General features: G+C 56.6%; 66 protein-coding genes (1 of these 66 cut by a window edge). 40 read left to right on the top strand and 26 right to left on the bottom strand.

What is annotated here, in order from left to right; all coding sequences use genetic code 11:
* The 7 genes from BM347_RS15060 to BM347_RS15030 all read left to right on the top strand — a co-directional run.
* A partial coding sequence (locus BM347_RS15060; RefSeq protein WP_093914399.1) for an S-(hydroxymethyl)glutathione dehydrogenase/class III alcohol dehydrogenase occupies positions 1-1,113 on the top strand: 1,113 nt, incomplete at its 5' end.
* 5 nt (positions 1,114-1,118) lie between these two features.
* Positions 1,119-1,943, top strand: a complete 825-nt coding sequence (gene fghA, locus BM347_RS15055; RefSeq protein WP_093917319.1) for an S-formylglutathione hydrolase — start codon at positions 1,119-1,121, stop codon at positions 1,941-1,943.
* Positions 1,944-1,974: 31 nt separating this feature from the next.
* On the top strand, positions 1,975-2,358 hold the full coding sequence (locus BM347_RS15050; RefSeq protein WP_093917318.1) for a c-type cytochrome: 384 nt from the start codon (positions 1,975-1,977) through the stop codon (positions 2,356-2,358).
* A 125-nt stretch (positions 2,359-2,483) separates the two neighbouring features.
* Positions 2,484-4,286: a methanol/ethanol family PQQ-dependent dehydrogenase gene (locus BM347_RS15045; RefSeq protein WP_093917317.1), complete on the top strand. Its 1,803-nt coding sequence runs from the start codon at positions 2,484-2,486 to the stop codon at positions 4,284-4,286.
* A 69-nt stretch (positions 4,287-4,355) separates the two neighbouring features.
* Entirely contained in the window at positions 4,356-4,871 is a 516-nt protein-coding gene (locus tag BM347_RS15040) for a c-type cytochrome, methanol metabolism-related (protein ID WP_093917316.1), read from the top strand.
* Positions 4,831-5,697, top strand: coding sequence for a substrate-binding domain-containing protein (locus BM347_RS15035; protein ID WP_425442470.1), 867 nt, complete (start codon positions 4,831-4,833; stop codon positions 5,695-5,697). The genes BM347_RS15040 and BM347_RS15035 overlap by 41 nt, the downstream gene beginning before the upstream one ends.
* A gap of 20 nt (positions 5,698-5,717) precedes the next feature.
* A complete protein-coding gene (locus BM347_RS15030) occupies positions 5,718-6,251 on the top strand; it encodes a PQQ-dependent catabolism-associated CXXCW motif protein (protein ID WP_281247865.1) in 534 nt (177 codons plus the stop codon).
* Here BM347_RS15030 and BM347_RS15025 read toward each other — a convergent pair whose 3' ends face one another.
* From BM347_RS15025 to BM347_RS15015, 3 genes are read right to left on the bottom strand one after another with little or no spacing between them, the layout of a single operon-like run.
* Complete coding sequence (locus BM347_RS15025; protein WP_093917313.1) at positions 6,252-7,064, bottom strand: quinoprotein dehydrogenase-associated SoxYZ-like carrier; 813 nt, start codon at positions 7,062-7,064, stop codon at positions 6,252-6,254. It lies immediately after the preceding gene.
* Positions 7,061-8,008, bottom strand: a complete 948-nt coding sequence (locus BM347_RS15020; protein ID WP_093917312.1) for a YncE family protein — start codon at positions 8,006-8,008, stop codon at positions 7,061-7,063. Before BM347_RS15020 ends, BM347_RS15025 begins: the two co-directional genes overlap by 4 nt.
* Complete coding sequence (locus BM347_RS15015; protein WP_093917311.1) at positions 7,992-8,537, bottom strand: SRPBCC family protein; 546 nt, start codon at positions 8,535-8,537, stop codon at positions 7,992-7,994. Before BM347_RS15015 ends, BM347_RS15020 begins: the two co-directional genes overlap by 17 nt.
* A 301-nt stretch (positions 8,538-8,838) precedes the next feature.
* Between BM347_RS15015 and BM347_RS15010 the strand changes: the two genes are divergently transcribed.
* From BM347_RS15010 to BM347_RS14980, 7 genes are read left to right on the top strand one after another with little or no spacing between them, the layout of a single operon-like run.
* Positions 8,839-9,969 (top strand): ABC transporter substrate-binding protein, encoded by a 1,131-nt coding sequence (locus tag BM347_RS15010; protein WP_093917310.1) that lies wholly within the window; start codon positions 8,839-8,841, stop codon positions 9,967-9,969.
* 12 nt (positions 9,970-9,981) lie between these two features.
* Positions 9,982-10,953 carry a YVTN family beta-propeller repeat protein gene (locus BM347_RS15005; protein ID WP_093917309.1) on the top strand — a complete coding sequence of 324 codons (972 nt, stop codon included), beginning with the start codon at positions 9,982-9,984 and terminating at the stop codon, positions 10,951-10,953.
* A 43-nt stretch (positions 10,954-10,996) separates the two neighbouring features.
* Positions 10,997-11,434: a cupredoxin domain-containing protein gene (locus BM347_RS15000; RefSeq protein WP_093917308.1), complete on the top strand. Its 438-nt coding sequence runs from the start codon at positions 10,997-10,999 to the stop codon at positions 11,432-11,434.
* Positions 11,435-11,451: 17 nt separating this feature from the next.
* Positions 11,452-11,700: a PepSY domain-containing protein gene (locus tag BM347_RS14995; RefSeq protein ID WP_093917307.1), complete on the top strand. Its 249-nt coding sequence runs from the start codon at positions 11,452-11,454 to the stop codon at positions 11,698-11,700.
* Between the two features lie 26 nt (positions 11,701-11,726).
* Complete coding sequence (locus tag BM347_RS14990; protein WP_093917306.1) at positions 11,727-12,692, top strand: ABC transporter substrate-binding protein; 966 nt, start codon at positions 11,727-11,729, stop codon at positions 12,690-12,692.
* Between the two features lie 6 nt (positions 12,693-12,698).
* Entirely contained in the window at positions 12,699-13,454 is a 756-nt protein-coding gene (locus tag BM347_RS14985) for an ABC transporter permease (protein WP_093917305.1), read from the top strand.
* Entirely contained in the window at positions 13,451-14,050 is a 600-nt protein-coding gene (locus BM347_RS14980) for an ABC transporter ATP-binding protein (protein WP_093917335.1), read from the top strand. Before BM347_RS14985 ends, BM347_RS14980 begins: the two co-directional genes overlap by 4 nt.
* A 23-nt stretch (positions 14,051-14,073) precedes the next feature.
* Here the strand turns inward: BM347_RS14980 and BM347_RS14975 are convergent, their stop codons facing one another.
* From BM347_RS14975 to motA, 4 genes are all read right to left on the bottom strand, one after another.
* Entirely contained in the window at positions 14,074-14,769 is a 696-nt protein-coding gene (locus tag BM347_RS14975) for a YoaK family protein (protein WP_093917304.1), read from the bottom strand.
* 89 nt (positions 14,770-14,858) lie between these two features.
* Positions 14,859-15,290 (bottom strand): hypothetical protein, encoded by a 432-nt coding sequence (locus BM347_RS14970; protein WP_093917303.1) that lies wholly within the window; start codon positions 15,288-15,290, stop codon positions 14,859-14,861.
* Positions 15,287-15,541, bottom strand: a complete 255-nt coding sequence (locus BM347_RS14965) for a hypothetical protein (protein WP_139226505.1) — start codon at positions 15,539-15,541, stop codon at positions 15,287-15,289. The genes BM347_RS14970 and BM347_RS14965 overlap by 4 nt, the downstream gene beginning before the upstream one ends.
* Positions 15,538-16,404 carry a flagellar motor stator protein MotA gene (gene motA / locus BM347_RS14960; RefSeq protein WP_093917301.1) on the bottom strand — a complete coding sequence of 289 codons (867 nt, stop codon included), beginning with the start codon at positions 16,402-16,404 and terminating at the stop codon, positions 15,538-15,540. The genes BM347_RS14965 and motA overlap by 4 nt, the downstream gene beginning before the upstream one ends.
* Positions 16,405-16,499: 95 nt before the next feature.
* Here motA and BM347_RS14955 point away from each other — a divergent pair, with 95 nt between their 5' ends.
* The 6 genes from BM347_RS14955 (at position 16,500) to BM347_RS14930 (ending at position 22,104) form a co-directional block, all read left to right on the top strand.
* Positions 16,500-17,612: a hypothetical protein gene (locus BM347_RS14955; protein WP_093917300.1), complete on the top strand. Its 1,113-nt coding sequence runs from the start codon at positions 16,500-16,502 to the stop codon at positions 17,610-17,612.
* 188 nt (positions 17,613-17,800) lie between these two features.
* Entirely contained in the window at positions 17,801-18,235 is a 435-nt protein-coding gene (locus BM347_RS14950) for a Ros/MucR family transcriptional regulator (RefSeq protein WP_093917299.1), read from the top strand.
* Between the two features lie 42 nt (positions 18,236-18,277).
* Positions 18,278-19,234 carry a flagellar motor protein MotB gene (locus BM347_RS14945; RefSeq protein ID WP_139226503.1) on the top strand — a complete coding sequence of 319 codons (957 nt, stop codon included), beginning with the start codon at positions 18,278-18,280 and terminating at the stop codon, positions 19,232-19,234.
* Positions 19,235-19,608: 374 nt separating this feature from the next.
* Complete coding sequence (locus tag BM347_RS14940; RefSeq protein WP_175498596.1) at positions 19,609-20,175, top strand: hypothetical protein; 567 nt, start codon at positions 19,609-19,611, stop codon at positions 20,173-20,175.
* 39 nt (positions 20,176-20,214) lie between these two features.
* Complete coding sequence (locus tag BM347_RS14935; RefSeq protein ID WP_093917296.1) at positions 20,215-21,429, top strand: flagellar hook-length control protein FliK; 1,215 nt, start codon at positions 20,215-20,217, stop codon at positions 21,427-21,429.
* Between the two features lie 12 nt (positions 21,430-21,441).
* A complete protein-coding gene (locus BM347_RS14930) occupies positions 21,442-22,104 on the top strand; it encodes a flagellar hook assembly protein FlgD (RefSeq protein WP_093917295.1) in 663 nt (220 codons plus the stop codon).
* A gap of 12 nt (positions 22,105-22,116) precedes the next feature.
* Here the strand turns inward: BM347_RS14930 and BM347_RS14925 are convergent, their stop codons facing one another.
* The 5 genes from BM347_RS14925 to flgF form a co-directional block, all read right to left on the bottom strand.
* Positions 22,117-22,626, bottom strand: coding sequence for a hypothetical protein (locus BM347_RS14925; protein WP_093917294.1), 510 nt, complete (start codon positions 22,624-22,626; stop codon positions 22,117-22,119).
* 82 nt (positions 22,627-22,708) lie between these two features.
* Positions 22,709-23,479, bottom strand: coding sequence for a flagellar basal body L-ring protein FlgH (locus BM347_RS14920; RefSeq protein ID WP_093917293.1), 771 nt, complete (start codon positions 23,477-23,479; stop codon positions 22,709-22,711).
* A complete protein-coding gene (gene flgA, locus BM347_RS14915) occupies positions 23,476-24,135 on the bottom strand; it encodes a flagellar basal body P-ring formation chaperone FlgA (RefSeq protein ID WP_093917292.1) in 660 nt (219 codons plus the stop codon). The genes BM347_RS14920 and flgA overlap by 4 nt, the downstream gene beginning before the upstream one ends.
* Positions 24,135-24,920 carry a flagellar basal-body rod protein FlgG gene (flgG, locus tag BM347_RS14910; RefSeq protein ID WP_093917291.1) on the bottom strand — a complete coding sequence of 262 codons (786 nt, stop codon included), beginning with the start codon at positions 24,918-24,920 and terminating at the stop codon, positions 24,135-24,137. Before flgG ends, flgA begins: the two co-directional genes overlap by 1 nt.
* Positions 24,921-24,944: 24 nt before the next feature.
* A complete protein-coding gene (gene flgF, locus BM347_RS14905) occupies positions 24,945-25,664 on the bottom strand; it encodes a flagellar basal-body rod protein FlgF (RefSeq protein WP_245764286.1) in 720 nt (239 codons plus the stop codon).
* Positions 25,665-25,928: 264 nt separating this feature from the next.
* On the opposite strand from flgF, the gene BM347_RS14900 reads away from it, so the two are divergent.
* From BM347_RS14900 to BM347_RS14845, 12 genes are all read left to right on the top strand, one after another.
* Positions 25,929-27,566, top strand: a complete 1,638-nt coding sequence (locus BM347_RS14900) for a hypothetical protein (RefSeq protein ID WP_217644029.1) — start codon at positions 25,929-25,931, stop codon at positions 27,564-27,566.
* 99 nt (positions 27,567-27,665) lie between these two features.
* Complete coding sequence (locus tag BM347_RS14895) at positions 27,666-28,934, top strand: flagellar hook protein FlgE (RefSeq protein WP_093917288.1); 1,269 nt, start codon at positions 27,666-27,668, stop codon at positions 28,932-28,934.
* A 13-nt stretch (positions 28,935-28,947) separates the two neighbouring features.
* Positions 28,948-30,366, top strand: a complete 1,419-nt coding sequence (gene flgK / locus BM347_RS14890; protein WP_093917287.1) for a flagellar hook-associated protein FlgK — start codon at positions 28,948-28,950, stop codon at positions 30,364-30,366.
* A gap of 9 nt (positions 30,367-30,375) precedes the next feature.
* Complete coding sequence (locus BM347_RS14885) at positions 30,376-31,458, top strand: flagellin (RefSeq protein ID WP_093917286.1); 1,083 nt, start codon at positions 30,376-30,378, stop codon at positions 31,456-31,458.
* A gap of 16 nt (positions 31,459-31,474) precedes the next feature.
* Positions 31,475-32,575 (top strand): flagellar basal body P-ring protein FlgI, encoded by a 1,101-nt coding sequence (locus tag BM347_RS14880; protein WP_093917285.1) that lies wholly within the window; start codon positions 31,475-31,477, stop codon positions 32,573-32,575.
* Between the two features lie 11 nt (positions 32,576-32,586).
* On the top strand, positions 32,587-32,889 hold the full coding sequence (locus tag BM347_RS14875; protein ID WP_093917284.1) for a rod-binding protein: 303 nt from the start codon (positions 32,587-32,589) through the stop codon (positions 32,887-32,889).
* Positions 32,886-33,263, top strand: coding sequence for a hypothetical protein (locus BM347_RS14870; protein ID WP_093917283.1), 378 nt, complete (start codon positions 32,886-32,888; stop codon positions 33,261-33,263). Before BM347_RS14875 ends, BM347_RS14870 begins: the two co-directional genes overlap by 4 nt.
* A gap of 105 nt (positions 33,264-33,368) precedes the next feature.
* Positions 33,369-34,205 (top strand): flagellin N-terminal helical domain-containing protein, encoded by an 837-nt coding sequence (locus BM347_RS14865; protein WP_093917282.1) that lies wholly within the window; start codon positions 33,369-33,371, stop codon positions 34,203-34,205.
* Between the two features lie 135 nt (positions 34,206-34,340).
* Positions 34,341-35,177 (top strand): flagellin N-terminal helical domain-containing protein, encoded by an 837-nt coding sequence (locus BM347_RS14860; protein ID WP_093917281.1) that lies wholly within the window; start codon positions 34,341-34,343, stop codon positions 35,175-35,177.
* A gap of 77 nt (positions 35,178-35,254) precedes the next feature.
* A complete protein-coding gene (gene flaF / locus BM347_RS14855) occupies positions 35,255-35,662 on the top strand; it encodes a flagellar biosynthesis regulator FlaF (protein ID WP_093917280.1) in 408 nt (135 codons plus the stop codon).
* 1 nt (position 35,663) lies between these two features.
* Positions 35,664-36,089 (top strand): flagellar biosynthesis repressor FlbT, encoded by a 426-nt coding sequence (locus BM347_RS14850; RefSeq protein ID WP_093917279.1) that lies wholly within the window; start codon positions 35,664-35,666, stop codon positions 36,087-36,089.
* Positions 36,086-36,913, top strand: a complete 828-nt coding sequence (locus BM347_RS14845; protein WP_093917278.1) for a DUF1217 domain-containing protein — start codon at positions 36,086-36,088, stop codon at positions 36,911-36,913. Before BM347_RS14850 ends, BM347_RS14845 begins: the two co-directional genes overlap by 4 nt.
* Before the next feature lie 9 nt (positions 36,914-36,922).
* Here the strand turns inward: BM347_RS14845 and BM347_RS14840 are convergent, their stop codons facing one another.
* The 5 genes from BM347_RS14840 to fliF are packed head-to-tail and all read right to left on the bottom strand — an operon-like array spanning position 36,923 to position 41,600.
* Positions 36,923-37,975, bottom strand: a complete 1,053-nt coding sequence (locus BM347_RS14840) for a flagellar motor switch protein FliG (protein WP_093917277.1) — start codon at positions 37,973-37,975, stop codon at positions 36,923-36,925.
* A gap of 24 nt (positions 37,976-37,999) precedes the next feature.
* Positions 38,000-38,836: a flagellar type III secretion system pore protein FliP gene (fliP, locus tag BM347_RS14835; RefSeq protein WP_093917276.1), complete on the bottom strand. Its 837-nt coding sequence runs from the start codon at positions 38,834-38,836 to the stop codon at positions 38,000-38,002.
* Positions 38,823-39,269, bottom strand: coding sequence for a FliM/FliN family flagellar motor switch protein (locus tag BM347_RS14830; RefSeq protein ID WP_093917275.1), 447 nt, complete (start codon positions 39,267-39,269; stop codon positions 38,823-38,825). The genes fliP and BM347_RS14830 overlap by 14 nt, the downstream gene beginning before the upstream one ends.
* Positions 39,256-39,918 (bottom strand): FliH/SctL family protein, encoded by a 663-nt coding sequence (locus BM347_RS14825; protein WP_175498595.1) that lies wholly within the window; start codon positions 39,916-39,918, stop codon positions 39,256-39,258. The genes BM347_RS14830 and BM347_RS14825 overlap by 14 nt, the downstream gene beginning before the upstream one ends.
* Positions 39,915-41,600 (bottom strand): flagellar basal-body MS-ring/collar protein FliF, encoded by a 1,686-nt coding sequence (fliF, locus tag BM347_RS14820; protein ID WP_093917273.1) that lies wholly within the window; start codon positions 41,598-41,600, stop codon positions 39,915-39,917. Before fliF ends, BM347_RS14825 begins: the two co-directional genes overlap by 4 nt.
* 181 nt (positions 41,601-41,781) lie before the next feature.
* Between fliF and BM347_RS14815 the strand changes: the two genes are divergently transcribed.
* From BM347_RS14815 to BM347_RS14800, 4 genes are read left to right on the top strand one after another with little or no spacing between them, the layout of a single operon-like run.
* On the top strand, positions 41,782-42,300 hold the full coding sequence (locus tag BM347_RS14815) for a flagellar basal body-associated FliL family protein (RefSeq protein WP_175498594.1): 519 nt from the start codon (positions 41,782-41,784) through the stop codon (positions 42,298-42,300).
* Between the two features lie 2 nt (positions 42,301-42,302).
* The gene (locus BM347_RS14810; protein ID WP_093917271.1) at positions 42,303-43,244 is read left to right on the top strand and encodes a flagellar motor switch protein FliM; all 942 of its coding nucleotides are present in this window, start codon (positions 42,303-42,305) and stop codon (positions 43,242-43,244) included.
* Complete coding sequence (locus tag BM347_RS14805; RefSeq protein WP_093917270.1) at positions 43,225-43,605, top strand: hypothetical protein; 381 nt, start codon at positions 43,225-43,227, stop codon at positions 43,603-43,605. Before BM347_RS14810 ends, BM347_RS14805 begins: the two co-directional genes overlap by 20 nt.
* Positions 43,602-44,231, top strand: coding sequence for a MotE family protein (locus BM347_RS14800; RefSeq protein WP_093917269.1), 630 nt, complete (start codon positions 43,602-43,604; stop codon positions 44,229-44,231). The genes BM347_RS14805 and BM347_RS14800 overlap by 4 nt, the downstream gene beginning before the upstream one ends.
* A gap of 3 nt (positions 44,232-44,234) precedes the next feature.
* Here the strand turns inward: BM347_RS14800 and BM347_RS14795 are convergent, their stop codons facing one another.
* From BM347_RS14795 to flgB, 8 genes are read right to left on the bottom strand one after another with little or no spacing between them, the layout of a single operon-like run.
* On the bottom strand, positions 44,235-45,353 hold the full coding sequence (locus BM347_RS14795; protein ID WP_093917268.1) for an EscU/YscU/HrcU family type III secretion system export apparatus switch protein: 1,119 nt from the start codon (positions 45,351-45,353) through the stop codon (positions 44,235-44,237).
* Positions 45,354-45,357: 4 nt separating this feature from the next.
* Positions 45,358-46,113, bottom strand: coding sequence for a flagellar biosynthetic protein FliR (locus tag BM347_RS14790; protein ID WP_093917267.1), 756 nt, complete (start codon positions 46,111-46,113; stop codon positions 45,358-45,360).
* A gap of 3 nt (positions 46,114-46,116) precedes the next feature.
* Positions 46,117-48,201, bottom strand: a complete 2,085-nt coding sequence (gene flhA, locus BM347_RS14785; RefSeq protein ID WP_093917266.1) for a flagellar biosynthesis protein FlhA — start codon at positions 48,199-48,201, stop codon at positions 46,117-46,119.
* On the bottom strand, positions 48,198-49,031 hold the full coding sequence (locus tag BM347_RS14780) for a lytic transglycosylase domain-containing protein (RefSeq protein ID WP_093917265.1): 834 nt from the start codon (positions 49,029-49,031) through the stop codon (positions 48,198-48,200). Before BM347_RS14780 ends, flhA begins: the two co-directional genes overlap by 4 nt.
* Positions 49,028-49,297 carry a flagellar biosynthetic protein FliQ gene (locus BM347_RS14775; RefSeq protein WP_093917264.1) on the bottom strand — a complete coding sequence of 90 codons (270 nt, stop codon included), beginning with the start codon at positions 49,295-49,297 and terminating at the stop codon, positions 49,028-49,030. Before BM347_RS14775 ends, BM347_RS14780 begins: the two co-directional genes overlap by 4 nt.
* 3 nt (positions 49,298-49,300) lie before the next feature.
* Complete coding sequence (gene fliE / locus BM347_RS14770) at positions 49,301-49,627, bottom strand: flagellar hook-basal body complex protein FliE (protein ID WP_093917263.1); 327 nt, start codon at positions 49,625-49,627, stop codon at positions 49,301-49,303.
* A gap of 7 nt (positions 49,628-49,634) precedes the next feature.
* Complete coding sequence (gene flgC, locus BM347_RS14765) at positions 49,635-50,045, bottom strand: flagellar basal body rod protein FlgC (RefSeq protein WP_093917262.1); 411 nt, start codon at positions 50,043-50,045, stop codon at positions 49,635-49,637.
* 9 nt (positions 50,046-50,054) lie between these two features.
* Positions 50,055-50,459: a flagellar basal body rod protein FlgB gene (flgB, locus tag BM347_RS14760; protein ID WP_093917261.1), complete on the bottom strand. Its 405-nt coding sequence runs from the start codon at positions 50,457-50,459 to the stop codon at positions 50,055-50,057.
* A gap of 68 nt (positions 50,460-50,527) precedes the next feature.
* On the opposite strand from flgB, the gene BM347_RS14755 reads away from it, so the two are divergent.
* The 4 genes from BM347_RS14755 to BM347_RS14740 all read left to right on the top strand — a co-directional run bounded on the left by BM347_RS14755 (position 50,528) and on the right by BM347_RS14740 (position 53,640).
* On the top strand, positions 50,528-51,871 hold the full coding sequence (locus BM347_RS14755) for a FliI/YscN family ATPase (RefSeq protein WP_093917260.1): 1,344 nt from the start codon (positions 50,528-50,530) through the stop codon (positions 51,869-51,871).
* A gap of 371 nt (positions 51,872-52,242) precedes the next feature.
* Positions 52,243-52,731: an RrF2 family transcriptional regulator gene (locus tag BM347_RS14750; RefSeq protein WP_093917259.1), complete on the top strand. Its 489-nt coding sequence runs from the start codon at positions 52,243-52,245 to the stop codon at positions 52,729-52,731.
* 7 nt (positions 52,732-52,738) lie between these two features.
* Positions 52,739-53,176 (top strand): ester cyclase, encoded by a 438-nt coding sequence (locus tag BM347_RS14745; RefSeq protein ID WP_093917258.1) that lies wholly within the window; start codon positions 52,739-52,741, stop codon positions 53,174-53,176.
* Positions 53,173-53,640 carry a carboxymuconolactone decarboxylase family protein gene (locus tag BM347_RS14740; protein ID WP_175498592.1) on the top strand — a complete coding sequence of 156 codons (468 nt, stop codon included), beginning with the start codon at positions 53,173-53,175 and terminating at the stop codon, positions 53,638-53,640. The genes BM347_RS14745 and BM347_RS14740 overlap by 4 nt, the downstream gene beginning before the upstream one ends.
* Positions 53,641-53,731: 91 nt before the next feature.
* Here BM347_RS14740 and BM347_RS14735 read toward each other — a convergent pair whose 3' ends face one another.
* A protein-coding gene (locus tag BM347_RS14735) for a DUF5060 domain-containing protein (protein WP_093917256.1) crosses the window boundary here: on the bottom strand, positions 53,732-54,739 show its 3' portion. Its footprint extends 519 nt past the window's final position; the window shows 1,008 of its 1,527 coding nt (coding positions 520-1,527); its start codon lies beyond the right edge, outside the window; the stop codon is at positions 53,732-53,734.

Genomic DNA, 54,739 nt, shown 5'->3' with positions numbered 1-54,739 from the left:
ATGAGAACACGGGCGGCAGTAGCTGTTGAGGCGGGTAAACCGCTTGAGGTCATGGAGGTGAACCTTGAGGGTCCCAAGCGGGGCGAGGTTTTGGTTGAGATGAAGGCCACGGGCCTGTGTCACACCGATGAATTCACCCGTTCGGGCGATGATCCCGAAGGGATTTTTCCCGCCATTCTGGGCCACGAGGGCGCAGGCATCGTGATGGAGGTCGGCGAGGGTGTGACCACGCTTGAGGTCGGCGATCACGTGATCCCGCTCTACACCCCTGAATGCCGCGAATGCGAATATTGCCTGTCAGGCAAAACCAACCTGTGCCAGGCCATTCGCGTCACCCAAGGCCAGGGCCTGCTGCCCGACGGCACCACGCGATTTTCGATGCTCGATGGCACGCCGATCCACCACTACATGGGGTGCTCGACCTTTGCCAATCACACGGTTGTCCCCGAAATCGCGCTGGCTAAAGTCCGCAAGGACGCGCCGTTCGATAAAATCTGCTATATCGGCTGCGGCGTTACCACGGGCATTGGCGCGGTTATCAACACCGCCAAAGTCGAGATCGGCGCGCGCTGCGTTGTCTTCGGGTTGGGCGGCATTGGCCTGAACGTAATCCAAGGGCTGCGTCTGGCCGGCGCGGATCAAATCGTGGGCGTCGATCTGAACGACGACAAGGAAGAAACCGGCCGCTATTTCGGCATGACCGATTTCGTGAACCCGACCAAGGTTGACGGCGACATGGTGGCCCATCTGGTTGAGCTGACCAAGGGCGGTGCCGATTACACCTTCGACGCCACCGGCAACACCAAAGTCATGCGCCAGGCGCTTGAGGCGGCGCATAAGGGCTGGGGTGAAAGCATCATCATCGGGGTCGCCCCCGCAGGTGCCGAAATCTCGACCCGGCCGTTTCAACTGGTCACAGGTCGTGTCTGGCGCGGGACCGCATTTGGCGGGGCCAAGGGCCGCACCGATGTTCCCAAAATCGTGGACTGGTACATGAACGGCAAGATCGAGATCGACCCGATGATCACCCACAAACTGACGCTGGACGACATCAACCACGGCTTCGACCTGATGCACCAAGGCAAATCAATCCGCGCCGTCGTGGAGTTTTGAAAAATATGGAGCTGATCTCGGAAAACCGGAGCTTTGGGGGGAGCCAGAAGGTGTTCAAGCACCCTTCGAACACCTGCGGATGCGAGATGACCTTTGCGGCCTATCTGCCGCCGCAGGTCGAATTTGGCCCCGTGCCGGTTTTATGGTATCTTAGTGGCCTGTCCTGCACCCATGAAAATGCGATGACCAAGGCGGGTTTTCAGGAACATGCTGCAAAACACGGGTTGGCGGTGATCTTTCCCGACACATCGCCGCGCGGGGCCGGTGTCAGCGACGATGAATCATACGATCTGGGTCAAGGCGCGGGTTTTTACGTTAATGCCACCCGTGATCCGTGGAAAAGCCACTATAGGATGTATGATTACATCGTGAACGAGCTGCGGTCGGTCGTGATGTCGAACCTGCCGGTGCAGGATCGACATGGCATTACAGGCCATTCGATGGGTGGCCTTGGCGCGATCACGATCGCCATTCGCAACGCCGATCTGTTTGAATCGCTGTCGGCCTTTGCGCCGATCGCGCATCCAACCCAATCTGATTGGGGTCGAAAGCAGTTTAGCGCATATCTGGGCGATGATGAGAGCACGTGGGCCGAGTACGATGCGACTTTGCTGCTGCAAGAGCATGGCTGGAAGGGTGACCTGTTGGTCGATCAGGGATCACAGGATCAGTTTCTGGATCTGCTGAAACCCGAGGCGCTTGCAGACATGATGGCCCGTCGCAGGCAGCCCGGGCAGGTGCGCATACAAGACGGATACGATCATTCGTATTTCTTTGTGAACAGTTTCGCCGGTGACCATGTGGCATGGCACGCCGGACGTCTGAACTAGTTAAGTAACGAAAGGCCCAGAAAGGCTTGATATGTTGAAAAGAATTGCTGCTGTTACCCTTTTGACGATGCTCCCCGCTGGTGCATTTGCCGATGCTGCCAAGGGTGAAAAGGTTTTCCGCAAATGCAAGGCCTGTCACGCCGTGGGGGCAGACGCTGAAAACAAGGTTGGCCCTATCCTGAACGGGATCGTGGGGCGCGCTGTCGCGTCCGTGCCGGACTTTAAATATTCTTCTGTTCTGACCGACATGGGCGAAGCCGGGAAAACCTGGACCCCAGAAGAACTGGCAGCGTTTCTGGAAAAGCCGCGCGCCTACGCCAAAGGGACAAAGATGTCCTTTGCCGGGCTGCGTAAGGAAAAAGACCGAATGAACATAATTGCGTATCTCGCGAGCTTTGAAGACGGAGGATCGTGAGACCAGAGTTTCCTCGTATTGCCCAGGCTCAATTAGGGCGAACGGAGAAGAACTGATGTCTTTCCCTGTGTTGGGACCGGGCGTCATTTAGCGGCAATACCGCCGCATACTAGGGAGGTACTTTGATGAAAAGGCTATCGCTTTTAACGGCCGGGATTGCCGTTTGTGTTGCCGGTATGGCATCTGCAAACGACGATCTGATGACCCAGATGAGCAACTCTGCTCAATGGGCAATTCAAACCGGCGACTACAAAAACCAACGCTATTCGCAGCTGGACGAAATCAACGCCGACAACGTTGATGACCTGCAGGTTGCATGGACGTTCTCCACCGGTGTTTTGCGCGGACACGAAGGTTCGCCGCTGGTGATCGGGGATATGATGTATGTCCATACACCGTTCCCAAATATCGTGTATGCTCTGGACCTTGCCCAAGACGGCAAGATCGTTTGGAAATACGAACCCAAGCAGGACCCGGATGTTATCCCGGTCATGTGTTGTGACACTGTGAACCGCGGTGTGGCATATGCGAACGGCAAGATCTTCTTGCATCAGGCGGACACCAAGGTTGTGGCACTGGATGCCAATAACGGCGATGTCGTCTGGGAAGTTCAAAACGGTGACGCGTCGATTGGCGAAACCAACACTGCCACGGTTCTGCCCGTAAAAGACAAAATCATTGTCGGCATTTCGGGTGGTGAGTTTGGTGTACGCGGGTCTGTGACTGCGTATAACATGGAAACGGGCGCACAAGAATGGCGTGCCTATTCGATGGGGCCAGACAGCGACATCCTTGTTGATCCGGTGAACACCACGCACTTGGGTCAGCCGGTTGGCGAAAACTCGGGCACGAACACCTGGGAAGGCGATCAATGGAAGATCGGTGGCGGCACCACATGGGGCTGGTACTCGGCTGATATGGACGAGAACCTGTTCTATTATGGCACCGGTAACCCATCCACATGGAACCCTGCTCAGCGTCCAGGTGATAACCGCTGGTCGATGACAATCATGGCCCGCGATATCGATACAGGCATGGCCAAGTGGTTCTACCAAATGACCCCGCATGACGAGTGGGACTTTGACGGCATCAACGAAATGATCCTTTCGGAGCAGGAAATTGATGGCGTGGAGCGCAAGCTCTTGACCCACTTTGACCGTAACGGTCTGGGCTATACCATGGATCGCGTATCTGGTGAGCTGTTGGTTGCCGAGAAGTTCGACCCAGCTGTGAACTGGACCACAGGCGTTGATATGGATCCAAACTCGGATACATATGGCCGTCCTGCGGTTGTCGCCCAATACTCGACCGAGCAGAATGGCGAAGACGTTAACTCGACTGGTATCTGCCCTGCGGCCCTTGGGTCCAAGGATCAGCAACCTGCGGCCTATTCGCCAAAAACCGAGCTGATGTATGTGCCGACCAACCACGTGTGTATGGACTATGAGCCATTCCGCGTCAGCTATACCGCTGGTCAGCCTTATGTGGGTGCCACATTGGCGATGTATCCTGCCCCTGACAGCCATGGCGGCATGGGTAACTTCATCGCGTGGGACAACACCAAAGGCGAGATCAAATGGTCGCTGCCCGAGCAGTTCTCGGTGTGGTCCGGTCCTTTGGCAACGGCGGGTGACGTGGTGTTCTACGGCACACTCGAAGGGTATCTGAAGGCTGTGCACGCAGACACCGGCGAGGAACTGTACAAGTTCAAAACCCCGTCGGGCATCATCGGTAACGTGATGACCTACGAGCATCGCGGCAAGCAGTATATCGGCATCTTGTCAGGTGTTGGTGGCTGGGCTGGCATCGGTCTGGCGGCTGGTCTGACCAACCCCAACGATGGTTTGGGTGCTGTGGGCGGGTATGCCGCGCTTAGCGATTACACCGCGTTGGGTGGACAGCTGACAGTGTTCGCACTGCCGAACTGATACACCAAAACAACCAGGCAGGCGCGACTTTGCGGTCGCGCCTGCATCAACATGAAAAAGGCGAGACGAATGAACACCACAGTAAGATTGTTGGCCTTGTTCCTTGCAGCAGGCATATCGCAAATGGCCTCCGCCGAGGAGATAGATAACCTGACGGCCGTCTATAACGAGGACGGCAAGTATTTTACCGAAGATGATGTGCCGACGTATAACGTTCAGGAAGATGGGACCATTGACTGGCCTACCTATTCGGGCTTTCGCCGCTATCATTCCGAATGCCATGTCTGCCACGGACCCGAGGGCGAAGGATCATCTTATGCTCCGGCGCTGAAGGCATCGGCCATCGACATGGACTATTATGATTTTGTGGATGTCGTCGTGAATGGACGCACGCGCGTTGGTGCTGCGGAAAATTCGGTGATGCCATCCTTTGGAAACAACCCCAATGTGATGTGTTATCTTGATGACATCTATGTTTACCTCAAGGCACGCGGTGCCGAGGTTGTGCCGCGCGGCAGACCCCGCAAGAAAGAACCCAAACATGATGCAATTCGCGAAGCTGAAAATGCGTGCTTGGGGTCATAGATTTTTAGCCCTTTGGGTGACCCTTGTTTTGGGGGTCACCAATATTGGTGAGGTGCAGGCGCAAACATCTGATCTGGTGTCTGGCAATGCGTTGCGGGTTTGTGCGGACCCGGCGAACTATCCCATGTCATCCAAGGATGAGACGGGTTTCGAGAATGATCTGGCGAAACTTGTCGCCAGCAAGCTGGACCTGCCGCTGCAATACACGTGGTATCCGATGGCGACGGGCTTTATCCGCAATTCGCTGGGTGCCAAGAAATGCGATCTGGTGATTGCATATGCACAGGGCCACGAACTGGTACTGAATACCAACCACTACTTCACATCTGTCTACGTTTTGATTGTCCCCAACGACAGTGATTTGGCAGGGGTGGAAACGCTGGCTGATCCGGCGCTCAAGGGGCGGCGTATTGGCATTATTGCGGGCACGCCGCCATCGGCGCATATGGCGCGTAACGGTTTGATCGGCAAAGCCAAACCCTACAATCTGGTGGTCGACCGGCGCCACGAAAACCCCGCTCAAGATATGCTGTCGGATTTGGAGAGCGGCGATATTGATGCGGCGATCCTGTGGGGGCCATTGGGTGGCCCGCTTGTCCATAGTGATCACCCCGATTTCAAGCTGGTTCCCCTGATAAAAGAGCAACTGCCGCCCCGTCTGTTTTACCGGATTACCATGGGTGTGCGTCAGGGCGAGAAAGTCTGGCAACGCAAGCTGAATTCACTGATCCGGCGCAATCAGGGTGAAATCAACACGTTGCTTCATAACGCCGGGGTGCCATTGGTGAACGATCTTGGAACGGAGGTTCTGGAGGTTTCGAATTGAAACGGATTTTGGCAATCGCAGTGCTTTCAATCTTGCCTCAGACCGGCGTGGTGGCGCAGCCGGTGCCGGAACCCTCAGACTACCGTATGGACCATTATCGAAGCCCGGTCCCCAATGTGCTGTCCGGCGGGACGGTCGTGGGGCCGGAAGAAGCATATGATATGTGGCGCGCCAGCAAAGCCGCGTTTGTTGATGTATTGCCGCAACCGCCCAAACCTAACAACCTGCCCAAAGGTACGATCTGGCGCGATAAACCGCGTCACTCGATCCCCGGTGCGATATGGCTGCCTAATGTGGGCTACGGTGCGATTGCCGATGTGACAGAGGAATACTTTCGCACCGGATTGAACGAGGCGGTGCAAGGCGACACGGCACATCCGGTTGTTTTCTTTTGCCTCGAAGAATGCTGGATGAGCTGGAACGCCGCCAAACGTGCCATCGAATGGGGATATACATCGGTCTACTGGCTGCCCGACGGCACCGATGGGTGGGCATTATGGGACTATCCGCTTGAAACGATTACCCCTGCACCGGGTCAGCCACAAACGCAGTGATCAGAAACCGGCAAGGTCCTTGTGCGCTGTGCTGACGGTGCCGCCTGTATCGGTCATGGTGACATCGACAGACCGGGTGCTTTGCGGAACGGCCAACCCGACACGCGGGTTTTCAGACAATGAGATTGATCCGGTCATATCCACAAAACCCGCGCCGTCCAAATCAATCTCGACCTTTTCAACATAGCGCATGGGAATAAACAAAAGCGATATTTGGTCCATCTGCATGCCAGACAATGACGGGTGCGAAATATCTACATCCATCCGGCCCAAACGTGACGCCAGACTGGTCAGCGCACCACCGGCGAACCCCGGCTTTTTGTTCGAAACGCTGATATTCATCTGACCCAGCGTCGCCAGGGCAAGCTCGGTATCGGTGCCGGGTGGGGCCGCGCAGGCCCCCGTGCCGGATGTCTTAACAAAGGTTTCTGTGACAAACAGCCGACCGTCTGTGGTTTCTGCAATCACATGCAGCGGGGTCGGCCCGTTCACGCGCATGGTGATGTCGAAATAGAAACTTGGCTGCGGTGTATTCAGGACAAAAATCGCCGAAACCGGCATCGGGTTTTCATCCAGAACAACGGTGATTTTGCCAAGGTTCACACCCTGCGGTGCCACAATCTGCGCGGCCAGGTTTGCACGCGCATCATCCGGTGTGCGGTAGGGTGCATCGATCGAAATGAACTGTGCACCGTCTAGCATGGTGCGTTCACCATAAAGCTGGGTTTTGACGGCGTCCCATGCGTCGCCGCTGGCAACGACAGGCAGCGCGGTTACGCAGATCAAGGCGGCAGCCAAGGCAATTCGCTTCATCTGAAATCCCTCTGAACAAACTCCCCGAAAGCGCGGGGACCATCGCAGGTCTCGATCTCTTTTATCACAGAAAGCGTTACTGCGTCGATTATTGTGACTGAATTGTCGAACCAATTGGCGACAATGATGGATCGGTTGTCGGTGCTTGTGTCGACCCCTTCGGGGTATTCGCCGGATGGTAGGGTGGCGATGGTCTGGAATGTGTTGGTGTCAACGACGCTGACCGTGTCGGCATATTGATTGGTGACAAAGACCCGACCGTGGGCAAAGGCAACGCCATAGGGCCGCTCCTCCACGGCAAAGGTGGCGACTGTTTTGTCCATCTGCGGGCCAATAACCGTCACGTCATTGCTGCCCACATTAGCAACAAACAATCGGCCATCCGGGGCAAAGCGAAGTCCGAAGGGGCGGCTGCCCACATCGATGCGGCGGTGTAGGGTCAGGGTATCCGCATCAAAGATCGAGACCTGATCCGAATCCCTGTCAGCAGAGGCAAGAAACCGGCCATCATCCGACAGGGCCAGCCCGGCAGGGGCCGCACCAGTGGGTATGTCAGTCAAATGCGCCAAATCGTGCTCTGCCAAAACCCAAATTCGCGCGTTGTACCAATCAGATACAAACAGCCTTCCGCGCTCGTGGTCATATGCGACACCAATCGGCCCGCCATCCAGCTGGATTTCGGCTGTGATCTTGCCCGTTGCCGCCGTATGGCGCCGCACGGTTTTGCTGTCGGGTGCGACGGTGAAAACATCCGCGCCCGCCACCGCGACGCCTGCCGGCTTGCCGAGTACGGACCACTGCGTAATTTGCGTACCAGCGTCCAGATCAAGCAGGCTGACACCATCGCCATTTTGGCAGGTCACAAAGGCCAGATCCCCTGCGATTGCTGGCGTTGCAACAAGGGCAAAACCCGCCGCAGCGACCAATCTAACTGGCAGGCGCACCGAATTTCTCGACCAATGCGTCCAGGCCGGTTTGATACACACCGGTCACGGCAGCAATTGCTGCCGCGTCGTTCAGGTTTTCCGGCGGATCATTGTTGGGGTAACCGCGATAAAAGGCCCCGCGCCATTCCACCAGCGACCCGCCCCCGTCCCGGGGTTTGACCGTCAGGTGCGACGAATAATTCGTCACCGGCAAAACCTCGACCAGTACATCGGTGATCCGGTAGGAATAGCTCATCTTCTTATCGCTGTGTTTGTACAGAATTTCGGAAATTGTCGGGTCGCCGTCTGCGGCTAATGTCAGCATGCGGGTCGCATCAACGTCATTGCCGTTTTCCCCGACCGAGGATCGAACAGCGGGATGCCAGGACATGTCCTGAAAATTTCCAACGGTGGCCCAAACGGTGGCGGGATCTGCGGCGACCTCTACGGTGACGGTGACCTTTTGCCGTGTCGGTCCGTGGGCTTGGGCCACGACGGGCAGCAGTGATGCCGCCGCCAAGATCATCAGGAATTTCCGCTTTTGCATTACTGCTCCTCCACTAAAAGCTGTTTTTTCTACCATCGCGCACACTGCGTCGCTCATGTCACCAAAGCAGATGAAAACATAAGGTTAGCCGCATAACACCGTTCTTATAAAATAAGAGTCGAGCTCTATCGTGGCCCTGTTAGGCTGATTGTCACAACCCGGCCAAAAGTATCGGTTCACACGCCTCTGCAACCAATGCGTAGTGCAAGAACCCGAAACAACCTGATCGGGAAGGGAGGTCTTAGTCTTGAAACTTCACACGCTGTTTGCAGCTGCGGTTGCCCTATTTCTATCGACCCAAATGGCAAGCGCCGTTGAGGTGAAGGCGGCTGTGCTGCGTATCGATTACCCCAGCTTGCTGCCCATCAGCCGCTATGATTTGCGCCCCTCGGATCTCGGCTTTGCCGGGGCCGCGTTGGCGGACGAGGATAACGGGACAACAGGTAGTTTTCTGGGTCACAACTACGAGACACTATCGCGCGCGGTGCCGCCTGCCGAGGCTGACAGCGCGTTAGAGGATATATTGGCCGATGGGATCCGGCTGATCGTGATCGCAGCGCGCAAGGATGATCTGCTGCGCCTTGCGGACAAGGCAGCGCAAAACGGCGCGCTGGTGTTTAATGCAACCGCGCCTGACAATGATCTGCGCAGCGAGGGGTGCCGCGCCAACTTGCTGCATGTGGCACCGTCGCATGGCGTGATGGCAGACACGGTGGCGCAGTTTGCTGTCTGGAAAAAATGGCGCAACTGGTTCCTGATTTCGGGATCAAACCCGCAAGATATCGCGCTGGCAGATGCTTATCGCAAAGCGGCCCGCAAGTTCGGGGCCAAGATCACCGAAGAGCGTTCTTTTGAGGATAGCGGCGGGTCGCGGCGCACGGATTCCGGCCATGTACTGGTGCAGCGGCAATTGCCTGCGTTCACCCAAGGTGCTGCAGAACATGACGTCGTCATTGCGGCCGATGAAACGGATTACTTCGCCCGCTACCTAAGCTATCATTTGTGGACGCCCCGCCCGGTTTTAGGGTCTGGCGGGTTGGTCCCCGTAACATTTCATGGTGCGCACGAGGCATGGGGTGCCACGCAGTTTCACACCCGCTTCGAGGAACTGACCGGGCGCTATATCAAGCCCGAGGATTACAATGTCTGGCTGGCCCTGCGGATCATCGGAGAGGCGGTCACCCGTACCTCAAGCGCCGATCCGACAGCGGTGCGAGATTACGCGATTTCGGATGAGTTCGAGCTGGCAGCGTTCAAGGGGCAAAAAGTGACCTTTCGCGATTGGAATGGTCAATTGCGCCAACCGGTCCTTCTGTATGACGGGTCCATTACGGTTAGTGTCAGCCCGCAAGAGGGCTTCCTACACCAAAATTCACCGCTTGATACGTTGGGTTTGGACCGACCTGAATCCGCCTGCACCGCATTTAACTAATTGGAGTTTGCCATGAGACATCTGTTTTTAGCGACGGTTTTAGCCCTGCTGCCCGGTTTTCCTGTGATGGCGGAAAAGGCGTTTGTATCTAACGAACGCGGCAACACGATTAGTGTTGTGGATACAGCCACATGGGAAGTCGTGCACGAGTTTTTCGCCGGAAACAGACCGCGCGGGATCACGGCCAGCCCGGATGGGACCAAGATCTACGTATGTGCCTCGGATGACAGTCTGGTGCGGGTGTTTGATGCAAACACCTATGAAGAACTGCCCAGCCTGCCCTCCGGCCCTGACCCCGAATTGTTCGTGCTCGAGCAAACCGGCAAGCGGCTGTACATCGCGAATGAAGACGATAATCTGGTGACGGTGACCGACACAGAGACCCGTACGGTGATCGCTGAAGTTCCTGTCGGTGTAGAGCCAGAGGGCATGGGGCTAAGCCCGGATGGCAAGTTCGTGGTGAACACATCCGAGACCACCAATATGGCGCATTTCATTTCGACGGATGACTACAAGATCAAGCATAACGTGCTGGTCGATCAGCGCCCGCGTTACGCGCAATATTCTGCGGACGGTAAACTGCTTTTCGTCACGTCCGAGATCGGCGGCACCGTAACGGTGATGGATATCGCCGAGGATGGAACCCCGACAGTTAAGGGCAAGATCACCTTTGAAGTTGCAGGTGTGCAGGATGAATGGCTGCAACCTGTTGGCGCGCGGGTGACGTCAGACGGGCGGCGCTTGTTTGTGGCTTTGGGGCCTGCAAACCGCGTGGCTGTGGTCGATGTCGAAACGTTGGAGGTGCTGGATTACATTCTGGTCGGCCAGCGGGTTTGGCAGCTTGGCTTTACGTCTGACGAAAAATACCTGCTGACCACCAATGGTAATTCCAACGATATTACCGTGATCGATGTCGCCAAGGAAAAAGCCATCAAATCAGTCCAAGTGGGTCAGCAGCCGTGGGGCGTCGTGGTGGTGAAATGACCTGCCAAAGGGATGCAAATGCTAAAAAATGGGGAGAGTAACGATGAGAAAGACAATGATAGCTGCGGTTTTCGCCGCATTGGCCGGGCCGGCGATATCCGCGCCGCTTTGTGATGACATGGGCTTTGCCGGGCTTTTAGCAAAATGCAATCGAGGCGAAACGATCAACCTGTTGCTCGCCTCTGGCCAACCCTTGGGGGAAGACGTTCAGCTGCAATCCGGGGCCTATTACAAGCTTGAGATCACGGCAGATGGGTCTGCTGAGCTGGCCGTTGAAGGCCCCAGCTTTTTCCGGGCGATCTGGATGAATGAAATCGTGATCAACAAGATCGAAATTCGTCCGATGGCCATCGACAGTATTGAATTCGACAAGGCAGGCACGGTCGAGTTGTCCTTTATCGCGATCAAGCCGGGCAACCATGTTCTGCGCATTCCTGGCAGCAGGGGCGACAGCCAATCTGTGACCATTTCTATTCAATGATACTCTGGGAGGGTAAGATGAAAAAACTTGTTATGATGATAGCCGTCTGTTGCGCGGGGCCTGCGCTGGCCAGCGACGAAATTGATGCCGGAACCGTGGCAAAGATCGAAGCCTATCTGGCGTCGATCGAGTGCCAGATGGATCCCGATGATATTGAGGTCGAGGATGACGGCTACGAGTTGGATGATGTAATCTGCAAAGGCGGCCTTCAGTTTGATATAGAACTGGATAAGGACCTGAACGAGGTAGCGCGCCGCGCAGAATAGGCCGAGCCACCGATAAGGATAACCCGATGCGACTTTTCTATCTTGTCTGCGCCTTTGTGGGGCTGATGTCGGCACCCGCCTTTGCACAAGAACTGCCAAGCCTCCGTGCTGCCGTCCTCAAGATCGGAACGCTGAACTGGGAACTGGCGACGATCTCTGCGAACGGGTTTGACAGGAAACACGGCTTTATCCTTGAGGTTCGGCCCTTTGCCGACAATGGCGCGACGCGCATTGCCGTAGAGGGTAACGAGGCAGATATGGCCGTGGCCGATTGGATATGGGTTGCGCGCCAACGGGCGGCGGGCAAGGACTATGTCTTTATCCCATATTCAAAAGCGGTGGGTGGGATTGTGGTGCCTCAAAGCAGCGGTGCCACAACGCTTAAGGATCTTAGGGGCGGGAAAATCGGCATTGCGGGCGGGCCGCTTGATAAATCATGGCTCATCCTGCGTGCCTATGCCCAGCAGACCTATGGCGTTGACCTCAAGGCTGAGACAGAACAAGTCTTTGGTGCACCCCCGCTGATTTTTAAGACGGCGATCGGGGGCGATTATGCCGGTGCGATCAATTTTTGGCATTTCCTGGCCAAAAGCAAAGCGTCTGGGATGAGAGAGCTGATATCGGTTCAAGAGGCCGGTGCCGCGCTTGGGCTGGATGCCAATACGCCACTGCTAGGCTACTATATGAAGGATAGCTTTCTGGCGCAGCATCCCGGGCTGGCCCAGTCTTTTTTCAATGCCAGCCGCGACGCCAAGGACTTGCTGGCCAGCTCTGACGCCGCGTGGGAGGCGATCCGCCCCATCATGAACGCCAGCACTGATGCGCAGTTTGACCAACTGAGGGCGGACTGGGTTGCGGGCATCCCTGACCGCGCGCCGGTAAACCCTGCATCGGTGGATAAGATGCTGACGCTGATGAACACCCTTGGCGGTGCCGAGCTTGTCGGCAAGGCGACATCGATGCCTCCCGGTCTGTTCGCCGACGTAAACTGATACGCAATGCAAAGCCCGGATACGCGCCTTACGCCGCTCTTTTCGATCCTTGGTTTACTGGCCTTGTGGACAGTTGCCGCGCTGCTGACCAATGATGCGCAAGTGCTGCCGCCGCCTTGGGGATTGCTGGGGCCATTGCAGCAGGAATTTGCCTCGGGCGAACTGATCAAGCACTTGGGCTCGACGTTATCCCGCGTGATCTGGGCGTTTTGTCTGGCGATGATATTGGGCGTGTCGCTGGGCATTGCGATGGGGCGGTCGCCACGGCTGAACGCGTGGTTGGACCCGTGGTTGGTGATCTTTCTGAACTTACCTGCGCTGGTGCTGATCGTGCTGTGCTATCTGTGGATCGGCCTGACCGAAGCGGCGGCAATCATCGCTGTTACCCTCAACAAAGTGCCGAACGTCGCCGTGGTGCTGCGTGAGGGTGCGCGCGCCTGTGATCCGGCGCTAGATGCCTTGGGCCAAGTGTACCGCATGTCGTGGCGTACGCGTATACGCCATGTGCTGTTCCCGCAGCTTGCACCTTTCATCGCGGCTGCTGCGCGCTCGGGTGTGGCGGTGATCTGGAAGATTGTGCTGGTGGTTGAATTTCTGGGCCGTTCCTCTGGGGTCGGCTTTCAGATCCATCTGTATTTTCAGCTTTTCGATGTGGCGATGGTGTTGGTCTATGCGTTGTCTTTCATCGGCGTGATGCTGATGGTCGAATGGTTGATCCTGCAACCGCTTGAACGGCGCGTCAGCAGATGGCGGCGCGCATGATCAGGGTGGATATCCAGTCTAAAAATTTTGGCGCGACGCCGGTTCTGGGGTCAATCCGTTTCGATGTTTCTAATGGTCAAACGATTGCGCTGGTCGGGCCGTCGGGCATTGGTAAATCAACGCTGTTGCGCATTGTATCGGGGATTGATTCCGATTTTCGTGGTACGGTTGTCAGACCTGAAAAACAGGCGGTGGTCTTCCAAGAACCAACGTTGCTGCCATGGCGGTCCGCACTTGAAAACCTGTGTATCATTCATCCTAACCTGCCCAAAGACCGTGCATTGGACATGCTTGAACGTGTGGGCTTGGGGGGGATGGCCGCGCTCTTTCCCGGTCAGCTGTCACTGGGCCAGCAGCGCCGGCTGTCGTTGGCCCGTGCCTTTGTTGGCGCGCCTGAAATGCTGATTATGGATGAACCGTTTGTCTCGCTTGATGCTCAGACGGGGCGGGCCATGTTGACCCTGACCAAGGAACTGATCGCCGAAACCGGCCCCGCGACACTCTTTGTGACGCATGACATCCACGAGGCGGATGTGTTGGCCGACCGCGTGCTCAAGCTGCAAGCTGGCCCGCAGGGGGCAATATTGGCGGTATAGAGCAGATGGGCGGCCCCGGGTGCCTAGGGCCGATGGGCGCGAAGGGCCTCTGGTGCGGCGATCAGCACAAGGATCGCGGCGGCGATGGCAAACAGCCAGTAGCCCACAAACCCAAACAAAACCGCACCGCAGACGCCGCCCATGGCAAAACACGCAAGGGTCAGGCTGTGCAGGCTCAGCTTGGGAAGCGCGTCACGTCGCGATGCAGCCCCGCCCACCAATGCGGCCAGTTCGATTCCGATATCTGTGGCCATCCCCGACACATGGGTCGTGCGGACCCGCGCCCGCGATATCATGGTGGTAACAGCATTCTGAAGCCCCATCACAAAGCTGAGGATCACAACCAAAAATGTCTCGTGCAGGGCAAATGGGGCCATTACAAATGCAACGCTGAGCAGCAACAGGATCACGGCTTGGGCAGTGATCGCCAAAGCATAGATCGACCGTATTTTCTTGCGCTCGCCAGTCTGTATCGCAAGTGCGGCCATACCCGCGCCGCATATGAATGCGACAACCAAACCCGCAAAGGACAGCGATACCAGAACCGCGCCATCTGCCAGCGTATCCGCAAAGGCCGAGATATTGCCGGTCATGTTCGCAGTAAAGGATCCGGCAATCAGGAACCCGACCGCGTTCAGCGCACCGGCAACCGAAGACAGCAGCCCGGCCAGCGCAAGATCGATATTCGCAGTTCGCTCATCGCCGACCCTGATAAGCATTTCGGAACCTTTATAGTGGATTTTCTTGGATGATAGGTCAGTCTTTCGCGCGACGCAAAGTAGTTTGGCCGCGCCCGGTTTGTGCCGCGTTAGGCCCCTTGCCCATCTTGCAGCCAGATCGAGAGAAAACCCTCGTCTTGTGCGGCTGTCGCGGCGGCGTCTGACGCGCGTTTGCGTGCCTCTGCGCGGCGGTGCCTGATCAGGTCGATACGTTTGGCCTCAGCAAACAGATCATTCAGCTGGTTGTGCATGTCGGCGCTGTTTTCCCGCAGGCGGCGGGCTTCAGTTTCCTTGTGCTGGATTGTTTGTGAAACATTGCGAATAAAATCGGACAAAACCCGCGTGGCTTCGACCGCGCCCGGATCACCGCGTTCATTCAATTGCTCCATCAATGCTTGCCGTTCGGCCTCAATCAGGCCAAGGGCGCGGTTTATCTCACCCATCTGAAGCGCCACATTTTCAGTCTCATGGCGTTTGAGGCGCGCCAACACCGCCAGCCCATCGGTGCGCCGTGCCGTCATTCTTTGGGCGTCTGCGATAATATGATGAGCCGATCGCGCATCCGCGCAAGGATATCTGCGTCCAGTATGTCCATGCCATCTGGCAGGGGGACACGACCGATCACCCCATGGCGCTGCATTGACGCGGGCAAGGGTGGCTTTGTTGCGACGGCTTCCGCGTCTTTTGTCGTCGTTTCGGCATCCCCTGCGGCATGGCTGATGTCTGGCATGGCGCAAACAGCCACCACTGCCAGAAGAGCGTAGCGCTTCATACTACGGGCAGTTCCCGCTGCGAGGCTTCTACACTGGAAAAGCCGGGTTGTTTGGTTGTGGGGATATTGCCACGGCCTAGCTCTATGCAGACGCCGGGCGGGTGGCCCGCGACAATGGCCACAATGATGTCGCGGATTACTGTATAGATCGCGCCGTCTTCTTCTTCGATCTGTTCCAAGCGCCCCGCAATCGGTTGAACCAAGCAATAAGCAAGGAAAACCCCAAGGAATGTACCTACAAGCGCGCCACCGATCATCGCGCCCAGGATTTCCGGCGGCTTGTCGATGGAGGACATGGTTTTAATCACCCCCAGCACGGCGGCAACGATGCCGATCGCAGGCAGGCCGTCCGCCATGCTTTGAATGGCGCGCGCCGACACCAATGTTTCATGGTGGTGCTTTTTGATTTTGCGGTTGATGACTTCTTCCATCTGAAAGCGGTCATCAAACTGCATCGACATGATGCGAAAGCTGTCACCAATCAGATCGGTAATAAAGTGGTCCTTCATCAGCCTTGGGTAGCGCTGGAAAATCGCGCTGTTTTCGGGGTTTTCGATGTGTTCGTCCATCGCAACGATGCCTTTGGTCCGGTGCAACCGGGCCAGTTCGAACATCAGGTTCAAGAGATCGTTGTAATCATTGGCCTTCCAGTGCGGGCCTTTGAACACCCGTATCACCCCGGCAAAAGACGATTTGACCACCGCGAATGAATTCGCAATGACAAACGCCCCAAGAGAGGCCCCGCCGATCATCATGCCTTCGTAAGGAAGAGCATGCAGTACAATGTCCAAATTTCCGCCTGACAGCATAAAGCCGCCGAAAACCAACCCAAAGACCATAATAAGGCCAAGTAACAGTGCCATTGGGGTACGCGCCTCCAAAGTAAACTATTCTTAGTTTATCCTTGAGTAGTGGCGTTTCTACAAGTATTATATCGAAAAGAACTTGGATTTATGCAATGAATAGTGATTTTTTGATCAACAACTCTACATCTGAGGATGCGCAAGTGGCCCGCGATGTGGATGCGTTCGCCTATTTTGTAGATCCGGCCGAGCTGTCCCTTCTGGTGCCGGGTTGGCCTGCCGAGATGCGGTTGCTGGTTTGTATGGACGCAGCCGAACTGTGCGAGTTTGTGGTTTTCCATGATGAAGAAGAGGATGCGGTTTTTGAGCGCGTAGCGGAAATTCTGGACCGTCCCGTGGGATCTTTTGCGGTAAGCCCGGATGTCGCCGGCCAGCCGCAGCGGCGGCTGATGTTCTCGGAGGAGAACGCCCTGCTCAAGGCTATTCAGGGGAGCGAGGACCTGAAGGAGATCGCGGCGGATTATTTGATTAACTATAATTTCGCTCTTGAGGAGGGGTTGGATTTCGACGCGCTGATGCGCCCGAGGCAAGTGGCCGAAGACGATCCGGCGCTGCGTGTGACCACGGACAAGATATTCCCCCTCGCCTCGAAAGGCACACGTAAGAAACGCAAGGCACCATCCGGTCTGCCCGAAGGTTATGCTTCAGCCGAAGAAGCCGCGCCTGAGGAGTGTTTCTATTTAGGTCTTGAGATGTGGCCTGCGGGGGGGCGCATCCGTATCGCCGAAAATCGGGACCAAGCCCTGCCGATGGTGCCGTCTCTTGCGCGCGAAGTCGCGTTTCGCGATGATTTTTCGTCCGTATATATACCGCGCAATATTCTGCCAGGGCATTGGCGTCCCGAAGATCAGATGGTTATCGACATTCCGGCCGAACTGTTCCCTGCGGGGTTTTCTGATAATTGCGGCCACCGCAAGGTTACGGTCGCCGTGATGCCGCGGGGCGTGTTTATCGAATTCGGCGCACACGTTGTCGCATCAGATGTGGCAGATAGAACCGCAGATGCGGGCGATGTGGTTGCTGCCTTGCCCCAGCAAAGCGGGCGAAAATTGTCCCTGAGGAACCTATATATCCCGTTGGTCGCGGTCGCGGGGCTAAGTGTAACGGGTTTATACAGCACAATAATTGCTCAGACCACGGCGACAGAAGTCGCAACAAAGCAATCAAAATCAGCGTTTTACGGAAAGATGCCGCAGTCCAAACCATGACGCGGCTACGCTACTTTGGCGAAAATATGCTTGGCGTAACTTGATAAAGTTACAAAAACACTTCGAATCATGTTAAGAATAGATTGCAAAGACGGATTTATCTTTGCGTCATATGAAGAAAAGCTCAATTTTGAGCTTTTGTTGAACTTGCAGAAGGCAAAACTACCTCATCTAACGAAAGTTTTCTCATGCCTACCCTTATTAACAAAAATAGCCTGAGCGAGAGCGGCGTTGCGTCGATCGCGGCGGGCTTTGCAAGCCGCTCAGATGTTTCTATTGACGATATCGTGACACTTGTTGAACGTCTGATGGCAATTACGCCTGGCTCCAGTGCGCAGGCACTGCCGAAACCCAAGGCTATTCCAGCCGTACCTGCCGAACAGAAAATGACCGATGACACGATCTTTTGTCTATGCTGCGGCAAAGGCTTTAAGATGCTCAAGCGTCATCTGGGGGCCGAGCACGGCCTGACCGAAGCAGAGTATCGCGTCATGTTTGACCTGCCACCAGACACACCGCTGGTTGCGCCAAGTTATAGCAGGCGTAAGGCTGAATATGCCAAAAATTCCGGCTTGGGAAAATACAACCGTGACAAGTCCGGCAAGAACGCAGAGATTTCTTAAGCTGGCGGTTTCTCTATCCATGGCTTGTCCGGAGATATCCTTGTGAGTGATAAGAAAAACATGACCGTCATCATCAAACGCTATGATGATGGGGGCAGTCATGCGTCGCATGGTGGTGGTTGGAAGGTGGCATATGCCGACTTTATGACCGCCATGATGGCGTTTTTCTTGTTACTGTGGATTCTTGCTGCGTCGGATGAAGAAAAGCTACGGGGGCTGGCGAATTACTTTACCCCGACCCTGTCTGATGGTGGTGCCGCTTCGGACAGCGCTGCAGATTTGCGCCCCCTGTCCTCAGCCGGTGTTTTGACCGGTGGCGTTGATAATACCGGCAGCATCAAGACACCCAGTTTTGGGCGCGACAATCCGATGATGGTGTTCGATAGCCGCTTGCGCGACAGACCCGCCGAGGTCGTTGTCGAATATGCCGATGCGCCTGAGCCCGCCGAGGCGCAAGAGCCAGTTGATCCTCAGGATCCCCCAAACCCGGCAGATGTCTTGGCGGCCCAGGAGGCTGATCTGCGTCGCCGTGAGATTGATCGCATGGCCGAAGAAATCGCCGAGCGTATTACTTCTGACACGGGGCTGCATGATCTGGCGCGAAATGTTCGACTGGAAAAGTCGGACGGCGCGCTAACCGTGCAGGTGTTGGATCAAGATGAACGATCGCTGTTTGAAACCGGCAGTTCCGAGATCAGCGCGAAAACCCTTAAGCTGTTGCAGGCCATCGGCGGCGTCATTGCAACCCAGTCCGAGCCGGTCGAGATTGTCGGCCACACGGACGCCGCCACATATGGTGCGGCGACAGGGTATTCGAATTGGGAATTGTCGGCAGACCGCGCAAATGCGACCCGAAGAGCGTTGATGGATGCAGGCATCTCATCTGCACGTTTTTTACGCATTTCGGGTGTGGCAGACACGCAGCCAATCAACACAATGGATCTATTTGCCCCAGAAAATCGCCGCATTTCGATCAAGTTGTTTTACCAGGCGGAATGATCGCGCCCGATATACGTCGCGCATAGATATTGAGTATTAGTTCTTTAGTCGCAACAAGATAGGCTAAAAATTTTCAAAAAGTTAACTTTTCAGTCTATGCGAATGCATGGAAACGCTCTACACTTCTTGCGAGAACTCACAAACGCGTAGCAGCCAGGGTCAACGCAAGCGCCAACGTTGGTGGGTTTGAGGTTAAAATAACCAAGGTGGGGGCCGAGGTGTACGAGGAATTTGTTATTGGGGGTATCTGGAAGGGTACCTGCTGCTTAGGTGATGCTGTAGATAATCAGCTTCTGAAAACGTGGATTAAGGCGCTTGTTCCGGTTCACACGTCATTCTTTGAGATGCAGGGGTGGTCCTTTGATCCCGCTGCCATGCCCGAAGATGTTGAACCGTTTCCGGGGATTTGCCTGGGCGACATCTTGGCCGAAGAACTGGACGCGGATGTGCCTTATGGATCGCTCGTTGTGATCCGAAGCAAGGATGCATTTCCGAACCTTTCCAAGGCAGCTGGAACGCTGGTGGGGGAAATTTTGTTGCGCGTGGTTGGTCGGGGTTTGTTCCCGTTGATCGATGAGGACGGTCTGCTCTATGCATTGGGGCTTTCCTATTATCGTGCCGCATCAGCCGATGAATTGGTGCGTTTGGGAATGGACCCGATCGCATTCCGGGCTGGGTTGAGCGCGGTATTTACCAAATATTGGGCGCATCCCTGCGAGGACATTTGCTTTTTTTCCTCGGCCGTAAGCCCAAAGAACCTGCCCGCTCAGCGCCGCGAGTTTATCCGCCGGAATATGGCGACGCCGTCCTTGGCTGCCTTGAACGACTTTGACGTTATGCCGACGCTGAACCAATGGACATTGAAGCTAAAGATGTTGGTTGGTGGTGATCCGGGACGTATGTCGCAGCCGCCGCTGCATGGAAACGTTGGGATCGCCTGACCAAACCACACAGGCGCATGACTGATACGGAGGGCTCTTATGATACCCCAGGCACTGCCCGCAAATACACCGCAAAAAGCGGCTAAAGCCAACGCGGTGTCTGAGGTCGGTAAGACCTCCGAATTTGCATCGCTCATGCAGCAGAACACCGCGCAGCAATCTACTCCGGGGGGGCAATTGCCGCAGCCGGGCAAAGATGTGCAAGCGCAGGCTACGGCAGATATTTCTTTGCCCGAAGGCATCGACCTCGAGAGCGCCGAGGGGCTTGTCGCGCTGCTGGATCATATCATTGCCGAACTTGATAACGCGGGTGAAAAGCTCACGAATACTAAGGTTCTGGCAGAGTTTTCCAAGGCTCTGGGGGTCGATCCCACCGCGCGTTTCGGCGATCTTGCCGCCGTATCGCAGTTGGGTGGCCCTGACCTTGAGGCCGCTCTGGCCGAGCGCATTTCGGATGCCGTGCAAGCAGCGACCCCAATCAGTCAGTTAAGCATCGCCGCCGCTGGCGTACCCGCTGTTGACCGTTCGGTACCGTCGAGCGGGTCTTTGGCAGCCGAGGTGGCGACGATTGGGGCAGGGCAAGACAAGGCGAACGCGGCTGCAACCGCCGTGGTGATGCATGATTTTTCGAATAAAAACGATGCGCAGACCGCCGGTTTGGCGCTGAATCCTTCGGGCAAAAACACAGTAACGGATACTGGGACCGCGACGCAAACTCAGGCGGGGAACGTCGTTGAAGGCACGCGCGAGGTGTCTCAGCCGCAAGCCAGCGTCCCGTTGTCGCCTGAAATAAATCGTGGAGCCCCGACGCCGGAACGGGTGCAGGCCCCGACCGCCGCTGCCGATGATCAGTTGCGCCAGCATGTTGCGACGCAAATCCGCACGCTAGACACTGGCGATTCAAAATTCCGCTTTGCGCTGTCGCCTTACGGTATGGGCGAGATCGAAGTCGAGATTGGCCGCTCCGAGACCGGGCGGGTGCAGATCTCGATGGTGACGGAAACCGCATCGGTGCTGAATGTTTTGCGTCAAGATCGCGAACAACTGTTGGACGCGCTGCAATCGCGCGGGATCACGGCCGAAAGCTCGGACCTTGATTTCCAGACCTTTGGCGAACGGGGTGCTAGTGACCAGCAACAACCCGAAGGCGGCCCTACGAACACTGACCATGCCGATGCACAAAACGACGCCAGCGAACCTTTGCAAGCCCCCGAGCCGACAATCGGTGCCGGTTCGCTTGATATCCTCACATAAAGGGACACAACCATGATTGATGCGACCACCACGAGCGGCGTTGCCGCAGCCAGCACAGCATCGTCGACTGCCAGTTCCAAATTGGCTGAGAATTACGAGAGTTTTCTGACACTGCTCACGGCGCAGATATCCAATCAGGATCCGCTGGAACCAGTTGATTCAACCCAATTTGTTTCTCAGTTGGCGCAGCTGACACAGGTTGAACAAAGCGTGGCGACCAACAGCAATCTGGAATCCATTGGTGGCATGTTGTCCGCCGTGGCCGCGATGTCAGATTTGCAGCTGATTGGCCGCGATGTTCTGGTCCCATCCAACCAAGTTCGCATGACCGACACGGAATTCCCGCTTAGCTATCAGGTGGGCGCGGGTGCGTCCGCGGTAAACATCAAGATTTATTCGGGCGACAACTTGGTCCGCGAGCTTGACGGCCCCTCAACCGCAGAGGGGGAGCTGATCGATGTGACATGGGATAGATTGGATGCGGCCGGAATGCCTGTGCCCCCCGGAACGTATCGTGTTGAACTGACTGCCGTGGATGCAGAGGGTGATCCTGTGCCTGTTGCCAGTCTGACCACCGCCCAAGTCGAGCGCGTCGACTTTACCGCGCAGGGACCAGAGTTATTGCTGGGGAATGGCGAAACTGTGCTGTCACAGGTTGTTCAATCGGTTCTCTGACGCGAACCCAGATTACAGTCGGGCGACGTCTTGTTTGTAAAGCGACACAAACAGCACGTCCTCGACGCCTTCATACTCTTTGCTGAGTAAATCACGCAGCGTCGCTGACAGCGCATCACTGTCGATCGACACACCGCGCAGCACTGCGCCTTCTGCGGCCAGGTTCATCGCTGTCAAAAGGGAGTCGCGAAGTCGCGTTGCGTCTTCTACCCGCTTGTAGCGTTCTGCCAGCTCGAGATTTTCCAGTTTCAGCGCGAAATCTGCAACAACATAAGACACGCTGTTGGCCTTTTCGACCGGGATTGTCATCTGCCCAAGGCGAATGATTGTACGGTCCTCTGTCCACAAAGGACCGGTGCTCTGGCCCTCTGCGATCTGCTGGGCGTCGTTGGTGGCGTCCAATGCTTCGGATGAAACATCAAGGCTTTCGCTGGCGGGAGGGGCCAGAACCATTCCAGTTGCATAGCCGCCACCCAAACAGGCCAAAGGCAGCGCTACCATCGCTATTGCAAGTTTGTTCATGATCGACCTTTCCACAAATGCTTAAGCAATTGATACCGGCCGATTTAGACAGTTTTGGTGTAACTTTGTGACTAAGTTATGATTAATATGGGAGGACCACGTCCAGCACGTCTTCGCCATAACTGCGCTTCTGCGTGCGCGACAAACTGCCCCGACCCCCATAGGCGATACGGGCCTCTGCGATCTTTTCATAAGAGATCGTGTTGTCGTTTTTGATGTCCGCAGGGCGCACAATCCCGGCCATCCGCAGTTCTCTTAGCTCGTGATTCACCTTAATTTCTTGACGTCCTGCGACCACCAGCGTTCCGTTCGGCAATTTCTCGATCACCAGCGCGGCGACTTTCAGATCAATCTGTTCGTTGCGGTTGATGGCCCCCGAACCGCTGGCCTGAGTTTGCGAACTCACGTCGACAATGTCGCCTGTCGGTAAATCGGCGCGGCTGATTCCGGGCAGAATTGCGGCGATCTTTGCCCCATATCCAAAGAATGTCGGAAATCCGACCGTGCTGCCGCCTTCACGTTGGCGGTCGGTCGAATTGCTAAGTTGGGCGCTGTCATCGATCGAAATAATGACGGTGACGATATCACCCACATTGTCCGCCCGTTGATCGGCAAAAAGCGGCGCGCGCATGTTCGAGAACAGCGACGCTCTGGCACTGCCGGACCGGGGGGCAGCGGTTGTTGCCGCTGGCATCGGAATCTGCACCCGTGCGACCTCGGGGATGGTCGCCCCATCCACCACAATTTCCGAGGTTCGGGGTTCGCGGTCAAAATGCTGGGCGGGATCACAGCCGGCCAACGCCAAAGTCGCCCCCAGAATAAATGTCGACTTATGGCTGCGTAGGGAAGTCATCGTTGAATCTCCACGGTGCCATCGCCGGTGGCGACAGCAAGGACCGTCTTGTTGCTAATGAGGTTGAGGATGCGGATTTCTTGCCCCTTATGGGCATCGCTTAGGGCGCGCCCGGGGGAGGACAGGGCCAAAACCCCGTCGCTAAAGTGGATGTCGACCCAGTCACCGCGGTCGATGATCAAGGGTTGAATGATGGATTGCGTTTGAATGGGTCGCCCGGGCGATAGGACGCGGCGGACCTGCTTGCCTGTCACCTCGGCTGGGCGTGTGATCGTATAGCTGCCAATCCGGCCCATAGGCAATCTGGCGACAACCAGGTCGGCCTCGCCCACGATTTCACCGGGCAACAGCCGCCGGTTTGGCACCGGGACGGGTATGGTGATCTGCGCCAGCCCGGAAATACGCTGGACGTCGCCGGTGCTAAGCACCGCATTGGCCAGAAACTTGCCGGTGCGGGGATCCATCCAGAACTCGGCCAGGGCTGCGACATCACCTTGCAGCGTATCCTTAACCAAGATGTCGAACTCGCCCATCTCAGGTAGATCGAGACCATAATCGGCGCGCGCACGTTCTTCTATCAGCACGTTGACTGATGCGGCGAGGGCCGGACCTGCCAATAAGACCACTGCCGTAAAGAGCGCCGCGAAGAACCGCATTAACGGATTTGGTTCGCCGAAGACAGCATTTGATCTGCTGTTTCGATGGACTTCGAATTCATCTCATAGGCGCGCTGCGCCGAGATTAGATCGGTGATTTGCTGAATGACGTTGACGTTAGACGCCTCAAGATACCCCTGCCGGATTAATCCGGTACCGGGGTCACCGGCATTCACGGTTTGCACATCACCCGATGCTTCGGTCGCCAACAAGAGGTTGTTGCCAACCGGACGCATACCCGGCTCGTTGATAAAGGTTGCGATGCTTAGTTGTCCCAGCTCAACAGGCTCCGGGTCATTTTCGACATATGCCATGACGATACCCTGCTCGCTGATGTCGACCGAGGTGGTATTCTCGGGCACGACAATGCCGGGGTCCACTTGATACCCTTGCATTGTTACGAGCTCGCCCTCGGCGGACAGTTGAAAAGACCCGTCGCGCGTATAGGCCTGACTGCCATCGGGCATCAGAACCGAGAAAAATCCGCGCCCGTCGATGGCAACATTCAATGCATTATCGGTGGCGAGCATGCCGCCTTGGGTGTTCAAGCGTACCGTACCGGCGGTTTGCACGCCCAGGCCGATGTCGATCCCCACGGGGCGGGCCGACCCGGTTTCGGCTGTCAGCGCCCCTTCGCGTTGCAAGGATTGATAGATCAGATCCTGAAACGCGGCGCGGCTGGATTTAAATCCCGTCGTATTGGCGTTGGCGATATTGTTGGAGATGACATCCACGTTCGTCTGCTGGGCCATCATACCGGTCGCGGCGATGCTAAGTGCCTTCATCGTTTCACTCCTTCCGTTAGGGGATCAGACATTTTGCGCGATCCGCTTGAGCGCGTCGCGGCGCAGGGTGTCAGAATTGCCCATCAAGGCGTTGGTCCGCTCATAGGCGCGCTGCACGTCGATCAATCGCGTCATCTCTCGGACCGGGTTAACGTTGCTCATTTCCAAGGTGCCTTGCATGACTTGGGTGCTTGCTGCCGGCTTTGGCGCGTCTGCACCTTCAGGGGCGGTCAGCATGCCAAATCCGGCGCGCTTGTAGCTTTGGATATCGGGGATGTCGAAAACCCCGATGCGGGCCAATGGCCCTGTGCCCTCGCCCGAGATTGTTCCGTCTTCAGAGATGCTTAGCGCACCGATGCCTTCGGTCGGCAGCGTGATCGGCCCGCCAGCTTGGTCCAATACCTTGGCACCGGACAGCAGGGTCAGATTCCCCTGCGGGTCCAATCGAAAACTGCCATCGCGACCAAACGCTGCCTGACCTTCAGGCGTTTGATAGCTGAACCAGCCTTCGCCGTGCAGGGCCACATCCAAGGGATTGCCAGTTTGAGACAAGGCACCGGGGCGCGTGTCTATATAGGATCCTGTATCACTGACAAAGGCAGCGGGGTCTTCACCTGCGCCGGGATCGTTCTGCAAGAGACTTTCGAAAACAACATGCTCGCCTTTAAATCCAGCAGTGTTGGTATTGGCGATATTATTTGCCGTCATGTCTAATTGCCGCTGCAAGGACGATGCTAGGGACATGCTGATATGGCTTGTTTCTGTCATCAGTGGCCTCAAGGTTAGCGCGTAAATGTGGCGACATTACCCGGCAATGTGAAATAAAGAATGGACCTTTACAAGAATAAATTGCATCTATTCATAGAAATGGTGCATTTATTGAAAATTATTCTTGTTTTTTTCTTGGTGTTGGCCCCGCCCGTATCAGGCCAAGAAGGAAGTGTTTTTGCGCCATTAACACTGGCGGAGTTCGGCCAGCGCGACCTTTTGGAAACGCGGCGGGCCCTGTTGAATGAGCTGATCCCATCTGTATCGGATGAAAGCCCAATCCCACCTGCCGAAGCAGAGACACGGGTATATCTTGATCTGGCGGAGCTTCATCTGGCCAAGATGTTGCGGCCCGAAGCGGCGGATTATCTTGCGGCGGTTGATGTGGAAACAGTATCGCCAGAACAGTTGCGGCGCCACAGGACCTTGCAAGTCGCGCTTGATTTGATGGCGGAACGTGCCGTGTTGGGGCAGGCGGTGTCACGTTCTGTCGGGTGGGCGCAGGGGCAAGCGCTACGTACCGCAGCATTTGCCCGGCTGGGCGAAGAGGGCGAGTCCGCAAGGTTGCTTCCGGTTGCTGTTAACGCCTTGTCGGGGCTTTCGCCGGCCATGACGGCCGAGATCTTGCCCGATCTGTTCGAGGCTGCCCTTATCGCGGAAAACTGGACCGTGGCCGAGGCATTGGCCGCGCGCTTTCCCGATCACGTAGAGCTGCGCGATTCAGCGGCCTATCGGTTCTTGCTTGCCCGCGCGTCAGAAATATCAGGTGACTTTCTTATGGCCTATGATGGATATGCCCATGCTGCGCGTGGACGCGATGCCTATGCACATCGGGCGCGGCTGGCCCTGATACAAATGGGGCGGCGCACCAACACCTTGCCCCTAGAGGACGCAGTGACGCTTTTGAAAACCGCCAGATGGGCGTGGAGCGGCGACGCGTTTGCGAATGAGGGGGTGGCGCTGCTGGCCGACTATGCCTTGGAGTTGGGCGACCATCAGATAGGGTTATGGGCATTGGGGCAATCGCTGAGCCATGCAACATCGCCGAAAGAGGCCGAAGCTGTGCGCGAGCGTGCCAGAGTGGCGATTGATGATTTCTATCAGTCGGGGGCCGCTGGTGATCTTGGTCTGGCAGGGTTCATAAAGGGGCACGCCGCGATCGCGGCAGGATGGCGTTATGATGATGCCTTTGTGCAAAGCGCCGTCGCCCTTCCGCAGAGATTGCTTGCCTCCGGTATGACCGCGCTTGCCGCGCGAGAGTTTCGGAACTTGCGCATGATTTCCCAAGCGGCTGAAGAGTTGGAGCTGTTCACCCCTGACCCCAAAATGATCCGGCAGCTGTTGCACGACGAGGCCCGCGCCCTGCTTGCCGGGGGGCAGGGCGATGCGGCCGTTGATTTGCTGGGCGGCTTTTCGCAGGGGCCGGGGGATGATCTGGAGACAGAGCGTTTGTTGGTACGGGCGCTTAGCCTGGCTGGCCGATCTGACGAATTGGCGACGTGGCATGGGCGTGCGCTTGATATTGATTCGCGGCGCGCCAGGGCAGTCGCGTTATACGAGACCGGCAATTGGGCCGCGGCCCGTCAGGCGTTGCTTGAGCTGTGGGATGCCTATCCCGCGCAATTCAGCTTTTCCGACGCGACCCGTCTAACGCTTGCTGCCTATGAGCTTGGCGATACCAGTACTGTCAGCCGGGCGGCGACGGCGTTTCCGTCGCTGTCGGACATGCCTGGGTGGGCCGAGATCGCCGCGCGGCTTGAGGCGCATACACCCCCGCCTGCCGATCTAAACTCCGGCACCATCCGTTCAAGCGTGGAAAGCGCCAACCGCGTTCTTGATGCCGTAAACGAAGTCAGTGCGGGCATGGATAAAAATTGATTTAGGTGGAAACATAATTTTATCCTTGATTTATGTTTATATAATTGCATTAATCATGTTAAAATCAAGAATAAATACCAACGGAAGCAGGATAAGTGTATGAGCATTACTGGCGCCCTTCAGATCGGGGTTAGTGGATTGCAGGCCAATTCCAACCGCGTTGAAAATATTTCGAGCAACATCGCAAACGCCAGCACGGTCGGTTATCGCCGTACCTTTTCTGAGTTTGTGACGCAAAATACAGGCAGTTCGCAGGCCGGTGTACTGACCGAAGTACGTGCCAGCATCAGTGCAAATGGCAACCTGCAAAATACTGGCCGAGCAGCTGATCTGGCCGTGGAAGGTGGGGGTTTCTTTATCGTGTCGCGGACCCCGAATGATCCGGTTGAATCGAATTATTACCTGACGCGTGCCGGTTCCTTTACGCCCGACCAAGACGGCAATTTGCGAAACACGGCAGGGTATTACCTAAGCGGCTTTCCGGTTGATGATGCAGGAACAGTCGGCGCGATTGCTGGCGGCGATTACGGTGATTTGCGGACTGTTAATGTGTCGTCCTATCAGATGGAGGGGGCACCAAGCACGCAGGTCATCATGGCCGGTAATGTTCCCGCGCAGGAAACTGGTCTTGCCACGCCCGGCGATCCCTTCACGTCAACCTTGCGCTACGTGAACCAGCTTGGCGGTGCCGAAGAGTTGACGCTTTCCTGGCAGCCCAGTGCTACGGGCAGCGAATGGACGGTTAGCATCACCGATCCGGCTGGCACGAACTATGGTACTGCCACCGTCGCGTTCAATGACAGTGGTGCTAATGCCGGCAGTCCGGCCAGCTATGTGTCGACCGGCCTGCCCATTGACCCCGCAACCGGTGTTGTCACGTTGAGCATAAACAACGGTGCAATACCGCAGGCGCTGGAGATCTCGCTTGGTGCACCGAACAGTTTTGAAGGTATGACGCAGTTTTCTGGTGACTATACACCGCCGAGCTATAGCGGTGACGGTACAGAAACCGGCAGTTTGGTACGCGCCGAGATGACCGAGTCGGGCGTGCTGTATGGGGTGTTCAGCAATGGCGCACGGCGCGCCATCTTTGAGGTTCCACTGGCGAATGTCACCAACCCTGATCAACTGCGTTCGGTTGCGGGTAACGCCTATGTCGCCACCCGCGGTTCAGGTGCTGTCAGTATGAATGCGGCAATGACCAATGGAACAGGTGCCGTGGTGAGCGGCGTGCTTGAGGGATCCAATGTGGATATCGCCCAAGAGCTTACGGATTTGATCCAAACGCAGCGGGCTTATGCCTCAAACGCCAAGATCATCACGACCAGCGATGAGATGCTGGATGAAACCCTCCGTATCAAACGCTGACCCGGAGCGCTGAATGAGCATCTCGTCCGCATACACTATCGCGCGCAGCGGCCTGCACTCTACCGGAGGGCGGGCCAGCTTGGTTGCGGGCAATATCGCGAATGCGCAGACGGCAGGATATGTCCGCCGCGAGGGTGTGCAGGTCAGCGGCGGCGGGGTCCAAGGCAGCGTGGTGGAATTGCGCATGGTGCGGCAGATCGACGAGCGGCTTGCGGGTATGACGCGGGGTGCAAGCGCAGAGCTGGGCAGCGCCAAGGTCACCGGAGAAATACTGGGCGGGTATCTGTTGACGTTGGGCCAGCCGGGGGACGAGGTATCGCCCGCCGCCCGTATGGCAGATTTTCAGGTTGGGCTCGACCTTTTGGCCAACAATCCTTCGGATGCCTCTGTACAGGGAGATGTGCTAAAGCGCGCCAATAGTCTGGTGACCAGCCTGAACAGCGTGGCCAGTGCGCTTGAGCGCAGCCGCGCACAGGCATCGGACAGTTTTGAAACAGGCGTGGCGCAGGTGAATGATGCCCTGTCCGGTATCGCCGCGTTGAACAAGCAGCTAAGCGGCGCGAGCACAGACATATCGGGCGCTGGTGGCTTGATGGATGAGATGAACCGGCGGCTGGATGCCTTGGGCGAGCATTTGGATTTTCAAACCCGGTGGGAGGCAGATGGCACGTTGACCCTGCACACATCCGGTGGCACCGAGTTGGTGCAGGGCGATGAGGCGTCCTTGCTTACGGCCAACGGGCAAACCGGCGCACTGTTTGCGGACGGTGTTGATATCACGCCCGGTCAGGCAGGCGGGCGAGGGTTCACATCTGGGCGGCTTGCCGCGCTGAGCGATATGCTGTCGTCGGTTATTCCGCAAATGAACCTTCAGTTGGACGAGCTGGCGCGCGGTCTGGTCCAAAGCTTTGAGGCTGCGGACGCGACGGTCGCACCGGGGGACCCGGGCCTGTTTACCGACGCTGGTGCGGCCTTTAATCCGGCAAATATTGACGGGTTGGCGGGCCGTTTAACGGTCAACGCAAGTGTGCAGCCCGAACAAGGTGGCGCGCTGTGGCGGTTGCGTGATGGCGTGGGCGCTGTGGCACCCGGCGCGCCTGGGGCCACTGACCAGATCAATGCGCTGATCGGCATCTTTGACGAAAGCCAAGCGATGGATGTCGCGGCGGGGCTGGGGACGAACCTGCGGTTGGGTGATTACGCCGCCGAGCTGGTTGGCCATCACCATAATACCCGCGTGACTGCCGATGCCCGCGCGCAAACCGCCAATATCCGGCTGGTATCATACGAGGATGGCCGCAGTAATGTTGAGGGTGTGAACGTGGACACCGAGCTGCAAAAACTGCTGGAGATTGAACAGGCCTACGGTGCGAACTCTCAGGTGCTTAGCAGTCTGACCGATATGATTGACAGTTTGTTGAATGCGGTGTGAGGGCGGTAGATGACTGAAATATCCCGCACAGTATCGACGGCGCTGCAAAGCCTGCGTCAGCGCGAAACCACAAGCCGTCTGGCCGCACAAATCTCGGATACGTCCTATGAGGTGACAACAGGTTTGAAGGCCAAGCCCTATGACGCGCTTGGTCATAAATCTGCCGATGCCATCGCAATCCGCATGCAGATCACGCGCAACGATGGTTTTCTGGCATCGAACGCGCTGCTCGACCGCCGGTTTCTTGCGGTAGAGACATCTCTTGGCGCGATCCGCGATGCCGGCCAAGATGTATTGGAGCAGTCGTTTCTGGCACAATCCTCGGCGGGTCAAACATCTGCACAACTATCGCAGGCGGCGCGCGCTGCAATCGACACATTGATCGAACGTAGCGGGGTTAGCGACAGCTCGGGGTATCTGATGTCAGGCACCTCAAGCGACACAAAGCCCTTGCAGGGATGGGACATGCCCCACCCTAATACAGGCTTGTCGCCGTCGGAGATCGTAGATGATGTGGTAAATGGCGGGCTGAATACGCCGGCCGACGTGCAGGTTGCGATAGATGCGCTGAGCGACATTTTCAGTGATCAAAACGCAGGTGACCCGGCGCGCAATTTCGAGACCAGCTTTTACAATGGTACCCCGGCGCTGGATGGGGGCGGTCTGCTGAACCCGCCGCTGACGGCAAGGATTTCTGAGACGGAAACGATTGCCCAAACGGCGCAGGCAAATAATCCGGCGATACGTGATCTTATGCGCGGTCTGGCGATGCTTAGCGCTGTCGACGTCAATCAGATCACCGATCCCGTCGCCCGCGAGGCATGGGCAAGTGAAGCACGCAACGCGATCACCAGCGGGTTAAGCGGGTTGACGGAGCTTGAGACGAACACCGGATTGAAACGTACCCGTCTGGCCGACACTGTTGCTGCCCAAGAAAGCCGGGCCGGTTTTCTGAATGGCGAACGGTTGTTGCTGGAAGGGGCGGACCAATATGATGCGGCGACGCGTCTAACCCAACTGCAAACACAGCTTGAATCCAGCTACGCGGTGACTGCGCGGCTTTCAAACCTGTCATTTCTGAACTTTATGTAGGCCGGCAACGCAGACCATGAATATCATCCTCAAATCCCTACTGGTCGGCCTGATGTTCGGCCTTTGTGCGCCCGCCAGCGCGCAGGTACGGATCAAGGATATTGTCACGGTCGAGGGCGTCCGGTCCAACCACCTGGTCGGCTATGGTTTGGTCGTCGGGTTGAACGGTACCGGAGATTCACTGCGCAACGCGCCTTTTACGCAAAACGCCATTGAGGGCATGCTTGAACGGCTGGGTATCGGCAATCTGAGCGAAGAACAGATGCGCACTGCAAATACCGCTGCGGTCATGGTGACGGCCTCATTGCCTGCCTTTGCACGTGCAGGCAGCACCATCGACGTGGTCGTGTCATCCTTGGGCGATTCATCTTCGCTGCGGGGCGGCACCCTGATTGTGACCCCGCTTTCCGCCGCCGACGGAGAGATCTACGCCGTCGCGCAAGGACCGATTGCAGTGGCAGGCTATGCGGCGCAGGGTCTGAATGCATCTATTGTTGAGGGCGTTCCAACGGGGGCCCGGATTGATAACGGAGCCATTGTCGAACGCGAGGTACCCTTTGCCTTTAAAGATATGGGCCGTGTTCTTTTGGCGCTGCGCAATCCTGATTTTGTCACGGCCAAACGGGTTGAGAAGGCCATCAACGATGCAATTGGCCCCATTGCAACCGCGCTGGATCCACGCACAATTGCCATTGAAGAAGGCGGGAAGGTTTCGCTGTTCGACCTGATGGCCGATATCGAACCGCTACTGGTCGAACCCGATCAGGTCGCCAAGGTTGTGATCGACGCGCGATCCGGGACCATCGTCATCGGGGCCGACGTGCGGATTGACCGGGTCGCGGTCAGCCAGGGTGGTCTGACGGTCACCGTGCGCGATGATTTCGACGTCAGTCAGCCCGAAGCGCTGTCCATCGGCGGGACCACTGTGATTGTCCCCAATTCAACCGTCGAAGTTGAAAAACGCGATGCGCAGTTTGCTGTCATTGATGGATCGGTCAGTTTGCAACGTCTGGTCGACGGGTTGAACGCCATTGGCGTCGGCGCGACCGAGACGATTTCGATCCTTCAGGCGATCAAGGCGGCAGGTGCTTTGCATGCCGATCTTGAGATTATTTAGGAGGTATTTGCATGGAACTCCCTCCCCTTTCCGCTATCGCGACTTCCTCTTCCGCCGATACGACTGCTGCCCGGAACCGGCAGGCACCGTCACAATCATCGACGGATTTCGAAGCCATGTTTTTGGGCCAGATGGTTGATGAAATGTTGTCTACGGTGAACATCGGAGATTTCGGCGGTGGCCACGCGGAAGAGACCTGGCGCAGCTTCCTGTCTGACGCCATCGGCCGCAGCATTGCAGAGCAGAATTCAACAGGCATTGCCAAAGGGATCGACGCCGCAATCCAGCGTTACCAGACGGGGCAAGACCTATGAACAATCAACGACAAGCGCTGGCCGCAGTTGATGCATTGGGTAACTTGCTGCGCAAGGAAATTGCAGCGATTGAGGGCGGACAGTTTTCTCAACTGGTTGAATATTCGGGGGAAAAAGCACGCCTAAGCGCGGTTCTGGAGAAACAATTGCAAGAGAACCCCGAAGCCGTCAGCAAAGAGCAACTGAGCGGTCTGAAAGAGCTGATCCTGCGGGACCAGCAGCATTTGCAACAGGCACAACGCGCGACAGCGGAAGTGATCCAAGAAGTTACCGACACGCGGGAACGCCATAGTCTTGCAGGCCTTTACGGCCGTGAAGGCGCGAAGCGTGTCAACCGCGCAACACCCTCTCCATCTGTGGACAAAAGCTTTTGATTTGCCTCAATGTTGACAGATTTGCGCATAACAACAGTTTACGCGGGCAACCCCCGCAGTTGTCAGAATGACGACATGACGTACTAAGAATAGTCAGGAATACACATGTCCTCAATCCTCACAAACAGCTCCGCAATGAACGCACTCTCCACTCTTCGGAGCGTGAACAATAACCTTAGCGAAACCCAAAACCGTATCTCCACCGGTATGAAGGTTAACTCCGCCAAGGATAACGCTTCTTATTTCTCGATCTCTACCACGATGAAATCAGAAGGCGGCATGAATAAAGCTGTAAACGAAGGTCTGACACTGACCAAAAACTCGATCTCAACCGCACGTCTTGGCGCGGAAACCATGGTTGATTTGTCGCAGCAATTCGTCGACCGTCTGGCATTTGCTCAGACCGAAGGCGTTGACCAAGCAGATGTTCAAAAAGAACTTACATCCTTGGCTGCGCAAATGGCGACCGCGATCAACCAGTCTTCCTTTAACGGTGAAAACCTGATTTCGGCTGCTGGTGCAGGTGCAAAAGACGTTGTTTCAGGTGTAAGCCGTTCAGGCGCTGCATTGTCGACAACCAAGATCTCGTTCACCTCGACAGATCTTGAAGCCGTACAAACGAGCTTTGCCGCGGTTGCGATCGATAACACCACGACCGCAGCGGATTTGGAATTGGCACTGACAAACGCCGAAGGGTTTCTTTCGGCTGTGACAGATGCTGCAACAGATCTTGGTATCGCGGAAAAGCAGGTTGAAACTCAGCAAACATTCCTGAGCGAGCTGGGCGACCGTCTCGACGTGGGTGTTGGCTCGATGGTTGACGCCGATATGGAACAAGAAGCGGCACGCTTGCAGTCCCTCCAGGTGCAGCAGCAGCTTTCCACACAATCTTTGTCAATCGCAAACCAAGCTCCACAGAACATCCTGAGCTTGTTCCGTTAATGGTAACCTAGGTAGTAAAAACTCTTCCGGCCCCGGATGAAAATTTGGGGCCGGAACTCGACCAAACTAGGACGGACTATGGCTTGCGGTTGTCAGAAGACGACTTGAACGAAACTAGAACAGTACGGAGACCACATGTCCTCAATTTTAACGAATACATCGGCAATGCACGCTCTTTCGACATTGCGCGGAATTAACGATCAGCTTAGCGAAACCCAAAACCGGATTTCCACCGGGATGAAGGTGAACTCAGCCAAGGACAACGCTTCGTATTTCTCGATCTCGACGACGATGGAATCTGAAAGCGGCATGAACAAAGCCGTTTACGAGGGTCTGACACTGGCGAAAAATTCGGTCTCGACTGCCCGCCTTGGTGCGGAAACCATGGTTGATCTCGCGCAACAATTTGTGGATCGTCTGGCCTTTGCCCAGACCGAAGGCGTCGATCAGCTGGATGTCCAGAAAGAACTAAGCTCTCTTGCCGCGCAGATGCAAACGGCGATTGAACAGTCTTCGTTTAACGGCGAAAATCTGATTTCGGCTGCTGGTGCTGGTGCAAAAGAAGTCGTTTCGGGCGTCAGCCGTTCTGGCGGTGCGCTGTCAACCACGACCATTGAGTTCAATTCGGTGGATCTTGAGGCTGTGCAAATCAACTTTGCTGCAATTGCGATTGATAACACGACCACCGCGGCCGATCTGGAAATCGCTCTGACAACCGCCGAAGGGTATCTGACTGACGTGATCAATGGGGCGACGGACCTTGGTATCGCCGAAAAATCCATCGAGACTCAGCAGAACTTTCTCAATGAATTGACCGACCGCTTGGATGCGGGCGTTGGTTCGATGATCGATGCCGATATGGAAGAAGAAGCCGCGCGCCTGCAATCGCTTCAGGTGCAGCAGCAGCTTTCCACGCAATCGTTGTCTATTGCGAACCAATCACCACAGAACATCCTGAGCCTCTTCAAATAGGCCGTAATAACAACAGGTGAGATATGCCTCCGGATGGGGGCAAGACGAGCAGGAAATACAGTAAAAGAGGCAACCACATGAGCTTGGCCGCATATAAGAAGACCATCCGGGAAAGCGAGACGCCCCGGCAGATCGAACGTCGGATTCTGTCGCGCGTGACACATGACCTAGCCGAAAAAGGCAAGGCATTTGACGCAAGTGACAGTCCGGCGGATCGTCTGGCGATCCTTTCCGAAGGGTTGCGCGACAGCCTGTACGAAAACCAGCGCTTTTGGTCCACCCTGCGCCATGATCTGGCCGAGCCCGAGAATACGATGCCTGCCGCACTCAAGGCCTCGCTGATCTCGTTGGCGCTTTGGGTTGATCGTCAGACATCGGGCTTGATGGCGGGGCAAGGCAGCGTTGCCGGGCTGGTTGAGATCAACACAAATATTGTGGCGGGGCTTTCGGGTCAGGCGGCCACAACTGCGGTGCAGGAGGTATAATATGCTGAAACTAACACTGAAACCGCGCGAACGGGTCGTGGTAAATGGCTGCGTGATCCGGAACGGTGATCGCCGTCAGGCGCTGACAGTCGAGAACCGCGCCGACATCGTCCGCGAATCCGACTTGCTAAAACCCGAGGCGCAATCGACCCCGGTCTCCAAGGTCTACTTTCTGTTGCAGACCGCTTTGATCCGGCCAGAAACCCGCGATCAGGTGCTTACAATGATACAGCAGGGCCTTGCCGAACTGGCCTGTTGTTTTGGCCCCGAAATGCGAATCCGCATCATGGAAGCCGCCAACTACGTAAGCATGTCAGACTACTACAAAGCGATGAGCGAATTGCGTGGTGTGTTGAAGTACGAGGCCGAGCTGATGCAAATCAGTCCGATCAAGCGTCCGCCCCCTCAGGAAATGGTGCACGTGTGATATCACTTGGCGGGATGGGCACGCAGCTGGCCGTCAAACTGTTTGACGCGACCCGCGACAAGCAGCTTGATCTGGTGGCAAGCAATGCCCTGAACGCCCGGCAAGTCGCTGCGTTCAGCGAACGTATCGGCTCTATTGGATCGGCCAAGGAGCTGATTGCGGATACCGAGGTCTATACCTTTGTGATGCGCGCCTTTGATCTTGAGGACCAGATTTTTGGCAAGGCTTTGGTGCGCAAGGCGTTGGAAAGCGACGTCTCAGACCGCACATCCTTGGTCAACCGCCTGACCGATCCCAAAATCCGTGAGATGTACGACACGCTTGGGTTCGCCCCCGATGGCGGGGCAAGCGCGAATTTTGACGATCCGGACTGGCAGGCCGAGATGATCACAAGGTTCAAAGAACGTCTGGTGCTAAACAGCGCCGCCGAAGATAACACCGGGGCTGGTATCGCGCTTGAATTCAAGGCCAAAGCGTCTGAGATCAATACATGGTTCGATGTGCTGAAAGACGAAGACCTAGGCACGTTCATGCGCCGCGCACTTGGCCTGCCGGATGAGGTTGTTCAGGTTGATATCGACCGTCAGGCAGAGCTATTCGCGCAGAAATTTGACATCGAGAAGCTGAAAGACCCGGCAGAGGTCGACAGGCTGGTGTCGCGTTTCTCTGCCATATACGACGCGATTGAAGGGATCACCTCGCAATCGAATGCTGCCTTAACGTTGATGCAAAGCGCGGTGTCGTCGTCGCAGGGTGGCAATTTGAACATTATCACAATCGATATCCCGACGATCGTGCGAAATGGCTCTGGCAGCTACAGCTAACCTGAACCGTTATTCGAACAGCTCGTCATCGTCGTCAATATTGGACGGCAAGTCGATCTCGCCTTCATCGGCGAGAGTCTTGGCATAGTTCACCATTTCCGCCTGAGCAGCACGCACATCGCGTCCGCGTACTGGACCGGCTGCCTCCATCTCATCCATCAACATCTGGCGTGACCGCTGCGGCAGGCATTCCATCAGGTGATCGCGCAGTTCTTTCTTTGCGCCGCGCATGGCCAGGGGCAGGATTTCGCCTTCCAGCCCGCGCATCACCTGTGCAATGTCCTGCATGTTCAGCTTGATCAGATCGTCAAAGACAAACATGCGTTGTTTGATGGCATGAAACGCCTCAGGGACACGTATGTTCAGGGCACCAGACAGTTGTTCAAAGGCCTGAACATCCAGTTTGTTGAACAGATCGGCCATGCGCTGATGTGTTTCGGCCGAACTGGTGTGTATCGCGTCCGACATGATGTCCAGTTTCAGCGTTTCCTCGATCTGCTGCATCATATGCAGGGGAACAGCCTCCATGGTGATCATGCGCTCTGCTACGTCATGCATGCGGTCGGCCCCCAGAAGCGGCAGAACCTTGGCTGCGACTGCGGTGTCGACGTTGTTCAGGATCGCCGCCGCCGTTTGATCATGCTCGCCCTTCAGGTAGTTCGCGATGACCGTTTCGTTCAGTGCCCCAAAACCGCGCCACATGGCGTCTTCGCGCTTGTTGGTGCGGACATTGTTCAGGATATCGGCCACCTGGTCCTCGGGCAGGAATTTACGCAGCATGGATTCCGCTGTCGACATTGACCCCACGACGGCGCTGGTGCCGCTGATCACCTTTTTTGTGAATTCGCCCAGCACAGCCTCGACCACCTCTGACGGGATTGGCCCCAGTTGGCTCATGGCGGCGGTCATACGTTCGATTTCGGCACTGCCAAGCTGTTGCATCAATTTTGATCCGGCCTGTTCGCCCAAGCATAAAAAAGTAATGGCTGCTTTGGTCGGGCCTTTCATCTTTTTTAGCATGATCGCGGCGCTGCGATCTTTGGTAGGCGTAGTCGGGGTCATGGAACACTCCTTTTCAGGTGCAGGTCATCCGCTGGCCAACGGCACGTAACTTTCAATCAGCGACCCGGCAAGCATGTACCAACCGTCAATCAGCACAAAGAAAATCACCTTGAAGGGCAACGAGATCAGCACGGGCGGCAACATCATCATCCCCGCGCTCATGAGGACCGACGCGACAATCAGGTCGATGGCGACAAAGGGGAGGTAAATCAGAAAACCTATGGTAAAGGCACGGCGCAGCTCCGAGATCATGAAAGCCGGTACAAGATGGGCAAAGGTTGCCTCTTGCGCAGTGGCGGGAAGCTCGGATTGCGCGGCCTCTTCGTCGGTTTTGGAAACGTTAAGGAACAATGCGTAATCCTGTGGCCGGGTATTAACGAACATGAAAGCCCGGAACGGGTCCGCGATCCTCTCGATCGCCTGTTCTTCGGCCAATGTGTTGTTCAACAGCGGGACAACGCCGCCTTCATACGCGTCCTCAAACACCGGTTGCATCACGAAAAAAGTCATGAACAGCGCAAGTGACGTCAGCACGATATTGGGTGGTGTCTGGTTCAACCCCAAGGCCGAACGCAGCATCGAAAGAACGATCACAAACCGGGTAAAGCTGGTCATGACAACCAACAGGCCCGGCGCGATGCTAAGCACGGTGATCAGGGCGATGAACTGTACGATCCGTCCTGACAGATTGGCGTTCTCGTCGCTGCCTTGGGCTGCATTGCCGACCACATCGGACAATGTTCCCAAAAAACCGCCATCCTGCGCGGCTGCTATGCCAGCACTGGCAAACAGTAGCAGTCCGGCCAGCAAAAGCCGGCCCGGCACAAAGCGCTGCGGATGATCAAGATCAGTCAGGGACATAGTCCTTAACGATCTGGGTCAGGGACACGCCTAGACGGTCCTCTCCGACTTTGACAAGATCGCCGCGCGCGACCAAACGGTCACTGACCATCAGATCAACGGGGGCACCGATTTTGCGGTTCAATTCCACAATCGACCCGCGCGTCAGTTCCAGCAGACGCGAAATCGGCATGCGGGCCTGCCCCAGCACGACCTGGACATCCAGCCCGACGTTCAGCATCGCGTTGATGCCTGCGCCGCCCTTCCCAAGCTGCGCGGCGTCAATCCCGTCTTGTTCCGTGTCTTGTTGATCCAGATTGGGAAACACGCTTTTGTCGGCGTCTTGATCCGGCGTAACCGGCTGGCCAAGCGCATCGGCAAGTTCGGGTGACGCTTGGGATTTCGTATCGGCGTCAGCGTTGGTTTTGGGGGTTTGCTTGTCAGGCTTGTCCATGTCCGTCCTTATCCTTCTGGGCATTTATCGCCCGTTGATGAGTATCGCGAAGTTCGGCCAAAAGCCGGTCGCAGATTTTCTGGAAACCGTAATCGAGACCGCCGTGGTCCCATTCCATTCGGGCATCGCCTGCATGCAGTTCAGGATCGGCCTGCAGCTCCAGCGCATGATCACATTGATGTTGTGCGGCCTGCATACGCAGTTCCGGCCCGATCTCGGCCAGCGTGTCAGGTGACAGCCGGACCCGAATGCGGCTTGATCCGATGGCCATCTTAAGCGACCGCATAGCCGTTTTCCTGACCCGTTCGGCGGACATGCGTTCGATGATCTCGGGAAAGATGATCTCGCAGGTCTGAAGCGTAAAGCCGACGACCTGTGCCACCAGCGCCTCGTGTCGTTGTTCGGCGGCGATGGCAAGGCGGGCCAGTTCCTGCGCCAGCATTTCGACCATTTCGGTCTGTGCCTTTTCCATCGTCTTGGCCATCTCAGCACGCCCGGCGTCGGCACCGGTCAGGTATCCTTCGATGTGGCCCTGTTTATGAGCCTTCGCAATCCGCGCTTCGATTTCTTCGTTGGTCGCGGCATCGGGGTCACCGGCCGTGCTGGAGCCGTCGTCATCAAAATTGCGCAGGTTCAATCTGCTGATCATTTGTCTTCCCTTTCGGCCAACCATTCACCCAGCACGCGCAAGGCTTCGTCTTCGTTGTTTTCGGCCAAGGCCGCGACGGCCTTGATCTGGCTGTGACGCACCGCACCATCGACCGATGCAAGCTGGACCATTTCACGGGGCGCTTCTTCGTCTGGGCCTAGCAAGGTGCCGGTCTGCCCGGCGGATTGCGTTCCCAGTTGTTGCGGCGCATTTTGGTTGGGCAGGGCGCGTTGTTTGGGCTCTGGCCCGGTAAGCAACGCAGCATCCGCGCCAGCCCCCGCCAAAGCCGGGGTAAGCGTTGCGGCATCAAGAACCATGCGCAAGGGTTTGGCCCCGAGCACCATGATGATAGAAACCAAGGCCAGCCCAAAGACTGCGCGCAGGATCGACATGGTATTATCCGCCAGAATAGCCATGATACTGCGCCCCACGGGGGTGTTGAACTCGGCATCGAAATCCAGAAATTGCAGGGTATCGACCTGAACCTGATCGCCGCGCGTCTCGTCAAAGCCGATGGCGGTGCTGACCAATTGCTTCAGGCGCTGCATTTCTTCTTGGGAACGTTCGATGTAACCCTCAGTGCCGTCGGGCAGGGTGCCGTAGCTGCCATTGACCAAGACGGCGACGGATATCCTTTCGATATCACCGGGTTCGCGGACCACTTCGCTTTGGACCGACCCGATTTCATAGTTGATGACTTCGTCGTTTTCACTGCGGGTGGATTGCCCGCCAGCCCCGGGGCCGTCTTCGCGCAACTCGTCTGGGATGTTGTTGGCCACGTCCACGGTGCCTTCTGCGGGGTCCGTTTCGTTCGAGTTGCGAACGCGGGTTTCGATCGAACGGGCGACCTGCTGGTTGGGGTCAAAGCTGCGCGACACGCGGACTTCGCGTTCTGTTGTCAGGTCGACGCTGACCCGCACACGGGTGTTGCCGGGGCCGACGCGGGCGTTCAAGATGGCCTCTACCTTTTGGGCCAACTGCTCTTCGATCATGCCCCGTTGGCTTTGCAACGAGAAATCAGATGTCCCGCCGTCTTCCTTGGCTAGGATCGTCTCGCCCGAGGCCGAAAGCACGGTGACGTCTTGTGCATCAAGGTCAGCCACAGCCGAGGCGACCAGCGCCTGAATGGCCTGCGCCTGCCTGCGGGTCATGGTGGTGTTGGCCTGCGACCGGACGATGACCGATCCGCTGGCCTCTGGCCGTGACCGCGAAAAAGCAGCCCGTTCCGGCAGGACCAGATGAACACGTGCGGCCGTGATGCCATTGATGGTTTGAATGGAACGGGCCAATTCGCCCTCAAGCGCGCGCAGGCGGTTCACCTTTTGCATAAAGGAGTTCATCCCCATCCCGGACATGTTGTCGAAGATTTCCCACCCCGGCACGCCCTCGCCCGGCAATCCTGCATCGGCAAGAGCCATGCGCGCCCTCGCGATGTCGCTTTCTGCGACCGAAATCGTATCGCCATTGCGCGACAGATCGACGGAAAGCCCGGCCTGCTCGAGCGATTGCATCATCTGCGACGCGGTGCCGGGGCTAAGCTGGCTGTAAAGCGGGACAAAGGCAGGCGCGAATATTGTACGGGCACCGATGAACACGGTCGCAACAATGGCCAAACCGATACCGCCCAGCAGGGCCAATCTCCGTGGGCCTAGATCTCTTAGGTTATCGACAATCTGACGCACATGTCCTCGCTTGGCAGTATGATGTCCTACTTCCTCGGATGACCCGCAGAAGGTAAGTACATATAGATTTATACTTGATCATCAAATAAATAAACATGTTTCTGTTGCATTAAAACTTGTTTTGAGATCTATCTATCCTTGTTTTACAAGTAATGTACAGGTCTTTGCCAAAGCTATGAAAGTGAAAAAGACTCTTGTCATCGTTGCAGTCATTCTTCTGTGCGTCCTTGCAGGGGTTGGCGGGGTCACGCTTGCCATGGGGTCGGACAAGATGTTGTCGATGGTCGGATTGGGCCAAGATACCCCCGCGGAGGAACAGGGCGCCGCGCAAGGCCAGGGCGACGCAGAAGCAGGTCAGCCGCGCAAGGCTGATGCAGGGGATATGCCGGTGATGCCTTTTCCAGAAATCATCGTGAACGTCACCGACACCGGGATAAACGGGCGTCACTCAAGCCGGTTTTTAAAGCTGAACATGCTGATGGTGTATGATGACACCCGTGAGGGGGCTGACCGGTTGTTGGCCCGCGAGATTTATTTGCGTGATACGTTTCAGGATTTTCTGCGCCAGCTGCATGTCAGCGATTTGAAAGGCAGTCAGGGGTTGGCCCTGATCAAAACCGAATTGCTGCGCCGCGCGCGCGCTGTGGGCCACACCGAAGCCCCGGTTGAAATTCTCATTGCAGATATGGTGGTTCAGTGAGCATGACAGCAACCCGGCCGGACGAAACACTAGAAGAAACGATGATCCGCGAGGCGCGTGAAAGCTTTGAGCGGCTGCCCACTCTTGAGATCATCATCGACCGGCTGCTTTTGGCGCTGATCCCGGATTTGAAATCTTATTGCACCATCGCACCTGAAATTGAACTGACATCGCTTGATTACATGCCCTATGAGGACGCGATGGAAACGATCCAGACGCCATCGCTTATTGCGATTGCTTCGGCCGATCCTTGGGACAGTCAGGTGGCCTGCGTCATTGAACCCGATCTGTTGTTTTCGGTGCTCGAGATCATGCTGGGTGGGCGCCGGGCATCGCCCAATGAATGGAAACCACGCGGGCTAACCGCGATTGAGCAAAAGCTGGGGCGCCGTCTGGCTGATCTGTGCTTAACTGGTCTAAGCAGTTGTTTTGCTGAAGTTAGCCCGGTCACGTTCACGACGCACACGCTGGAATCCAACCCAAGGTCGGTATTGCTGGTGCCGCCAACCACGGCAACGCTGCGTGTCCGGTTGCGTCTGAACTTTGAAGATCGCATCGGGCATTTGGCGTTGATCCTGCCCTATGGCGCGCTGGACGAAGTCAGCGCACAACTGGCCCAACCGTTTCTCGGTGGCCGGTCGGGTGGCGACAGCAGTTCGCGCCGCGAGATGAACACGCAAATATCGGGCACCACCGTGACGGTCACCGGTGTCCTGCGCGAGATGACGGTGCCGCTGCACGAAGTCCTGAACTGGAACCCGGGTGACATCCTTGATCTGGGGATGACATTGGACACGCCTGTGGTGGGCATGGTGAACGCAAAGCCGATGTTTGAGGCATCGTTCGGTCAACGCAGCAATGGCGCATTGGCGCTGCGGGTAATTCATTCTTTGCTACCAAAGAATAAAGAAGAGGGGATCGCGGATGCTTCCAGCTTTGATTGATGTCATTATCGTTGTGTTGCTGATCGGCACGCTGGTCTATGCCTATATTTTGGATCGACGCGTGCGCAATCTGATGATGACCCTGCGCGAAATGGGGCCGATGGTTGGTGCATTTTCCAGCGCTGTGGAACAATCCACCAAATCGGTCGAAGATCTGCGCAGCCTGAGCACGACCAACCGCCGTGTCGAACCGCCGGTGAAAAAGACCCGCCACGCGATGGCAGGCCGAGACACTTCCAAGGCTCCGGCCACGCAAGAGCCGCTTAAGGTGAAAAAGCAGGTTCGGGGTCAAACCTCGGTGCCGGGGAAATCTGATCTGGTCCGCACGTTTTTTGATGTCACCAAGGAACGCAAGGGATGAGCTGGCTTTCAGTGCCGAAACTTATCGTGCTGGGGTTAGGCATGACTGCGGTGTTGAAGCTGTCCGTTGGGCTGCTCCCGATGGCGGCGACAGCACAAACCCCCGCCAGCAATGCGCCTTTGTCTCTCGATATTGACCCGCCTGCGCAGGCCAAGATCTATGATTCCACGGCCCCCGGCAGCAGCGGGATGTGCGAACCCAGTCACGTGATTGCCGAAGCGATCGCCGAAGAACGCGCTCTTCTTAACGAGCAGCGACAGGCCGTCGCAGATAGCGAAGCGCGCCTGACCCTCGCGCAGGAAAGCCTGAAGGCCGAACAGCTGCGCCTGGCCAAGGTACGTGATGAAATCAGTGCCCAGTTGCAGTTGATCCAAGATGCCAACGCGCAGGACATGACCAAACTGGTGGAGCTTTACCGCAACATGAAACCGCAGGTGGCTGCGGGCATTATGGATGAAATTGACGTCGAAACCGCCGTTCAGGTGATCGGGGCCATGCCCGAACGCGATGCGGCCCAGATTATGGGGGCCTTTAGTCTGGTCCGTGCGCGATTGATCACCAAAATCATTCTTGAACGGTCCAAGCTACCGGCTGACAGAAACCTTGAAGGGTTGCGTCTGCGCTAAATGCTAGTCCTCGCGCAGGCTTGACCCCTCTGGCGGCTTGCGCCGCACATTCCGCCGCATGTCCATCACAAAGCCAATGATTTCCGCCACCGCTTGCCAATGTTCCATCGGGATACGTTGATCGACCTCAACGGTCGCGTGCAGCGCCCGTGCGAGAGGACGGTTTTCGATCATCGGGATGTCGTTTTCGCGGGCCAGTTCGCGGATGCGATGTGCCATCACGTCGGCCCCTTTTGCCACGCAGACCGGGACATCATCCTGCCCCTGCTCGTATTTCAGTGCCACGGCGAAATGTGTCGGATTGGTCAGAATAACGCTGGCGGTGGGGACCGCTTGCGCAATGCGCTGGCGCGCGCGTGCCCGACGCAAATCGGCGCGTCTGGCACGAATATGCGGGTCGCCTTCGCTGTCTTTATGCTCGTCGCGGACTTGCTTCAGGCTCATCATTTGTTTTTTCTTCCACTGGGCGCGTTTCCAGATGATGTCAGCCAGCGCAATGGGAACCAGAAACACAGTTGTAGCGATGAAAATCCAACGCACCTTATGCAGGGTCATCTGTGCCAGGCTTTCGGGCACCAACCCTTGGGCCTGCCCCAACTGTTGCGCCACGTCGATCACGGCCCAAATGGTGAGCGCACCGATCACTAGAACTTTGCCCGTGTTCTTGAGGAATTCCACAAAGGCATCGACCGAAAACAGCCGTTTGAACCCCGATAACGGGTTAAGCTTTGACAGCTTTGGTTTGATACGTTCAACCGCGACCACAGTGTCGCCTTGGACCATAACGCCAAACAGGGCGGCCATCACCATGATGGCTGCGATCGGGATCAGTGCCAGACCCAGGGTGAACCCCAGCGTTTTGATCACATTGCCTGCCTCGATCACGCCCGTGTCGCCGGTGCCGATGACGGTGACGCCAGCCCCTAGCAGGGGGCTTTGCAATGCCTCGATCAGGCGGCTGGCCGATTCTGGCAGCACAAAGGTGAGGATCATCAGCAGCGCAAAGACCACCATAGCGGTGCCGGTTTCACGTGATTGCGGCACATCCCCTTTTTTGCGAGCGTCCCGTAACTTCTTTTCCGTTGGCTCTTCGGTGTTTGAGCTTTTGTCTTCTTCCGACATCTATCTAAAACCCATAGGTTGCCAGCCATTCCGCAAAGGGTTCAAGGAACCCGCGCATCATGGTCGGAATGGCCAGCACCATCAAAGCCAAGCCCGCAGCGATCAGCAAAGGCTGCGCGATAAAGAAGACCTGCAGGCTTGCCATCATGCGGTTTGCCAGCCCCATGCCAACGTTCAGCACCAGCCCTGCCACATAGAAAGGGCCGGCAATCGACAGACCAAGGTAGAGGCTGTACTGAACCGCACGCGCGTATTGATCCATCATATCAGACAGCATGAAGCTGCCCGGCTGAAACAGCTGATATGACATCAGCAGCGATTCAATAATCAGATGGTGCAGATCGGTGGCAAAGATCAATGCGGTCGCCCCGACCAACAGCATTGCCGCCATGCTCGTCGCACCTTCAAACGCACCGATATTGGGGGCAAGCGCGTTGGCGAGCCCCGACATCAGCGCCACCTGATAGCCCGCAAATTGCAGGGCTGACATCAATGTTCTCGCCACCAGACCAATCCACAACCCGATGGTGACCTCAGCCCCAAAGATCAACAGCAGGGCCGCCGGGCGGTCTTCGCTGATCGGCCCCACGCCGGTGGCCGGGTACAGTGCGGCGCTGAGGACAAGGCCGAAAAGCAACCGCTGGCGGACGGGGACCGTTTGTTCGCCAAAGGCGGGCATAAACAGCAAAGCGCCCCCAAGCCGCGCGAAGACCACAAAATACCCCAGCAGTGCGTCGGATATAAAGGCAGAGAGATCCACAGCTTAGGTTCCGATGGTGGCGACCGTCCGCAGTGACACTTTGCGGTGCACTTCGGCGTTGGAAATAACCGGCGTCATCGGGCTGACCCGTTCCAGCATGGACCGCACATAGGTTCGGGCCTCGGGGTTAACCATCAACGCGGGCCAGGCGTCATCGCTGGCAAAGCGTTGGATTTGTTGGCGGGCTTGCAGCACGAATTCCTGCACCCGTTTCGGGGACATCACAAATGTGCGGTCGTCACCGACGATTTTCACTGCCTCGATAAACTCGGTCTCCCAGGCGGGCGACAGGGTGATGACCGGCACGAACCCCTGATCATCGGCCAGCCCTTGGCAAATCTGGCTGGACAGGCGGCGGCGCACGGTTTCAAGGATCAAGGCTGGCTTGCTGGTTTGCCGCGTGGCTTCGGCCATGGCTTCGACGATCAGGGGCAGGTTTCGAATAGACACGCGCTCAAGCAGCAATGCCTGCAACACTTGCTGCACCATGATCGCCGGCGAGGGCACAGGCAGGTCTGTCACCAGTTTTTGATAGCTGCGGTCCAGCCCGTCAATCGCCTCTTTCGCACAGCCATAGGTCAGCAGTTCGGCCATGTTTTCCTTGACCACTTCGGTCAGGTGCGTGGTGATGACGCTTTCGGGGTCAACCACGGTGAAGCCGCTGGCTTCGGCCTGACCGGCAACAGTTTGATCCACCCACAAGGCATCCAGTCCGAATGTCGGCTCGCGGGTTTGCTCGCCCGGCAGGTGCAGTGCGGCACCGTCGGGATTGATCACCATCATCTGGTTTGCGCGGATATCACCGCGGGCCACATCGACGCCGTGCACCTGAAATGTGTAACTGTTGATTGGTAACGCCGGATCATCCTTGATCCTGACCGACGGCATCGGAAAGCCGTATTCTTCTGCGAAATGTTTGCGCAGGGATTTTATCTTGCTTGGCAGCACCGCGTCAGGCCGGTTCGCCAAACCGACCAAGCCTTCGCCCATGACCAGCCGCAGGTCGTCCAGTCGCATTGGGTTGGCATCCACATCTGGGGCCGCTTTTTGGTGCTGTTCCAGCGCCTCGACGCGGCTTTTCTCGATGGCGGCTTCGGCGGCGGTACGTTGGATGAAATAGCCCAGAACGCTCATCGCGGCGGCAAGAGCGGCAAAGACCAACAGCGGAAAGCCGGGCAATAGACCAATGCCAAACAGCAGCATCGCCGCCATATAAAGCGCCTTGGGGAAGTTTGAGAGCTGGTCAAGAACCACCTCGTTCGCCGCGCCGCGTGTTCCGCCCTTGGTGACGATCAGACCGGCAGCAAGCGACACAACAAGTGCGGGAATTTGGCTGACCAGTCCGTCGCCAATGGTCAGAGAGGTAAAGACGCTGGCCGCATCGCTTACCGACATGCCCCGTTGCAAAACTCCGATCAGAATGCCGCCAATGACGTTGATCAAGGTGATGATAAGCCCCGCCACCGCATCGCCGCGCACAAACTTTGACGCGCCGTCCATGGCACCGAAAAACGCGCTTTCGTCTTCCAGCTCTTTGCGACGCTTGCGGGCCTCGTCTTCGTCGATCAGCCCGGCACCCATATCGGCGTCAATCGCCATCTGCTTGCCCGGCATCGCATCAAGCGAGAACCGCGCCGCGACCTCGGCGATCCGGCCCGAACCTTTCGTGATGACCACAAAGTTGATCACGATAAGGATGGCAAAAATCACCACCCCGATGACGAAGTTGTTGGCGACGATGAATTTGGAAAATCCTTGGATCACATCGCCCGCAGCATGCAAACCGGTATGGCCCTGACTAAGGATCAACCGTGTCGAGGCCACGTTAAGCGACAGCCGCAGCATGGTGGTAACCAGCAGCAATGTGGGAAAGGAGTTGAACTGCAACGGCGACGGAATCCACAGCGCGACCATGAAAATCAGCACGCTCAGCGATAGCGACAGCGCCAACCCCAAATCCAGTAGGATCGGGGGAAGTGGCAGGAACAGGACGGCCAACACCAGCGCCATACCAACAGCAAAGCCGATATCTTTGTTGGCGCGCAGCAGCGCAAGGCGCGGCAGCGTGGAGGGGGGCGTATCGCTCATCCGGTTGTCTCGGACGTCATGATGGTGAATTGCGGCAACACCGGTTGAATGTCTTGCGCCGAATAAAGCGAACTACGTGCATTAGCATCCCCGCCCAGCTGCGCGCCCCATGTGCCCCGCGCCACGGTCACGCGGCCCGCAGGCTCACGGGGAACTACTGCACGTGGGACATCGTGATATGATCCCGTGGCATTGGCAAGCGCGACAAATCTGGGCAACCCGACATTCGCAGCCGAAATATTCTTTTGTAAGCGGCTTAGATAGGCATCGCGGTATTCCGGTTCAAAGGAATGATATGCCCCTGCGGCCTGCATCCAATCGCCTGTGCGCTTGTACAGCCGTTTCAGAAACCGTGCCGCATAATCGACGTTTACATGCGGATCGAACCCTTGGTCCGCAGTGGCAAAGGCATCGGGATGCCAGCGCAGATTAATCTGCATGCAGCCAACGTCGATTGATGCGACGCCAGCCCGCTGCTGCGAAGCGACCCATTCAACCGCGGCAGCGCGGGTGTCAAATAGCCGCCCCGTACCAGCGGCATTGACCGCAAAAGGCCAGACCGTGAAGTGACCGCCTCGCCGGGTGCCGGCTTCTTGCAATCCAATGGCCAAGAGCAAGTTGTCTGGAATGCCATGGCGGGTTTGCGCGGCCAGAATTTCGCGAATGCAAATGCCCATGCCGTCGCCCTGCGCGGGGCGGGTTGAGATTGCGGATTCGACCGTGGGTTTCGGGGTCAACCTATAAAACCGCGCCCAGCCATCCGCCGCCGCCGCGTTGCCCAGCAGCAGCGCCAAGAGCCCAGCACAGGTGAATGACCGCGCCCGCTTCATAGCCCGCCGCTTCCGATGAGATCGAATACCGTGTCCGACAGGCTTTTGAGCGTGGCATACATGAACGGGGTCGCAACCAGCAGTGTCAAAAAGATCATCAGGATTTTGGGCACAAACGTCAGCGTCATTTCCTGAATTTGCGTCAACGCCTGAAAGAACGCGATCACAAGGCCGATGATCAATGCAACGCCCAGCACGGGGCCAGAGGCCAGAAGCACGGCCAATACAGTGTCCGAGATTACTTCATAGGCTTGGATTTCTGTCATACCCTAGATCGGCATCCGCAAGATTTCCTGATAGGCTTCGACAAAGCGGTCGCGCACCGAAACGGCCACTTTGACGGTGGATTCCATTGCCAGCATTGCTTCCACCACATTTTGCGTGTCCGCCTCTCCGCGCAACCCGGCCTGCGCTGTTGCCTCGCCTGTGCGCACGGTTTCAAGTGCGGCCTCCGAGGCGCTGCGCACCATGTTGGAAAAGCTGCTTGCGCTGACTTCTTCGGCAACGCCTTCGCCCTTTTGGCCCGTTAAAGACTGTGACGTGCGATAGGCACCGCGAACGGCGGCAGAGGAGATAAGAGAGGCGGGATCGCTCATTTTGATATCACTTCAGCAGGTCGAGCATTTGGCCACGCATTCGGCGACCGGCCTCGAACATGTTCATATTGGCTTCGTAGTTCCGCGACGCTTCGCGCATGTTTGCCATTTCGATGATCGGATCGACATTTGACTGTTTCACATAGCCGTTTTCATCAGCAGCAGGGTGCGAAGGGTCGAAATCGAGCCGGAAATCAGATTGGTCGCGCCCGATGCGGCCTACTTCGACCAAGGAGGCACCGTTGTTACGGTCCACCAGTTCCGAAAAGCTGATGGTCTTGCGGCGAAACGGGTCTGCTCCGGGGGTTGTGCCGGTGGATTCAGCATTTGCAACGTTTTCCGAGATCACCCGCAGGCGGGCCGTTTGCGCGGTCATGCCGCTGGCTGCGATACGGGCGATAGACTGAAGAGGATCCATGAGTTTTCCTTACCTGCTGCCTGTGACTGCCATTGTCAGAAGATCATAGCTCTTGCGGTAGAGCTGTGCGGCCATTCTGTACTGATCGCTGATATCGGCGGATCGGATCGCCTGATCTTCCAGATTAACAGTGTTCCCGTCCAACGTCGCGGCCGTTGCCGAGCTGTCAGTAACTTCGCGGATGCCCGAGGCGTTCACGGATCTGCCGGAAATATGGTTGGCATGGGTCGTGACTAGCCCGGCATCGGTGGAGGTCCGGTTTTCCAGCATCGATTGGAACGAGGTCACATCGCGCGCCTGAAAGCTGGGCGTGGCCGAGTTTGCGATATTTTCCGAGGTGACCTGTTGCCGTGCCGCAAGCCATGTCATCCGGTCAGAAGCTAGGCCAAAGATAGAAAGATTAGACAAGTTCATTTTTTTACTACCCCCTAGTTAATTCTTGTATAGTAAATAATAAGCTTCTCTCAAAGAGGAAATTATCCATGCAAACCATCTTTTCTGAGCTGACAAGCTTTGCGCGGAACGCAGGTGACGCCCAAATCACCGGTGAAGTTCGCGCGATCACGGGTATTACGCTGACGGCGGTCGGGCTGGAACGGGTGCTTGGTATCGGGGATCGTTGCATTGTTTATGGTGCGGATCGGCCTGTTCACGCCGAGGTCGTGGGTCTAAGCGCGCAAGGCACCGAGCTGTTGCCGTTCGGATCGTGGCGCGGTGTGGCGGCGGGGGACCGCGTCGAAGTTGAAACCAGCGGCGATGTGATCCGCCCGGACGAAAGCTGGAAAGGTCGGGTGATCAACGCATCTGCCAAGCCACTGGATGGCAAGGGGCATTTGCCCGAGGGTAGCATAGCGCGCCCCTTGCGCGGGTCGCCGCCCGGTGCCTTTGACCGCAAGCGGATCGGGCCGAAACTGGCCACTCATGTGCGCGCGCTCGATGTCTTTACGCCGCTGTGTCGGGGTCAGCGGCTGGGCATCTTTGCCGGGTCGGGCGTTGGTAAGTCAACCTTGATGGCGATGCTGGCCCGCCACACCGAATGCGACGTGGTGGTGATGGCCTTGGTCGGCGAGCGTGGCCGCGAGGTGCAGGACTTCATCGCGTCTGATTTGGGGCCAGAGGGAATGAAAAAGGCCGTTCTGGTCGTGGCGACAGGGGACGAACCGCCCCTCACGCGGCGCCAGGCAGCCTGGACTGCGATGGCGGTTGCCGAATATTACCGCGATCAGGGGCAACATGTGCTGCTGCTTATGGATAGCGTCACACGTTTCGCCATGGCGCAGCGCGAGATCGGCCTTGCCTCGCGCGAGCCACCAACGGCAAAGGGTTATCCACCGACCGTATTTTCCGAATTGCCCCAGATGCTAGAACGCGCCGGGCCTGGGCCCGAAGGCAAAGGCGACATTACTGCGATCTTCACGGTGCTGGTGGATGGCGACGACATGAACGATCCGATTGCCGATGCCGTACGCGGGATCACGGACGGTCATATCGTTTTGGATCGGCGCATCGCGGAAAAGGGCCGCTATCCGGCGATCGATCTTTTGTCCAGCGTGTCTCGGACTCTGCCTGACTGTCACAGCGATCTGGAATTTACCCTGCTGAGCGCAGCGCACCGGGCGCTGGCTGCTCATGCCGATATGGAGGAGCTGATCCGCATCGGTGCCTATCGCAGCGGCAGCAACCCAGAATTGGACCGTGCAATTGCCTTTGCCGGCCCCTGCGAGGCTTTCCTGACGCAACGCAAATCAGAGCAAACCACCCCCGGAGAGGCGTTTTCGTCGGTGGCAGCACTGCTGGACAACGCCGGCATCAGCCCGGAAGCCTGATCTGAATGGTTGCGATAGACCGCTGGGCGCTTTGGATGAAAGCCATTTGGAACATATAAGGCTAGAGGGTTTTTGTTGAATTATGGTGGCCAGAAAGACCATGGAATTATTGTATCAGATTGCGCCAAATTCCCTGCTTTAAGAGATACTTATATAGGCTATCTGTTTCTTACGGCTTCATTTCGTTTTCGGGTATGCTGGCAGACATTGCTGCCGACGCATGCGAAAGTCGCAAGGCGGACAAAGTCGCCGTTGGAGCCACTCTCAAGAACGCCCGTTTCGAACACATTGCCCGACAATAGGTACGTCTTTCTTAGGTGCGGCGAAGGCGATTGTTGACAAATATTTAATACGAATCTAAATTTCGTATTATGAGAAAAGATACAACCGCAGAGTCCGCGCTTCACCTAATGTTATTGTTGGCGTGTGGGCCAAAAAATATCGAACTACCTGCAACCAAGCTTGCTGAGTTTCATGCATTGTCTGCCGGTGGCGTGGCAAAACTTATGCAGAAGTTAACGGCTGCTGGCCTTGTGATCGCGTCAGCTGGGCGCAATGGCGGATACAAGCTTGCGCGTCCGCCAAGTCAGATCTCGACACTGGACATTGTCGCCGCGTTAGACGGGATTGTTCCTGAATTTCACTGCCGCGAAATCCGGCGCGATGGGGTTTGTGCGAATGTTTCGGGGCATTTCACGTCGCGGTGTACTGTTGCTGCCGTCATGGACACGGCAACTCAGGCGTGGCGTGAAACCTTGCGCCAAGTTTCCCTCGAAGACTTGGTCAAAAAATCAGCACAAGCAGTAGACCCAAAACATCAGGCAGCAACCGCAAGCTGGATTGCAACCAACACAAGATAGGAACGAAATGTCGACACGATCAGAAAATGCAAAATGCCTTCTCCTTCACACGAGGGCAGAAGACGCCCATGATATGGCTGGGACCTTGGCCACGATCCACCCGGAAGCTGTTTTCGAAGATCAGCCCGTTGGTCTGCGGCTAGAAGGTCGGCAAAACGCTCGCAAGCACTATGAATTGTGGTGGAATGCCTTTGGCGTGCAAACTGAAAATGCCAGCCTGCATTGGGTTAATGATGATATGGCCATTGGGGAAGCCGATTTTGTTGGCACTCACAAGGGATCGTTCCTCGGCATTCCTGCGACCGGCCTGCCGATCCGGTTCAGGTTCACTGTCGTGGTTCAGTTCCGGGACGGACTGTTGTCTGGCGAGCGTTTTAGCTATGATTTGAACGACATTTTGCATCAGATCGGTTATCCTGCATTCAAAGTCGAGCATGCCGCGTGACCGATCTGGCATCGCCAAGAATCGGGGTTTTCACGAACTGGCCGGAAGGTCGAGCGGCGTTGGCTTCGGTGGGATCCACCACTGGAAGCCAAAGCGTATCCCCGCGATTGCTGGAAATTGTGCGACTATATTGTTCCGCCCTCAACTCATGCGGATTCTGTGTCGCAATGCATAGCGCGCTCAGCAGTTCGCAAGGCGTTTCTGAGGCGGAGATTGATGCGCTGAAACGAGCAGATCCAAGCCAACGGTTTTCTGCCCGCACCCTAGCTGCACTCGTTCTTGCGAAGAAAATGACCGGCCTAGACGATTCAAATGAGCTGTCCCACGCTGTAGCTGAAGCCAAAAAACACTTTGACGCACAAGAGCTATCCGTCATCTGCTTTCAAATCGCGGCGATAAACGCATGGAACAGGTTAGCAATCGCTGACGGGTTGGAAGCCAAACATTTCAAGCCAAGTAAGTAAGCGTGACAAGGTGGAAACAGGCATTCAACACGGATCGTAATTCTAGGATGCCGGATTTGCGGCCGGCACCCTATCGAACTGGTGTTTTGTCTTAGGCCCGTTTCCGCCGCACCCGCACACAGAGGTTTGGCTTGCCAGGCAGTTCGACACCAAAGCCCGCGTCTGCCTTGCCGCCAACCGTTTTCTCGGCGTGTTTGATCGCGACGGGCACATGCGCCTCAACCCGTTTGGCAGGTGTGATGGTCATGTTCCACGTATCGATTATATCGACCTCCCAATTGGTGCCGTCGTCTTGTGGCAAGCCGAGCGTCCAGGTCAGCGGGCGATGCTCGGCGAGGTAGATATATGTCACATCACCATCGCGTGCAGCACCCAGGCTGGGCCATGCTTGCAGCCCGTCGATTTCCTCGAATGGGGTCAGGCCGTTCGTCGCGTCTTCCTCAACAATACCGCGCAGGAATGCGATGCGCTCGGCACTTTGGCCGCGCAGCTCGCCGCCCTTGGCCCACCATAGCAGATCTTGCGGGTGCGAATAGGTTTCGCCGTGCCCTGCATAACCGCCCTTCATCACCGTCATCCAGAACCGATGCACCAATGTTTCAGCTGTAATGCTGCCCCAACACTGGACGATATCGCCCTCGTAATGCATTTCGTCATTCACGATTGGTTTGCCATAATCGGCTCGCCATTTTGCAGTGTCCGTGGTTTGAAAATGCTGGATGGACGCATGCGCCACCCAAGGCTTGCGGTGGTCGTAGCTGTTTTCGATATAGCCTTGGTGGATGGATTTGGGATGACGCGAAGGGTCCCCTTCTTCGATGATCGAAAAGAACCTGTGCCAGCGCGACATCGGTTTCACATCGAGCATAAAGTCGTATTCATTCGCCAGTGACCACCAGACGTTCCGATAAGCCGCAATCCGTGCCACAAGATAGCGCAAGTAGCGGTAGTCTTGTTCTTCGGTCCAGCGACAATGGCCCCAGCGATCATAGGGATGGAAAATAATCACATCGGCTTCGATCCCCAATGCGCCCAACCGCGCGATCTGGTTTTCAAAGTGTTGGAAGGCTTCGAAGTTGGGTTGGTCAGGGTCATATTT

Origin of the sequence: Sulfitobacter marinus, assembly GCF_900116285.1 — a bacterium.
In the GTDB taxonomy this organism is placed as follows: Bacteria; Pseudomonadota; Alphaproteobacteria; order Rhodobacterales; family Rhodobacteraceae; genus Sulfitobacter; species Sulfitobacter marinus.
The sequence above is the reverse complement of the archived record's forward strand: the minus strand, read 5'-3'. Positions and strand labels throughout refer to the sequence as shown.

Bases quoted from the DNA above. Each gene is read 5' to 3' on its own strand.
- BM347_RS14920 (WP_093917293.1), bottom strand. From the start codon at position 23,479: ATGACTTCCCTACGCAGCCATAAGTCGACATTTATTCTGGGGGCGACT.
- BM347_RS15025 (WP_093917313.1), bottom strand. From the start codon at position 7,064: ATGAAGCGAATTGCCTTGGCTGCCGCCTTGATCTGCGTAACCGCGCTG.
- flgK (WP_093917287.1), top strand. From the start codon at position 28,948: ATGAGCATCTCGTCCGCATACACTATCGCGCGCAGCGGCCTGCACTCT.
- BM347_RS15010 (WP_093917310.1), top strand. From the start codon at position 8,839: ATGGCAAGCGCCGTTGAGGTGAAGGCGGCTGTGCTGCGTATCGATTAC.
- BM347_RS15015 (WP_093917311.1), bottom strand. From the start codon at position 8,537: ATGCAAAAGCGGAAATTCCTGATGATCTTGGCGGCGGCATCACTGCTG.
- BM347_RS14870 (WP_093917283.1), top strand. From the start codon at position 32,886: ATGAACAATCAACGACAAGCGCTGGCCGCAGTTGATGCATTGGGTAAC.
- BM347_RS14800 (WP_093917269.1), top strand. From the start codon at position 43,602: ATGAGCTGGCTTTCAGTGCCGAAACTTATCGTGCTGGGGTTAGGCATG.
- BM347_RS15000 (WP_093917308.1), top strand. From the start codon at position 10,997: ATGAGAAAGACAATGATAGCTGCGGTTTTCGCCGCATTGGCCGGGCCG.
- fliP (WP_093917276.1), bottom strand. From the start codon at position 38,836: ATGTCCCTGACTGATCTTGATCATCCGCAGCGCTTTGTGCCGGGCCGG.
- motA (WP_093917301.1), bottom strand. From the start codon at position 16,404: ATGGCACTGTTACTTGGCCTTATTATGGTCTTTGGGTTGGTTTTCGGC.
- BM347_RS14780 (WP_093917265.1), bottom strand. From the start codon at position 49,031: ATGAAGCGGGCGCGGTCATTCACCTGTGCTGGGCTCTTGGCGCTGCTG.
- BM347_RS14940 (WP_175498596.1), top strand. From the start codon at position 19,609: ATGCCCGAAGATGTTGAACCGTTTCCGGGGATTTGCCTGGGCGACATC.
- BM347_RS14885 (WP_093917286.1), top strand. From the start codon at position 30,376: ATGACTGAAATATCCCGCACAGTATCGACGGCGCTGCAAAGCCTGCGT.
- fghA (WP_093917319.1), top strand. From the start codon at position 1,119: ATGGAGCTGATCTCGGAAAACCGGAGCTTTGGGGGGAGCCAGAAGGTG.
- BM347_RS14805 (WP_093917270.1), top strand. From the start codon at position 43,225: ATGCTTCCAGCTTTGATTGATGTCATTATCGTTGTGTTGCTGATCGGC.
- BM347_RS14995 (WP_093917307.1), top strand. From the start codon at position 11,452: ATGAAAAAACTTGTTATGATGATAGCCGTCTGTTGCGCGGGGCCTGCG.
- BM347_RS14755 (WP_093917260.1), top strand. From the start codon at position 50,528: ATGCAAACCATCTTTTCTGAGCTGACAAGCTTTGCGCGGAACGCAGGT.
- BM347_RS14795 (WP_093917268.1), bottom strand. From the start codon at position 45,353: ATGTCGGAAGAAGACAAAAGCTCAAACACCGAAGAGCCAACGGAAAAG.
- BM347_RS14840 (WP_093917277.1), bottom strand. From the start codon at position 37,975: ATGACCCCGACTACGCCTACCAAAGATCGCAGCGCCGCGATCATGCTA.
- flgA (WP_093917292.1), bottom strand. From the start codon at position 24,135: ATGCGGTTCTTCGCGGCGCTCTTTACGGCAGTGGTCTTATTGGCAGGT.
- BM347_RS14895 (WP_093917288.1), top strand. From the start codon at position 27,666: ATGAGCATTACTGGCGCCCTTCAGATCGGGGTTAGTGGATTGCAGGCC.
- BM347_RS14985 (WP_093917305.1), top strand. From the start codon at position 12,699: ATGCAAAGCCCGGATACGCGCCTTACGCCGCTCTTTTCGATCCTTGGT.
- flgF (WP_245764286.1), bottom strand. From the start codon at position 25,664: ATGTCCCTAGCATCGTCCTTGCAGCGGCAATTAGACATGACGGCAAAT.
- flaF (WP_093917280.1), top strand. From the start codon at position 35,255: ATGAGCTTGGCCGCATATAAGAAGACCATCCGGGAAAGCGAGACGCCC.
- BM347_RS14850 (WP_093917279.1), top strand. From the start codon at position 35,664: ATGCTGAAACTAACACTGAAACCGCGCGAACGGGTCGTGGTAAATGGC.
- BM347_RS14775 (WP_093917264.1), bottom strand. From the start codon at position 49,297: ATGACAGAAATCCAAGCCTATGAAGTAATCTCGGACACTGTATTGGCC.
- flgG (WP_093917291.1), bottom strand. From the start codon at position 24,920: ATGAAGGCACTTAGCATCGCCGCGACCGGTATGATGGCCCAGCAGACG.
- BM347_RS15005 (WP_093917309.1), top strand. From the start codon at position 9,982: ATGAGACATCTGTTTTTAGCGACGGTTTTAGCCCTGCTGCCCGGTTTT.
- BM347_RS14975 (WP_093917304.1), bottom strand. From the start codon at position 14,769: ATGCTTATCAGGGTCGGCGATGAGCGAACTGCGAATATCGATCTTGCG.
- BM347_RS15035 (WP_425442470.1), top strand. From the start codon at position 4,831: ATGCAATTCGCGAAGCTGAAAATGCGTGCTTGGGGTCATAGATTTTTA.
- BM347_RS14830 (WP_093917275.1), bottom strand. From the start codon at position 39,269: ATGGACAAGCCTGACAAGCAAACCCCCAAAACCAACGCTGACGCCGAT.
- BM347_RS14750 (WP_093917259.1), top strand. From the start codon at position 52,243: ATGAGAAAAGATACAACCGCAGAGTCCGCGCTTCACCTAATGTTATTG.
- flhA (WP_093917266.1), bottom strand. From the start codon at position 48,201: ATGAGCGATACGCCCCCCTCCACGCTGCCGCGCCTTGCGCTGCTGCGC.
- BM347_RS14875 (WP_093917284.1), top strand. From the start codon at position 32,587: ATGGAACTCCCTCCCCTTTCCGCTATCGCGACTTCCTCTTCCGCCGAT.
- BM347_RS15045 (WP_093917317.1), top strand. From the start codon at position 2,484: ATGAAAAGGCTATCGCTTTTAACGGCCGGGATTGCCGTTTGTGTTGCC.
- BM347_RS14825 (WP_175498595.1), bottom strand. From the start codon at position 39,918: ATGATCAGCAGATTGAACCTGCGCAATTTTGATGACGACGGCTCCAGC.
- flgB (WP_093917261.1), bottom strand. From the start codon at position 50,459: ATGAACTTGTCTAATCTTTCTATCTTTGGCCTAGCTTCTGACCGGATG.
- BM347_RS14965 (WP_139226505.1), bottom strand. From the start codon at position 15,541: ATGAAGCGCTACGCTCTTCTGGCAGTGGTGGCTGTTTGCGCCATGCCA.
- BM347_RS14880 (WP_093917285.1), top strand. From the start codon at position 31,475: ATGAATATCATCCTCAAATCCCTACTGGTCGGCCTGATGTTCGGCCTT.
- BM347_RS14980 (WP_093917335.1), top strand. From the start codon at position 13,451: ATGATCAGGGTGGATATCCAGTCTAAAAATTTTGGCGCGACGCCGGTT.
- BM347_RS14860 (WP_093917281.1), top strand. From the start codon at position 34,341: ATGTCCTCAATTTTAACGAATACATCGGCAATGCACGCTCTTTCGACA.
- BM347_RS14950 (WP_093917299.1), top strand. From the start codon at position 17,801: ATGCCTACCCTTATTAACAAAAATAGCCTGAGCGAGAGCGGCGTTGCG.
- flgC (WP_093917262.1), bottom strand. From the start codon at position 50,045: ATGGATCCTCTTCAGTCTATCGCCCGTATCGCAGCCAGCGGCATGACC.
- BM347_RS14935 (WP_093917296.1), top strand. From the start codon at position 20,215: ATGATACCCCAGGCACTGCCCGCAAATACACCGCAAAAAGCGGCTAAA.
- fliE (WP_093917263.1), bottom strand. From the start codon at position 49,627: ATGAGCGATCCCGCCTCTCTTATCTCCTCTGCCGCCGTTCGCGGTGCC.
- BM347_RS14955 (WP_093917300.1), top strand. From the start codon at position 16,500: ATGAATAGTGATTTTTTGATCAACAACTCTACATCTGAGGATGCGCAA.
- BM347_RS14810 (WP_093917271.1), top strand. From the start codon at position 42,303: ATGACAGCAACCCGGCCGGACGAAACACTAGAAGAAACGATGATCCGC.
- BM347_RS14925 (WP_093917294.1), bottom strand. From the start codon at position 22,626: ATGAACAAACTTGCAATAGCGATGGTAGCGCTGCCTTTGGCCTGTTTG.
- BM347_RS14745 (WP_093917258.1), top strand. From the start codon at position 52,739: ATGTCGACACGATCAGAAAATGCAAAATGCCTTCTCCTTCACACGAGG.
- BM347_RS14970 (WP_093917303.1), bottom strand. From the start codon at position 15,290: ATGACGGCACGGCGCACCGATGGGCTGGCGGTGTTGGCGCGCCTCAAA.
- BM347_RS15050 (WP_093917318.1), top strand. From the start codon at position 1,975: ATGTTGAAAAGAATTGCTGCTGTTACCCTTTTGACGATGCTCCCCGCT.
- BM347_RS14865 (WP_093917282.1), top strand. From the start codon at position 33,369: ATGTCCTCAATCCTCACAAACAGCTCCGCAATGAACGCACTCTCCACT.
- BM347_RS14990 (WP_093917306.1), top strand. From the start codon at position 11,727: ATGCGACTTTTCTATCTTGTCTGCGCCTTTGTGGGGCTGATGTCGGCA.
- BM347_RS15040 (WP_093917316.1), top strand. From the start codon at position 4,356: ATGAACACCACAGTAAGATTGTTGGCCTTGTTCCTTGCAGCAGGCATA.
- BM347_RS14930 (WP_093917295.1), top strand. From the start codon at position 21,442: ATGATTGATGCGACCACCACGAGCGGCGTTGCCGCAGCCAGCACAGCA.